Below are 57,292 nucleotides of genomic sequence, written 5' to 3'. Positions count from 1 at the left end.
CTGCCGCTGCTGGAAATCACACCGCTGCCGGACAGCGCGCCGCTGCAGGCCGCCTTGGCCCGGCTGCGGGATTATGCGCTGGTCGCCTTCGTCTCGCCCAACGCCATCGACGCCGCCTTCGCTTATATCAGGCAGTGGCCGGCCGGGGTGATCGCCGCCGTGGTGGGCGAGGGCAGCCGCGCCGCGCTGGCCGCGCGCGGCGTCAGCCACATCGTCAGCCCGGGCGACGCCGCCCAGAGCGACAGTGAAAGCCTGTTGCAAAGCCTGGACCTGTCGGCGCTGAGCGGCAAGCCGGTGTTGATTGTGCGCGGCGACAGCGGTCGCGAACTGATGGCCGACGGCCTACGCGCCGCCGGCGCCCTGGTCGACGTGGTGCCGGCCTACCGTCGCGCCGTGCCGGCGCTGAGCGAGCAACTGGCCGCCACGCTACAGCGTTTGCTGGCGCAGCAAAACGACTGGATCATCACCAGCTCGGAAGCGCTGCGTGGCCTGGTCGGTCTCCTGCATCAGATGGACTTGCGGCATCCTGTGGCGATGCAGCACAATAGCGTTGTAGCTATGCAACAACAGCATCTGATTGTGCCCCATGCCCGAATTGCCGAAACGGCAAAAAATTTAGGATTTTCCAAGGTGACGCTCACAGGATCAGGCGACGAACGCCTGCTGGCCGCGTTACAATCACGCCTATGAACGAATTGCCTACCTTACCAGATCCAGCCGTTTCGGCCGCCGCTGCCGAGACGCCACCCGCGACGCCATCCGCGCCACCGCCGGCCCCGTCTGAGCCCAGTCTGCTCGAAACCCTGCAGCAGCCACAAATGCTGGCGGTGGGGATCGTCGTGCTGGCCATCTTGCTGGCAGGCCAGACCTGGTCGTCGCACGCGCGCGTCAACAAGCTGCGCGAGGAAATGGCGCTGCGCCTGCAAAAAGGCGATGCCTCGAATGCCGACACCGGCAACCTGGTGCGCAGCGTGCAGGAAAGCACCAAGGAATTGCAGGCCAAGGTCGCCCTGCTGGAAAGCAAACAGCAGGAAGCGCAGAGCCAGCAACTGGCGCTGGAGCAGCTGTACCAGGATCTGTCCAAGAACCGCGACGAGTGGGCGCTGACCGAAATCGAACAAGTGCTGTCGACCGCGTCGCAGGAGCTGCAACTGGCCGGCAATGTGCCGGGCGCGCTGATCGCGCTGCAGAATGCCGACCGCAGCCTGTCGCGTTCCGACAAGCCGCAATTCATCACCATCCGCCGCGCCATCGCGCGCGATACCGACAAGCTGAAGGCGCTGCCGAGCGTCGACTCGGTGGGCATGGCGCTGCGCCTGGACAACGTCATCGCGCAGATCGACACCTTGCCGATGCTGTCGGACGAAAAGCCGGCGCTGCCGGCCGCGCCGGAAAAGAAAGTCAAAGCCAAGGTCGTGCACGGCAAGGATGGCAAGCCGGTCAAGGTCGAGGAAAGCACCACCAGTCCTTGGCTGCAGGCACTGCAGGATGGCTGGAACGGCTGGAGCAGCGAAATGTGGATCGACGTCCGTCAACTGATCCGGGTGCGCAACGTCGACACCCCGGATGCGCTGATGATGTCGCCAACCCAGGCTTACTTCCTGCGCGAAAACCTCAAACTGCGCCTGCTGAACGCGCGCATGGCGCTGCTGTCGCGTAACGAAGGCGCCTTCCGCGCCGACCTGATCGCAGCCCAAGAAGCGCTGACCAAGTATTTCGACACCCGCGCCCGTTCGACCCAGACCGTGCAGGCGCTGCTGCGCCAGGTCCAGGGCAGCAACCTGGCGATCGAAATGCCGACCCTGGCGGACAGCCTGAACGCTGTGCGCAACTACAAAGCGAAGCCATAGTATGCGTTTATTCCTCTGGTTAGTCGCCATGATGGCCGCCGCCATCGGTATTGCCGTGACGGCGCGTTTCAATCCGGGCAACGTGGTGCTGTTCTATCCGCCGTACCGCTACGACCTGTCGCTGAACTTCTTCGTGGTGCTGGAAGTGGCGCTGTTCGCCTTCCTGTACGTGGTGATCCGCGCCTTCCGCGCCACCGTCAAAATGCCAGGCAAAGTCGCCGCCTACCGCCAGCAAAAGCGCGAGCGCGAAGGCAACAAAGGTCTGCGCGAAGCCTTGAAAGCGCTGTTCGAAGGCCGCTTCGGCCACGCCGAAAAAGCCGCGCTGCGCGCCTCCGAACTGCAGGAAAATGCCGGCGTCGCCGCGCTGATCGGCGCCCGCGCCGCGCACCGTATGCGTCAAGGCGCGCGCCGCGAGCAGTGGCTGAACAAACTGGTCGACGACAACGGCATGAAAACCGCGCGCCTGATGACCATGACCGAACTGCTGGTCGACGACCATCAGCCGGAAGCCGCGCTGGACGCCGTGCGCGAACTGAACGCCAGCGGCACGCGCCACATTCACGCGCTGCAGATGTCGCTGAAAGCCCAGCAGCAGGCCAAAAACTGGCCGGAAGTGCTGCGCCTGGTGCGCTCGCTGGACAAGCACCGCGCGCTGCATCCGGCTTTATCGTCGCGCCTGCGTGAGCTAGCGTACGACGACCTGCTATCCGACAGCAGCCACGACGCCGAATCGCTGCTGCGGGTGTGGGCCACCGTGCCGAATGCCGACCGTCTCAAGCCATATGTCGCCTGCCGTGCCGCCTCCGCGCTGAACGCACGCGGCCTGCACGACGAAGCGCGGCTGGTGGCGGAAGAATCATTGGCGGCCGACTGGGACGAGCGCGTAGTGCGCGCCTACCGAGAAGCCGCCGCGCCGGCCGGCTCAGCCGCCTTGCTGATGCAGATCGAGCATTGCGAAAACTGGGCACACGCCCGTCCGACCGACGCCGAACTGGCGCTGACACTGGGCTCGCTGTGCCTGAAGCAAAAACTGTGGGGCAAAGCCCAGCGCTATCTGGAACAGGCGTTGTCCGACGCCGCCGATCCACGCATGGTACGCGAATCCCACCTCAAACTGGCGCAACTGCACGAAGCGTTGGGCCAGGAGCAGGAAGCCGCCAACCACTACCGCCAGTGCGCACTGGCCACCATCCTTTAAGCGGGATCGGAGTCTACCGGGTAGCCTTCGATTTTCCAGCGCAGCATGCCGCCGGCCAGGTTGGCGACTTTGCTGAAGCCGGCTTTGGTCAGCAGCACGCTGGCTTGGGCCGAGCGTACGCCGGAACGGCACACGGCGACGATCGGCTGCTCGCGGTCGAACTCGCTCATGCGCTCGGTCAGTGCCGACAGCGGCACCAACTGCGCGCCATGCAGATGGCCCAGCTTGTCGATGAATTCCGGCGCCTCGCGTACGTCGACGATCTGCACTTTGTTCAATTGCTCCAGCAAGGCCATCGGTTCGATTTCCCACACGCCGCTGAAACGCAGCGTCAGCGGCGCCCAGTCCGGCGTGTCGGTCGGCGCGTCGCCTTCCGGTTTGCCGCAGCGCAGGTTGGCCGGTACCGCCACCGCCATCTGTTTCGGATGCGGCAGGTGGAGGTTGTTCATATAGCCGCTGAAGTCGCCCACGTCGACATCGCCACCCAGGCGCGGGTTGTAGCGCCGTTCTTCGGCCACGCTGGTGACGGTGATGCCGCGATAGTCGTGGCCCGGATATAGCAGGCATTCACCCGGCAGCGACAGGATTTGTTCATGCACCGAGGCGAACAGTTGCTGCGGGCTGCCTTGCTGGAAGTCGGTGCGGCCGCAGCCGCGAATCAGCAGGCTGTCGCCGGTGAAGGCCATGCTCTGGTCGTCCAGCACATAGCTCAGGCAGCCGCTGGTGTGGCCGGGCGTGGCGCGCACGTTCAGCGCGCGCTGGCCGAAGCTGACGCGGTCGCCGTGCTTCAAGGGCGCGTCGGCCTCGCTGGCGCCGGACGCGGCCGAGATGGCGATGCGGCTGCCGCTGCGCTGACGCAGCCGCCAGGCGCCGGTGACGTGGTCGGCGTGGACGTGGGTGTCCAGCGTCGCCACCAGTTTCAGCCCCAGTTCCTGCAGCAGTGCCAGGTCGCGCGGCACTTGCTCATAAACAGGATCGATCAGCACCGCTTCGCCGCTGTCGCCCAGCAGGTAGGTGTAGGTGGAGGAGGTGGGGTCGAATAGTTGGCGGAAAATCATGGTGGCACTCCGTTGGTAAGGCGCAATGATAACAAAGGTTCAACGGTGTTGCGCCGCACAAGCCGCCTGTACTTGGATATAATGTCGCGGTTAAACACAGCCCGTAAACAGAGGAAAATTCATGAGCCTGAACAAAGTGTCTTCCGGCAAAGACGTGCCGAACGATTTCAACGTGATCATCGAAATCCCGATGAACGCCGATCCAATCAAATATGAAGTGGACAAGGAGTCGGGCGCGATCTTCGTGGACCGTTTCATGGGCACCGCCATGCACTACCCATGCAACTACGGTTACGTGCCGAACACCCTGTCGCTGGATGGTGATCCGGTCGACGTGCTGGTGATTACCCCGTTCCCGCTGATTCCAGGCGTGGTGGTCCGTTGCCGTCCGATCGGCGTGCTGAAGATGACCGACGAATCCGGTGAAGACGCCAAAGTGCTGGCCGTGCCGGTCGACAAAGTACTGTCGATCTACAGCCACTGGCAGAAGCCGGAAGATCTGAACGAACTGCGCCTGCGCCAGATCCAGCACTTCTTTGAGCACTACAAGGATCTGGAAAAAGGCAAATGGGTCAAGATCGACGGCTGGTACGGTGTGGAAGATGCCAAGCAGGAAATCCTGGCCGGCGTCGCCAACTACCAGAAAGACCTGAAGGCTTAATCGCCGCCGCTCGCTAAGCCCCGCAAGGGGCTTTTTTTATGGCTGGCGCGGTTCGCCGGTCGCCGCTTCGGCTTCGCGGCGCAGGCGCGACATGTATTGCGGCGTGATGCCCAGGTAGGAGGCGATCGCGCGCTGCGAGATGCGCGCTTCCAGGCCAGGATACTCTTCGCGGAATGCCGCCAGGCGCTCCTGGGCCGAGGTTTCGCCGTTGGTGTAAGCGCGTTGCGCCAGGCTTTGCAGGCCAGCGACGGCGATGTTCAGGTGATAACTCTGCATCACTTCGTTTTCCGCGCGCAATGCGCTGGCCGCTTTCCAGTCCAGCGTGAAGCCGTGGATCGGCGTTTCCGCCACCAGGAACTGCACCGCAGGCTGGCCGCTTTCGCCATTGATCAGATCGGTCAGGGTGGTGGCCGATTCGCCTTCGCGATAGAAGCGCAGCGTGATTTCCACGCCTTCACGGTTGAAGAAGCCGGCACGCACCACGCCGCTGGCCAGCCAGTGCACCTGCGTGGCCGGCACGCCGGCATGCTGCAAATACTCTCCCTTGCGTACATGGAAGGGCTTGGCGATGGTCGCCAGCGTGTTGGTGACTTCGTTGTACGATTCTTCGGTGACATCAATCCGTTTGATGGTGGCGGATTTGAAGCGGTTACGTTGTTTTATAAAATCTGCATTCATGCTGTTCTTGCCACGTTCCTGAAAAACTTTCAGCCGGGCTGAGCAGCCCCGCCAAGTGGTGTGAAGAAAACTGGTTTCATATCAAACCAGCAGGCATTCCGACATTCTACCCCGACTAGGGGTTTCCCTCATGTATGTTTATCCAGTTTTGGCATGAAATTTTGCCATATGGCAGGAAAATTGCCATTCCGCAAATAGAATTGGCTGGCTTGGCCGATATGTAGCAGACGTGGCTACCAGTGGGGAGCGGGCTTTGTTTCGGCTTCTGGCCCACTTGACCCTTCCAGTGCCACCGCGAGCATGTCGGTGAATACCTGGATTTTGGTGGCCCCACGTCGGTTGGCTGGATAGACGGCATAGATGCCAACGTCCATTTCGCCGGGATTCACTTGATAGTCGCTCAGGACCGCGACTAGCCTTCCGGAGTCCAGGTCTGCCTGAATGAGCCAGGCCGCCAGCATGACCATGCCAAGGCCGCCGACTGCGGCCTGGCGCAGCATTTCCGCATTGTTGACGCTGATGCTACCTCGTACCTCAACCTCGGTAGCGAGATCAGCGTTGCGCAGGCGCCAGCTTGCGCGCCCAGCCCCATAGGAAAATAGCAGACAGTTGTGGTTTGCCAGCTCATCAGGCGTGCCCGGCGTGCCATGCTTGGCGAGGTAGTCGGGACTGGCGCATATATAGCGTTTATGGCCCGCCAGCTTTCTTGCGATGAGGTTGGGCTGTCGCTCCGGGTTGCCAATGCGTATCGCGACGTCGATCGCTTCGTCCACCATGTTCACCATCGCATCGCTGAGCCGCATATCGAGTTCAAGCTTGGGGTATTTCTGCGCTAACTGAGGGAGAAGTGGGGCAATGTATCGATTGGCCAGCGTCACTGGTGCGGTAATCCGCAGCACCCCGGTCGGCTCGGCATCCCGACCTGACGCTGCATCATCAGCTTCATCGAGGGCTGCCAGGATTTGGGTTGCCTGTTCAAAATAACCTCGGCCACTGTCGGTCAGCGTAATACTGCGGGTAGAGCGGTTCAGCAGCGGGGCGCCTATGCGAGCCTCCAGTGCATCAACCAGACGCGTCACAGAGGAAGTGGCGACGTTCAGTTGGCGCGCGGCCGCTGAAAAACCGCCATTGCTCGCCACCAGGCAAAAGGCTTTAAGTTCGGCAAATCTATCCATCGTTTTGCGCCCTACGCAAAAGTGTATGCGAATCCGCCTATATTATCAGCATCGCGCGCGCGGATTATAGTGACTGCAAATCTTTGCTTGGGAGCGATTATGCAAGTCACACCACTAGAGGTCGGCTTTGGGGCCGTTATTGAAGGTATGGACCTTCGGGAAGCTGATGATGGCATGGCCGAGCTTTTGCGCGCGGCGCTGCTTGAGTACGGGTTGCTGGTGATACGCGGCCAGTCCTTAACTCCTCACGATCAAGTCTTGGCCACCAATTTATTCGGTAAGCCTGAGATCTTTCCAACCATGCGCGGACAGCTGTCGTCCTGGCCTGAGATTTTCCGTGTCGCGAGCCGGCCGGAAGATGGCCACGTCGAAGTGGGCCGTTATTGGCATTCGGACGGTTCGTTCAGGGAAGATCCTACGCCTATCAGTTTCTGGTATTCGGAGGTGCAGTCGGAGCAGGGCGGGGATACGCTCTTCACTGATCTTCAGCAGGCATACGCTGCGCTGCAGCCGGACATTCAGGAAGAGTTTGATACGCTCAGTACGGCGCATCGAAACGGTGTGGTGCATCCATTGGTTTTGCGTCATCCTAAAACTGGCGCGCGTGCGCTGTATCTGAACATAGGCTTGACCGCCGGCGTGCTGGGCCTTAGCCCCGACCATTCTCGTGCGCTGATGGACGCGGTTGACCGACACTATTCCCGGCCAGGAGCTACTTATCGGCACCATTGGCTGCCCGGGGACGTGGTCATTGCGGATAATCTCCATGTGGCGCACAAAGCCACTCCCATCACTCCAGCCATGCGTCGCATTTTGAACCGGAGCACGGTTCGGGCTGACGGCGTGATTTGGTAGCTGGCACCAGATGGGAGCAATGAAGGCGCTACAAGGAGCCGACAAATTGAGGCGAGCTGCTGTCGCCGGTTTGGTGATTCAATACGTCGGCCAGGGCTCTTATCGTCTGTCGCTTGTAGACGACTTTGCATGCTTCGCGAACCAGGTTTGCAGCCGCGGTGCTAATGCAGGCTCGTGTGGCATACATGGTCAAAGGACAGCGGCCAATTAATAAGGGCGGGCTAACCGCCGCTGGCGTCAGTTGCATCGACTTCAAGGTGAAGGTTAGCGCCGAGCGGATGAAGATAACGGCGTCGAGGCGGCCAATGCGCAGCATTTCCAGGCTCTGGCGGTAGGTGTTGGTGTCGTACTTAATAATTTCGGGTGTCGTCGCGAACTCGGAGTCATACTCGGCATGACGCAGACGTCCAACGATTTTCCCTTTGAGATCAGCCATGGAGCGCAGGATGGTGCCAGGTCGGCCTACAACGACGATGTCTTCGCTCGAAAGCGGCGCCAGGCGAGCGGCGACTTGGTCAAGTCGGTCGGCCTGCAGGGCCACCATCAGATCTACCTGCTCGTGTTGCAGCATCATTGCCGCCCTTGGGTAAGGGAGCAATCTGAGCTGCAAATCAATTCCGCTCAGTGCGGACAAGGTTTCCGCGATGTCGATCAGGATGCCGTTCCGCTCGCCAGCAGGCGTGGTCGATGCCCACGGCATTAACTCGATCAATGCCAGCGACAGCGGTTGCGGCTGAGCAGCGGCGCGGGCGAGATATGGCATGCCCATAAGCGCGCTGCCCAGTCCCAGGGTGAGTTGTCGTCGGCGTAGCGCGACTAGCGCTGTATTGATTTTCTTTTCGTCCATCGCTGATGTCCTTCGAAAGTCTTTTGATCGTCTTGTAGACAATATAGGTGATCAATGGATCAATTAAAGGCGACGAAAATTCTACGTTGGAGGGCGGTTCGCGCTCCTTGATGGATTTCTTGTACTATTGAGCAACATCCAATTCGCACCTGAACGGTATGGAGGTCATGTGGGACTTAGCAACTTCGGCGAAATCGCGACTTTCATTGCGGCCGTCAATGCCGGTAGTTTCAGTGAGGCGGCGCAGCAGCTTGGTGTGACCCGTTCAGGCGTAGGGAAAAGCATTGCGAGGCTGGAAGAGCGGCTGAATGTCCGACTGATCAATCGCACGCCGCGCAGCTTGAGCTTGACCGATGATGGCGATGCTTTCTTCAAGCGTTGCGTTCAATTGATGGGGGACTTGGAGGCGGCCGAATTGGCAATGGCCGAGCGCAGCGGTGCGCCACACGGGCGATTAAAAATCAGTCTTCCATTGGCGCTTGGGCATGCTCATGTGCTGCCCGTTATCGACCACTTCCTGGCGCAGTGGCCCAATGTTTCAGTGGAAGTCAGCTTCACCGATCTTTGCGTCGATTTGATTGAGGATGGCGTCGATGTGGCACTGCGCATTGGGGCGCAGTTGCAGGACTCTGACCTCATCAGTCGAACCGTTGCGCAGCAAAGGATGGTGCTTTGCGCTTCGCCGTCTTATCTGAAGAAGAATGCCGCGCCATCAAGCATCCATGACCTGAAAAATCATCAGTGTTTGTTTTATGTCAGCGGCGGAAAATTCCAACCGTGGTCTTTTTACGATGACGAGCTGGAGGTGGAATTCACCTCGGCTAGCCGGCTCGCGATGAACAGTACGGAAGCGCTGCGGATGAGCACCTTGGATGGGGCCGGTATCGGCAACCTGCCGAGCTATCTGATCGAAGATGATTTGCGCTCGGGGCGTCTGCTGGCCCTCCTGCCGGACTACAAACGTACTCGAATCCCCATCCGCGTGCTCTATCCAACGCGACAGCATCTTTCGCCCAAGGTGCGCCTGTTCATTGATTTACTGGTTGCCGAATGGGGCGATGTACCCCCTTGGGAGCGAGATCTGTAGCGGAGATCCTGTGCGGGTAAATACATTATTAATTATTAGGTGATAATTTATTCTTGCTGGCTTTGCCTGGTCTTGGGGCTGCGGCAATCATGTCGCTGAGCCGCGCTATCGCGCACGTTCCGCTACACCATGTAGATATTTTGTCGCCACCAACGGCTTGATAATAATCACTTGATCAATTAATGTGATCTTATGCCGCCGCCCGGTGGTGGATCGACCTGTACGATGTGTATAAAGGGAATGGTATGAAAAAGATAACGTTCAAGCAAAAGCTCTGGTTGCCCCTGATTGCCAGCCTCATGTGCCTTTGCGCTATTTCGGTGTTTTATGTCATGGAGGCGCGCGACCTGCGATATGCGGAGCGCAAGGCTGACCTGGCGGACGTCGCCAAAGCGGGATTAAAGATTGTCGAAGGTCTGGCCGCGGATGCGGCGGCAGGGAAGATAACCCAGGCTGAAGCGCAAGTGCGCGCCAAAGCAGCCATGAAAAGCATCCGCTATGGCGACGATGGTTATCTGGTGATCATTAGTATGGACGCGCGGCCTATCCAGAATCCGGCAAGGCCCGAGAATGACGGCAAGGATTTAAGCGACTTTACCGACCCTTTCGGCTTCCACGTCTTCCGCGAAATATCGCGTGTGGGCTCATCAGCGGCGGGGGAGGGATATCTGAACTACTTCTGGGTGCGCCCCGGAACCACCGAGCCCTCTGAAAAGCTGGCCCGCGTCGTGAGCTACAAACCTTGGGGCTGGTCGTTGGTGACGGGGCTGTATGTGGACGACATTAATAAGGCGTTCTATGCGTCATTGCAAAAGGTCGCAGCCATGCTGGTGGTTGTGTGCCTGATGCTCTCGGCCATCGTTATTGCGGTGAATCGCAGTCTGCACCGCACCATTGGCGGTAGCCCTGAATACGCGGCCGAGATGGCGTTGAAAATCGCCGGCAAGGACCTGAGCATTCCGGTCATCACCGACAGCAAGGACCATCACAGCCTGTTGTTCGCGATGCGAACCATGCAGGAAAATCTGGCGCAGATGATAGGCGAGATACGCGGCAGCGCCGAGACCATCGCGGCGGCTTCCTCGCAAATCGCGACCGGCAATCTGGACCTGTCGAGCCGAACGGAAATGCAGGCTGGCTCTCTCGAGGAAACCGCCGCTTCGATGGAGGAACTGACCCAGGCCGTAACGCAAAACGCCGAGAACTCGCAGCAGGCCAATGTGCTCGCGAAGACCGCTGCCGACGTTGCGCAGCGTGGCGGGCAGGCCGTCACGGAGGTTGTCAGTACCATGTCGGCCATTAACGCCAGTGCCACCCGGATTGAAGCCATCATCGGCACCATTGACGGCATCGCGTTCCAGACCAATATCCTCGCGCTGAATGCCGCGGTGGAGGCCGCGCGGGCGGGTGAGCAAGGTCGCGGTTTCGCCGTGGTGGCTTCCGAGGTGCGCAATCTGGCGCAGCGTAGTGCGGCTGCGGCCAAGGAAATCAAGTCGCTGATCGATGATGCTGTCCGCAATATTGGTGACGGCACCTTGATGGTGGAACGCGCCGGTGCAACCATGAACCAGGTGGTGACCAGTGTCGATCGCGTCACGCATGTGATTTCAGCCATTACCGAGGCCTCGAGCGAGCAGCGGACCGGTATTGGCCACGTAAACACGGCGATCACGGAAATGGACAGCGTGACTCAGCAAAATGCCGCACTCGTTGAAGAGGCGGCGGCAGCGGCGTCGAGTCTGCGCGACCAGGCCGCGTCCCTGTCGGACATGGTGGGTAGCTTTCTTCTTGAATCCCAGCCAGTGAAAATGGGGGCTGAGCCATCAACCTCCAGGACAGCGATGCGCCGCAAATATCAACCACAGGCGGTGCCCCGGCTCGCGCTGAATTGAATCTGCGCGGCGCATGCCACGTAATTTGTCAAATGATCCATGGCTGGCTATACTTGGCGCTCCTTTACTGAGAGCCAGACATGGGGTCGACCGCTACCAAGAAAGCATCATCCCGCACAACAGCGCTAGCCCCCGTGGCCTCGACGCCGCGTCTCGCTCCAGAAGAGCGCGAGCAAATTATCGTCCAGAAGGCGATCAAGTACTTTGCCGAGCATGGTTTCGGCGCCAGTACCCGCGATTTGGCAAAAGAGATCGGTGTATCCCAGCCTCTCCTGTACCGTTACTTCCCCAATAAACAAGCGCTCGCGGACCGCGTTTTCGAGGAAGTGTATTTATCACGCTGGAACCCTGAATGGGAAGAAATCCTGGCGGACCACAAGCGTCCTTTGACGGAGCGACTACACCAGTTCTACCAGGCATACAGCAAGGTCATTCTGCAACGAGACTGGATTCGCATCTTCATTCACGCGGGGCTGTCGCGGGAAGGCATCAACAGCCGCTATTTGGCGAGACTGCGAGAGCGCATCTTCAACGTGGTATTAGCCGAACTCCGTCGCGAGTTCAAGATACCCGCACCTACGCCGCAGCAATACGAGGACGAAATTGAATTCGTCTGGGGGCTGCATGCGGCCATCTTTTATGTCGGGATGAGGAAATCGGTCTATGGACTGCCTGTGCCGGAGAATACTGAACGCCTGATCGCGCAGAAGTTGGACGCTTTCCTGGCGAGCGCTCCGTCCGTCCTCAAGAACATACGTAAGAAATAACCTCCCTATTGGCAGGGAAGGCTTTGCGAGTGGCGCAAAGGTATTTTCTGCCGCGATGGGATTCTCCATGATTTGACGCTCGCCTACACTGGCCGCATACCTAATCATGGAGGACTGGTTATGCCTGACCTTGCCTACGAAAAGCTGTTCCAAAGCGGTTTCATGACCCTCGGTCTGATGACGCCCGCCGCGCGGAAACCGGGGCAGCGTGCTGACGTTGCCATTGAGTTGGCGGTTGCGAAACGGGCCGACCAATATGGCTTTTCGGCACTGTGGGCAAGCCAGGCGCCATCGCCTTATATCCCGGATGCCGAGCGTGCGGTCTTCGACGATCCCTTCGTCTGGTTGACCGCTATCGGTGCCGCTGCGCCGAATGCCGCGCTGGTCGCGCAACTGGATTTGTCCCGCTATGGCAGCGCCCAACTGGTGAGCTCAGCCCGGTCGCTGCAGCGGATGTCCGGCGGTCGCTGCGTGCTTGGTTTGTCGGATGCGGATGGCGGTGATATCGGCCGTCTGCATCTGGAGAAAATGCTGGCAGCCGACGGCGCGGAACAAGTTCCGATACTGCACCTTGATGGCGCGGTGGATCGGCATCCGGTAGTGCGTCAGTTGTACCTGGAGCTGGACGAGCGTGCCAGTGCACCGCGCCAGCCGATAAAGCATGGCTGGCGCGGTGGACGCATTGCGCTGTCGGCGCAGCTCGACCGATTGGCGGAGTCCGGGGTTGCGCACGTGCTGATTCATCTGGTGCGCAATGGCCGGCCGAGTTTGGATCTGATTGATGAGATCGGAACTGAGGTTATTCCACGGCTCGCGGTAGGGGTAGCCCTATGAGTCTGTCGCGTGCAATCGAGCTGTCGATTCGCGGTGCGGAACTCCTGGCCGATAGCAATGGAGTCCTGCGACGCATCGCCGAATTATCACACCGGGCCACGCAGGCCAATCAGCGGTACGCCCAGTTGCTGCTCGACTGGAGCAGCAAGCGCGGAGTGCAGCATGAATTGCAGTCCGCGCACGACAGAAAAGCATCCCTTGAAGCGGCGACGCGTATTGCACAGCGTGCCACCAGGGCGGCGCTGGATATCGCAACCTTGGTGGACGGTCGGCGGCCGGCCTGGCTGCGAGGTATCGAGCGGTCTCCTTCGTATGCGCAGAATTTGACGGAGTTATTCGCGCGGCTCGCGACCGTGACGGCAGAAGTCGAACGGCTGGCCCGGCGCCCGGCGCCGCATCAACATGAACTTGAAGTCTTGGCCCATTCGCTGCAGGGAATGCGCAAAGTTTCTCGGCAAAACATTGAGGTTGGAAAGCGCTCTATTGCCGGCATCGAACGAATTCAGTCTGAAGCGATGCAATTTGTCCGGGTCTTGAGACGCGGCTAGACCGCATCGCTTTATTTGTCACGCTCTGCTTTGCGTTTCACGCAAAGGTGTTGACCACGATGGCTGGATTATCGCCATGGGCACTGCCCGGTATAGTTTATTCATCCAAACCGACTCGGGAGTACACCAATGAATAAGCTGCTGCAGCCGATCCAACTCGGCGACTTGACCCTCAATAATCGCGTGGCGATGGCGCCCATCACGCGTGCGCGCTCGGGGGCGGACGGCGTGCCGGTTGCGTTGAACGCGGCATACTATGCACAGCGCGCCTCCGCCGGCCTGATCATCACCGAAGCCACCAACGTTTCGCCCAACTCCGCCGCATTTGAACTGGCGCCTGGCATCTACAATGATGCCCAGGTGGCGGGCTGGTCCCGCGTGACCGAACAAGTTCATGCGGCAGGAGGCAAGTTGTTCATGCAACTGTGGCACAGTGGACGTGTCAGCTCCTACGCTTTGTTGAAAGGGGCCGCGCCGCTGTCACCGTCAGGACTCAACGACGACCTCGGGCTGCTGCAAGTCTACGGCGCGCTGCAAAATGGCACTTATTCCCGCATCTACGCCTCGCCGTCGCGTGCAATGAGCAACGAAGAAGTGCGCCTCGCTATCGCCGAGTTCCGCGCCGGCGCCGCCAATGCGAAGCGCGCCGGCCTGGACGGGGTGGAAATCCACGCCGCCAACGGCTATCTGGTGCAGCAGTTCCTGTCGCCGCTGGTAAACCAACGTAGCGATGAGTTTGGCGGCAGCGTCGAAAACCGTGCGCGCTTCCTGCGTCTGATCATCGAGGCCGTGCTGGAGGTGTTCCCCCCAAGCCATATCGGCGTCCGCATTTCCCCGTTTGCGGCGTATAACAACGCGACCGATCCGAACGCGGCGGAGACCTATGCGTATGTCGCGCGCATGCTGGACGAATACGGTGTGGGCTATATTCACGGAGCCGACACGAATGCCTGGGGCGGCGTAGCGGACATGCCGAAAATCCTGGATATCATTCGCTCCAACTACAAGGGTACGCTGATTGCCAACGCCGGGCTGACGCCAGAAACGGCTGAGCGGCTTATCGCAAGCGGCAAAGCGGATCTGGTGGCGTTCGGGCGCCAGTATGTGTCGAACCCGGACCTGGTCGCACGCATCGCCGCCGGCGGCCCGTACAACGAGCCGGATCCGTTCTCGTTCTATGGCGGTACCGAGCGAGGCTATATCGACTATCCGACGCTGGGGTAATTCGATGGACCGCTGGCAAGCGATGGAGACGCTGGTTCAGGTGGTGGAGGCGGGCTCCTTTTCCGGGGCGGCTCGCCGGCTCGACGTTGGGCAACCTGCGGTCTCCAAAATAATCGCACAGCTGGAATCCGACCTCGGAGTGCAGCTGTTGTTGCGTTCCAGCCGTGGCCTGACGCCGACACAGCCTGGATTGGCCTACTATCAGGGCGCGCGTCAAGCGCTGATGGCGGCGGCGGAAGCGGATGCGAGTGCGCGCTGTGCAAATACCGAATTAGGTGGGCGCCTGGTGGTCTCGGCACCCGTCACGTTCGCCAGGCTGCACGTCGTGCCGGTGTTGCATCGTTTTCTGAGTCAGCACCCCCAACTGCATTTGGACATCATGCTCGACGACCGCAACATCGATTTACTCGAAGGCGGAGTTGATGTGGCCTTGCGCCTTGGAACGCTGAGCGACTCCGACATGACTGCACGCCGCATAGGTCGGTGCCCACTCGCTGTGCTTGCCACGCCTGAATACTTGTCGCGCAACGGTGAGCCGGAGCATCCCGCAGAACTCACCGCGCACAGCGCGATCATCTATCACCGGACTGGTAATGGCCCACTGTACTTGTTCCAGCGTGGCGACGTGCAGGAATCGGTTGCGTTGCAAGGTCGTATGCGCGTTTCCGCAGCGGAGGGCGTGCGTGCCGCGGTGTTGTCAAATATGGGGCTGACGATCGCCTCCGAGTGGATGTTTGAGCCGGAAATCGCCTCAGGCCAGGTGCGCCGTGTGCTGCAAGACTGGGCGCTCCCGGCGGTTGACCTGTGGGCCGTCTTTTCCTCAGGCCGCAAAGCCAGCGCCAAGGCGAGGGCATTTGCGGCGTTTGTTGAGGAATCGCTAGCTCTTTAAGTGGGGCCCCGCTAATGGCAGATCGAACAGGCGCTGACCGACGGCGTCGGCAAGCGCATTGCCCAATGCGCCGGCCATCGGCCCCTGTGCGGCTTCGGCCACCCCCAGGAATGCCGCGCCGGGGCGATCGATGATCAGCACATCCACCTGTTGCGGCACGTTCGAGTAGCGCATGATGGGGTAGGTGGCCCAGTCCACGCTCGCGATCCCCTCTGGCTTGAACAGCAGTTGCTCGTAGAGCGTCCAGCTGGACGACTGCAGGATACCGCCCTCAATTTGATTGCGGATGCCGTCAGGATTGACGCCCTGGCCGCAGTCCACCACAGCGGTGACGCGCAGGATGCTGACCGCCCCGGTTCTCCGTTCGACGCGAACTTCCACCGCCAGCGCGACGTAAGCCATGATGTTCTTGTACTGGCCGAACGCAAAGCCAAAGCCATGATCGCGCATCTTCTTCCGTTTATTCCAGCCAAACTCTTTCGCGGCCCGTGCCATGACCTCGCGGGCACGGGGATCGTCCATATGGCGCAAACGGAATTCCACCGGATCGGTTTTCGCCGCCGCCGCGAGCTCGTCCATCATCCCTTCGATCGCAAACAGATTGATGTGAGCGCCGAGCGATCGCATGGCTGACGTTCGCAGCGGCGTCACCGGCAAGAAGTGATTCACGACTTTCGAGGTCGGCAGCGTGTACAGCGGAATGGCATTGCGGTCGCCGCCGCCTTCCGGCATCGGCATGGGCTGCGAGGGACTCGGTATGAATGGCTTGGCCAGCAGCTGCGCGGGTAGCAGTTTGCCGGCGTTGCCCGGGCGTTCGTTATGCGAGCCGCTCCACAACTCATATTGCCAGTCGCAGATCTTGCCATTCGCATCGAGCGAGGCGGAGAGTTGGCTGCTCATTGCTGGAGCGTATGGTTCCCACTGGTTTTCCTGGTCGCGCATGAGTTGGACCCGGACCGGACGGCCAGGCATCGCGCGTGCGAGCAACGCGGCATCTGCCGCGACGTCATCGGCGCCATTCTGGCCGTAGCAGCCAGCGCCCTCCGTGTGAATGCAACGTACGGAATCGAATGGCATGGCGAGCAGCTCGGCAATGGCGCTGCGCAACGGGTAAACGCCTTGGGTATGCGTCCAGACCGTCATCTTGCCTTCCTCCAGAAGCGCAACGGAGCACGAAGGGCCAATGGAGCCGTGCAGCACATACTGCTTCGTGTAGCGGTGTTTGAGCGTTACCACGGCCTTGTCCGCCGGCCCATGCTTGTTGGCGATGACGATGTCCTGCGCCGGCAGGGCGCGTAGCGTCGCGTGGATATTGTCAGGGGAGGGCAGAGCGGGGCCGGGCGACCACTTCGCGCTTGCGTACAGCGCGCGCATGGCCTGGATCGCTTGCCATTCGTCACTGGCAATGACTGCCAGATAGTTACCGTCCACATGAATTTTCAGGACGCCGGGCATGTGCTGAACGGCCTGGAAATCAGCTGACAGCAGATGCGCGCCGGGAGCAGGGGGGCGCACGACGCGGGCGTGAACCATCCCTGGCATGCGCATATCCTGTACGTAGGCGGCGCCGCCAGTTAATTTGGCAGGAATGTCCACACGCGGCAGGGATTTTCCAATCACGCTGTAGCTATGCGCATCTTTCAATGGAGATTTGACCTTTGCTGTCTGATGCAGATTCACGCCGCGTACCGCTTCACCATAATGCAGCTTGCGTCCATCGGGCGCGGTCACCACGCCATTGCTGGTGCTGAGAACCGCCGCATCTACTTTGAGCTGGGACGCCGCGCCCTGTACCACGAGGGCGCGAACCTGCGCGGCGGCGTTCAGCAGTGCGGTGCCGCTGTCAGCCATGGTGTGGCTGCCGGCGGTGAAGCCCTCGTTAGGCGTCTGGCCAGTGTCGGCGGTGATGAAATTGATGGCTGCCGGTGCGACATCCAGTTGTTCCGCCGCGACCTGGAGCAGGGCCGTGCGTACTCCCGTCCCCAGTTCCACCTTGCCAGTGAATACCGTGACCTTGCCATCGGGAGAAATTCTGATCCAGGCGTCCAGCATGGGCGTGCGTTGCAGGCTGCCGGCCAGGTCCTTGTTTGTAATTGGTGGCACTCCCATGCCATTGAATTCAGCCATGGCGGCGCGAGGGAAAAGGCTAAATCCCAGTACCAAGGCGCCGCCACGCAATATGGCGCGGCGCCGCAGATCGACGCTCTCAGTCATTTCTCGCCTCCCTGGGCCACTTCCTTGATGGCCGCGATGATGCGCATGTGGGTGCCGCAACGGCACAGATTGGGCTCCATGTGCGCGCGAATTTGCGCTTCGCTTGGGTGTGAGTTTTGTTCCAGCAGAGCTTGTGCCCGCATCACCATGCCGGCGATGCAGTAGCCGCATTGCGCTGCCTGATGCTTGATGAAAGACGCCTGCAGCTTGCCTGGATGCTCAGCATTGCCCAGGCCCTCAATGGTGCGCACATGGCGGCCTTCGCAGGCTGATACGGGAGTGATGCAGCCAAAGACGGGCTGGTCGTCCAGCAGCACCGTGCACGCACCACATTGGCCCATGCCACAGCCAAACTTCGCACCGTTGAGTTCCAGCTGGTTGCGCAGTGCGTAAAGTAGCGGCGTCGACGGGTCAATTTCAACCATATGGCGCACGCCATTGACGATGAGAGTACTCATTATTTATTTTCCTTTCGAATGGCGGCGACCCGTTGGTCAACGTCTTTCCAGGCTGCTCGCTGCCCGATGTCCGCGCGGACATAAGCGGCGATGAGGGCGATTTGTGCGTCGCTAAGGGAGGCGGCGAACGGTGGCATGAAGGTTGAGTGGTGCGAATCTTTCCAAGGCACGCCATTGAGAACGATTTGAATCAGGTTGTCCGGCCGATCGCTGGTCACAGCGCTGCTGAGACCGAGTGATGGGCGCCCGCCCATCGACATCATCGGCGCTTCGGGGCTATGGCAGCCCGCGCAAGCACCAGCAAACAGCGCGGCACCTTGGCGCACGCGCGTCACGTCGGCGTCTGCTGGCCCGGTCGTGGCCGGCTTTGTTGCCGGCTTTTGAAGCGACATGATGTAAGTCGCAATGGCGTTGCTATCCTCGTCAGGAAGCTGCGAAAGGCTATGCGTCACCGGCCCCATTGGACCGGCGGCGGCCCCGTGCTCGGCCGACCAGCCGTGGCGAAGATAGATTGCCAGTTGCTCACGAGTCCACGGTTTGGGGGTGTTGAGTAAATTGCTTAGCGCAGGTGCGTCCCAGCCATCAATATTGCCGCCGCTGAAAGCAGGACTGCGTTCGCCGCCGATAGGATCCAGCTTGCTGTGACAGGATGCGCAATGTCCAGCGCCGTCAACCAGGTAACGGCCTCGATTCCACTCAGCACTTTGAGTCTGAACATCGGTTGCCGGGCCGGGGTGCAAATACAGGAGATTCCAGCCGGCGAGCATGGGTCTGAAGCGCAGTGGCAGCAGCAGTTCGTTATCCGGCGCTTTATAGTTCACAGGCGTGCGCGTCATCAAATAAGCATATGCGTCGCTGATATCCGCAGTCGACATGCGCGTGTAGTGAATATAGGGGAAGGCTGGATACAGCAGGTGGCCATCCCTGGCAACGCCATGGCGCAGTGCTCGTGTAAAGGCTGCCAGCGACCAGGTGCCAATGCCGGTTTGCGGATCGGGCGTGATGTTGGTGGTGAAGATGGTGCCAAATGGGGTCCGCAAGGGAAGGCCGCCAGCATAAGGCGCACCAGTGGCGGAGGTATGGCAAACCATGCAGTCACCCTGGGCGACGATACGCGCGCCACGCGATACGCTGGCAGGCTCGAACTCGCTCGGATTCGGCGTGGGCACGGGTTTGATTTCTGGCTCAAGCGCCCAGCCGGCCGCAACAATGGTTGCAATCGCCAGCGCGCCAATAGCTATCCAAGCTTTCCTCTTCATCGCTGCTCTCCGATGCCCATAGACCTAATTTGCCCACACATCCAGCAACTGTGCCATGCTCATTGGATGTTGGAAACCTGCAAAAAGGAATGGGGGGTAGTCCCCATTGGAATGGCTAGCGGATAAGCTGTTTAAGGTGCCTTGAAGGGGACGTGCTCATTCAATTCATCAATGTACTCGTTCATTGACGTGGTTTCCTGGGCCAGGAAGTCAGCGATGGCTTCAGCGAAGCGCTCATCGGCGATCCAGTGCGCCGACCAGGTTGGCGTCGGAATCAAGCCTCGCGACATCTTGTGGACTCCCTGCGCCCCGCCCTCGAAGCTGGAAATGCCGTGCTTGATGCAGTACTCAATCGACTGCACATAACAGGTCTCAAAATGCAGGCCCGAGACGAATTCCTGAGTACCCCAGTAACGGCCGTACATCACATTGCCGCCGACCAGATTGAGCGCCACCGCCACCGGTTGCTCACCGCGTTTGGCCAGCACGATCATTAAATTTTCGGGCATCTCAGCGAGCAGACGCTGGAAAAACTCCAGGGTCAGGTAGGGCTTGGAATAATGGGCTTGGTAAGTTGAGGTGTAGCACTGGTAGAAAAAACGCAGCACCGGTTCGGTGATGGACTTGCCGGCCAAGTGCTCGAAATGGATGCCTGCGTCTTGTACTCGGCGGCGATCCTGGCGGAGCTTTTTGCGCTTCTCCATTTTCATGGTGGCGAGGAAGGCGTCAAAGTCGGCGTAATCGTGGTTCTCCCAATGGAACTGCACGCCCTCGCGCATCATGTAGCCGGCCTCGACCAATGCTGCACGGTCCTGGGCGCTGGGGAACAGGATATGCAGTGACGATGTGCCCATTTGCCTTGCGACCTGTAGCGCCACACGTGCCAGCAGAACGCGTTCTTCAGCTGAGCGGGCAAGGATGCGATTCCCGGTCACAGGGGTGAACGGTATGGCGGATAACAGCTTGGGATAGTAGGCGATACCGTTGCGCTGGAAGGCGTCTGCCCAGCCTTGGTCAAAAACGTACTCGCCCCTGCTATGGAATTTCAAATAAAGTGGCATCGCACCGCACAGCTTTTTGCCCCGATACATCAGCAGGAATCGAGGAGCCCATCCTGTATCCGGAGCCGCGCATCCGGTCGCATGTAACGCTTCCAGGAACGTATGGCTTAGTGTCGGGTTGGAGCCTGCCAGATCCTGCCAGTCGTTCGGATCAAGCTCCGAGATGGAGTCAACTACACAAAATTCTGGCTGGTCCAACTCGATCCCCTCCGTAGCGATTGCTCGCCTTGAAATTTAGCATTGTGGCAGGTTCCCGCCAAATACGCTGCTCTGCGGCGCCTGTTTGCTGCTGAGTCGCCAGTCTAGCGCATGCGGGCCGGCTTTGCCCGTGCGATAATCGGATTTTGCGTACGCGAAAGACCCAACATGGCTTCGAACTTCTTCAATCTGTACACCCACGATTTCGCCCGCGTTGCGGTGGCGGCGCCGGTGTGCCGCATTGCCGATCCGGCCTATAACGCCGAACAAACCATCCAGCTGGCCACGCAGGCTGCGGCGCAGGGCGCGGCGCTGGTGGCTTTCCCCGAGCTGGGCCTGGCGGCCTACACCTGCGACGATCTGTTCCACCAGCGCGCCTTGCTGGATGGCGTGCTGGACGGCCTGGCCGCCATTGTTGACGCCTCCACCGAATGGAAGATGGCAATCGTGGTCGGCGCGCCGCTGCGGGTCGAGCATCAGTTGTACAACTGCGCGGTGGTGATCGCCAACGGTCAGATCCAGGGCGTGGTGCCGAAGAGCTATCTGCCCAACTACGGCGAGTTCTACGAGGCACGCCAGTTCAGCAGCGGCGATTACGCCGTCAGCACCGAGATCGATCTGCTGGGCGAACGCGTGCAGTTCGGCTCCGGCCTGCTGTTTGAAGTGGCCGATATGCCACTGTTCAAATTCCACGTCGAGATTTGCGAAGACGTGTGGGTACCGATTCCGCCATCGTCGTTTGCGGCGCTGGCTGGCGCCACCGTGCTGGTCAATCTGTCGGCCTCGAACGCGCTGGTCGGCAAAGCCAATTACCGCAACCAGCTGGTGGGTCAGCAATCGGCGCGCTGCATCGCGGCCTATCTGTACACCTCGTCCGGCGGCGGCGAATCCAGCACCGACATGGCCTGGGACGGCCAGGGCGTGATTTTCGAAAACGGCGAGCTGCTGGCTGAATCCAAACGTTTCAGCGATGAGTCGACGCTGACCTTTGCCGATATCGACCTGGAGCGCCTGTCGCGCGAGCGCATGCGCATGAACACTTACGCGCAGTCGGTGCAGCGCCACGCCGCCGAGGTGGGCAAGTTCCGCACCGTGTTCTTCCATCTGGAGATCGAGCGCGAGCAGACGCTGGCGCTGAAGCGCTGCGTCGAACGCTTCCCCTACGTGCCGGCCGATGCGCGCCGCCGCGACGACCGCTGCAACGAGGTTTACAACATCCAGGTGCAGGCATTGGCGCAGCGCCTGACCAACAGCGGCCTGAAGAAAGTGGTGATCGGCATTTCCGGCGGCCTCGATTCGACCCACGCGCTGCTGGTCTGCGCGCGTGTGATGGACAAGCTGAATCTGCCGCGCACCAACATCCTTGCCTACACCATGCCCGGCTTCGCCACCAGCGAGCGCACGCTGAAGCAGGCGCATGCGCTGATGAAGCTGGTTGGCTGCACGGCGCAGGAAATCGACATCCGCCCAAGCTGCGCCCAGATGCTGAAAGACCTCGGCCATCCTTACGCCGAAGGCAAGGAGCAGTACGACATCACGTTTGAAAACGTGCAGGCCGGCGAACGCACCAACCATCTGTTCCGCCTGGCGAACCATAACGCCGCGCTGGTGATCGGCACCGGCGACCTGAGCGAGCTGGCGCTGGGCTGGTGCACCTACGGCGTGGGCGATCACATGTCGCACTACAACGTCAACGCCAGCGTGCCGAAGACGCTGATCTCGCATCTGGTGCGCTGGGTGGCCGAGTCCGGCGTGATCGGCCGCAACGACGCACAGGTGCTGCTGGATATACTCGGCACCGAGATCAGCCCCGAGCTGGTGCCCGGCACCGCCGGCGGCCAGCCGGAGCAGCGCACCGAAAGCACCATCGGCCCCTACGAGCTGCAGGACTTCAATCTGTACTACGTGCTGCGCTTCGGCTTCAACCCGTCCAAGGTGGCGTTCCTGTCGCACACGGCGTGGAAGGACAAGGAGCAGGGCCGCTGGCCGGATGGCGACCATGTCACCCGCAATCAGTACGAGCTGGCGGCGATCAAGAAGAATCTGGGCATCTTCCTCGATCGCTTCTTCCGCACCAGCCAGTTCAAGCGCAGCTGCGTGCCGAACGCACCGAAGGTGGGCAGCGGCGGTTCGCTGTCGCCGCGCGGCGACTGGCGTGCACCAAGTGATAGCCAAAGCGTGGTTTGGATGGACGAACTGCGGTCCATCCCGGTGCATGAATAAAGAATAAGCTTATGTAGATGGACACAGCGCCTGTGTCGATTACAATAGAACCAAAGCATGCAGTTCGCTGCCCAAAGATTTTCGATTTAGATATAAGGAGAAGTCATGAAACAGATTACCGCTGTGATCAAGCCGTTCAAGCTGGATGAAGTGCGTGAAGCGTTGGCTGAAGTCAACGTTACCGGTCTGACCGTCACCGAGGTGAAAGGCTTCGGCCGCCAGAAAGGCCATACCGAGCTGTATCGTGGCGCCGAGTACGTGGTCGACTTCCTGCCGAAAGTCAAAGTCGAAGTGGTGGTGGACGATGGCGTGGCCGAACAGGTGGTGGATTCCATCATCAAGGCTGCCCGTACCGGCAAAATCGGCGACGGCAAAATCTTCGTGCAGAACGTCGAGCAGGTGATCCGTATCCGTACCGGCGAGACCGGCCCGGACGCGGTTTAAAAAAGTTATAGCTTTATTCGAAATGCCGGCATTGCCGGCATTTTTTTTATCCGCGCCGACTAAGGTATTTTTTGAATATCGTTGATTGGTTATATTAGTTAGGGTTTTCTAGGGTAATTAGTAATATAGACGGACTGTCCACCCGCGAGTCCGTGTCATGTCCAAATATACTTATAAAGCCCTTGCACTGTCCCTGCTGTCTATCGCCGCCAATGTGGCCGCCGCGCCCAGCGTCTACCCGACTGGCGTCACCCGTTACGATACTGCCACCGCGTACAACAGCTACGTGATCTTCAGCGGGCAGGACAAGAAAACCCATTTGATCGACATGAACGGCAACGAAGTGCATCGCTGGGACGCCGAAGGCTTCCCGCCGGTGCTGCTGGACCCGGCCCTGACCGGTGGTCAGCGCGGCCATGTGCTGTTGCAGCTGGCCAGCGTGCCAGGCACCTCGAATGAAGGCAACGGCTTGCGCAATCAAGCCATTGGTGAACTGGACTGGAACAGCAATGTGGTCTGGCAATGGGGCAGCGCCGCCAGCAGCGCGCAGGACGCGTACGCGGCGCCGGTGGAAGGCAAGGCGAATGCGCAAGTGCCGGGCGGCAGTGCCAAGCAGCACCATGACTGGCGTCGCCTGACCAATGGCAATACGCTGGTGCTGGCGAATCTGGTGCATCCGGTGGCCGGCTTCAAGGCGCCGCAGTTGCTGGATGACGTGATTTACGAGGTCAACAAGCAGGGCGACATCGTCTGGCAATGGACTGCGTCCGAGCACTTGAACGAGTTCGGCTTCTCGGCCGCGTCGCTCAAGCTGGTCAAGGAAGGCGCTTCCGGCCGCCCGGGCGCGCCGTTTGACTATCTGCACATCAATAACATGTCGGTGCTGGGGCCGAACAAATGGTATGACGCCGGCGATCAGCGCTTTAATCCGGATAACATCCTGATCGATTCGCGCGAGGCCAATTTCATCGTCATCATCGACAAGCAGACCGGCAAGGTGGTGTGGAATCTGGGACCGGATTATCCGGCCCAGGTGCGCGGTCCGCGCGTGCTGCCGCGCGCGGTCGACCAGATCGTCGGCCAGCATGACGCGCATTTGATCGCGCCGGGCCTGCCGGGCGCTGGCAATATCCTGGTGTTCGACAACCAGGGCGAGGCTGGCTATCCGCGCGTCAGCGTTGGCGTGCAGCCGCGTTCGCGGGTGCTGGAGATCGATCCGGTCAAGAAGCAGATTGTGTGGGAATACACCGGCGGCGATTCGAACGGGCCAGAGTGGGGCTTCTACAGCTCCTTCATCAGCAGCGCGCGTCGTCTGCCGAATGGCAATACGCTGATCGATGAAGGCATGAACGGCCGCATCTTCCAGGTCACCGCCAAGGGCGACATCGCCTGGGAATACATCAGCCCTTACTTTGCCGCGACGCCAGTCGCCGGCGCCGGCAAGCCAGTGCTTAGCAATTGGTTGTACCGCGCCCAACCGGTGCCGTATAACTGGGTGCCGGAAGGCACGCCACGCTCGGAAAAAGCGGTCACCCCGCCTGAGCTCGGCCAGTACCGCGTGGTGACCAACTAATGACCCACTAGGCGCCACCGCTAGCTCTCTTATAACGACAACGCGCCGGTTGGGGAACCGGCGCGCGGGATAACTCACGCCTACATCCAAACCAGAAAGCCTGACCATGAAACAGAATAAACTCGCAGTCGCCATCGCAGCGGCTTATGGTATTGCCTTGATCGCCGCGCCGCAAGCGCAGGCACAGAACGCCGCCGCGCTGGCCGTGGCCGCGATTTCCGATACCGCCGTCGGCGCCGCAAGCGTTGCTGCCGCCGCCGCGCCGGGCGCCGAACTGGCCGCTGCGGCAGCCTCGGCGGCCGATGGCGCCAGCGCCAATGCCGCCGGCGCCGATGGCTCGCTGGGCGTGATCGCCAGCGTCACCGTGTCGACTCGCCGCCGCAACGAAACCTCGCAAAGCGTGCCCACCACCATGAGCGTGCTGGACGACAAAACGCTGGACAACAACCGCATCTATCGCGTGCAGGATCTGCAGCAACTGCTGCCCAGCACCACCGTCAACTTCGTCCATGCGCGCCAGCTGAGCTTTGCCGTGCGCGGCCTCGGCAACAACACCGCCAGCGACGGCCTGGAGGGCAGTGTTGGCCTGTATCTGGACAACGTCTACCTGGCCCGTCCCGGCATGGCCGCCTTCGATGCGCTGGACATCCAGCAGCTGGAACTGCTGCGCGGCCCGCAAGGCACGCTGTTCGGCAAGAACACCACCGCCGGCGTGCTGAACATCACCACCAAGCAGCCGACCTTCCGCAGCGAAAACAGCGCCTCGATCTCGGTCGGCCAGGATAAATACGCTCAGGGCAAGGCCAGCATTTCCGGCGCGTTCTCGGACACGCTGGCCGGCCGCCTGTCGGTGTATAAAACCCACGAGGGCGGTTACATCACCAACGTCTACAACGGCAGCAAAGTGCAGGGCGGCGACCGCGAAGGCGCGCGCGCGCAATTGCTGTTTGAACCGGACGCCAAAGTCAGCGTCCGCGTGATTGCCGACTACAATGCGGAAGACTCCAACAACGGCACCATGGTGTTCTACAGCGCCGGCCCGACCGGCAAATGGCTGACCCAGGCCGCCGCCGTGGGTGCGCACGTGATCAACAATCCGGTACTGTATTCGGTCAATCTGGACAGCGGCTCGCACGTGACCGTGCACCAGGGCGGCCTGTCGACGGAGGCCAACTGGAAGCTGGACAACGACTACAAGTTCACCTCGATCAGCGCGTTCCGCTTCTGGAACTTCACGCCGCGCAATGACGATGGCCTCGATGTGCCGATCGTGCTGAACGTCGGCGCGCTGGCCCGCCACCGCCAGTTCACGCAAGAGCTGCGCCTGGCCACGCCGCAGGGCCGCGAAGTGGAGTCGGTGGTCGGCGCTTACTACTACTACCAGAACCTCGACAACACCAACTTCACCTACAACGGCTCGCTGACCGACCAGTTCAACGGCAGCCCGGTTGGCGCGCTGAACAACCTCACCAGCCTGGCCGATGGCCACTTGCGCGTCAACAGCTACGCGCTGTTCGGCCAGTCGATCTGGCACATCGATCCGAAATGGGATCTGACCGCCGGCCTGCGCGCCACCTATGAGGACAAGTTCGCTTACGAAATCCGCTACGCGCCGACCGGCGGCGTGGCCGTTACCGGTGCCGCGCTGGCGGCGCGTAACGCCCGCTACGGCGCTTACAACTCCGGCGACGTCCGCCTGAGCAATCTCAGCCCGTCCGGCCTGCTGACGCTGGCCTACAAGATCGACACCGACGTGCTGGGCTTCGCCAGCCTGTCGCACGGTGAGAAATCCGGCGGCATCAACCTGACCGTGCCGGGCGCGGCCGGCGTCAATTCGCTGAAGGTGAACAACGAAAAGGCCAACAACGTCGAGCTCGGCATCAAGAGCAATCTGTGGGAACGCCGCGCCCAGATCAACGCCAGCCTGTTCGCCAACGTGGTCCGTGGCTACCAGAACAACGCCTACGACCCAACCACGCTGAGCTCCTATCTGACCAACGCCGGCGACGTGCGCAGCCGTGGCGCCGAACTGGAGACCACCTTCCTGGTCGCCAAAGGCTTTACGTTGGGCGCCAACGCCGCCTTCAACGACGTCAAATACCTGAAGTACACCAACGCGCCATGCCCACCGGAGATCAGCGCCACCTCGTGCGATCTGTCGGGCCGTCATGCGCTGGTCAACGCGCCGCGCTGGACCAGCAGCCTGAACGCGCAGTACGCGCAGGCGATTGCCGATGGCGTCGAAGGCTACCTGAGCGCCAACACCTCGTATCGCACCGAAGTGTATGGCACGCTGGACGCCTCGAAGTATTCGAAGCTCCCGGCCTACGCGCTGACCAACCTGTCGGCCGGCACCCGCTTCAAGGCCGGTGGTGCCAAGTGGGACGTGTCGCTGTGGGCCAAGAACGCGTTTGACAAGCTGTACTACACCAGCATGTGGAACACCAGCTTTGGCGCCTACAACGCCATTATTGGCACGCCACGCACCGTGGGCCTGACCGCCCGCGCAGATTTCTGAAACAGGAGACATTCAGCATGACCAGTAACACCCGTCGCAACATCCTGAAAACCCTGCCAGCGCTGGCGCTGGCCAACTACCTGCCGGGCGCGCTGGCGGCCGGCGAGAAACAGCCCAACATCATCTTCATCCTGGCCGACGATATGGGCCACGCCGACTTGGGCGTGTACGGCCAGACCGATTACAAAACGCCGCACCTGGACCGCTTGGCCAAGCAGGGCATCCGCTTCAACCAGGCCTACGCCAATTCGGCGGTGTGCTCGGCCACGCGTTTCGCGCTGATCACCGGCCGCTACCAGTACCGCCTGCGTGGCGGGCTGGAAGAGCCGATCGCCGGCGCCTCCGACACCATCGGCCTGCCGCCGTCGCATCCGACCTTGCCGTCGCTGCTGAAGCAGCAGGGCTACGGCACCGCGCTGATCGGCAAATGGCACTTGGGCTACCTGCCGACCTTTGGCCCGCTGAAGAGCGGCTACGACAGCTTCTTCGGCAACTACGGCGGCGCCATCGACTACTTCACCCACAAGCCGGGCGTTGGCCCGCAAGTGCCGGAAGATCTGTACGAGGGCGAAGTGCCGGTGCACCAGGTCGGCTACTACACCGACTTGCTGGGCGCGCGCGCGATCGATTTCGTCAAGAAGCAGCAGGCCGGCAAGCCGTTCCTGCTGTCGCTGCACTACACCGCGCCGCACTGGCCGTGGGAAGGTCCGGGCGACGAGGCGGTGTCGCGCGACATCGACAACATCTTCCATTACGACGGCGGCGACCTGGCCACCTACGGCCGCATGGTCGAAGCGTTGGACGCCTCGATCGGCCGCGTGCTGGCGGCGCTGGAGCAGAAGGGCTTGGCCGACAACACCATCATCATCTTCACCAGCGACAATGGCGGCGAGCGCTTCTCGAAAACCTGGCCACTGACCGGCCAGAAAACCGAGCTGCTGGAAGGCGGCATCCGGGTGCCGGCGATCGTGCGCTGGCCGGGCAAGATCAAGCCGGGTCAGGTCAGCGACCAGGTGGCGATCTCGATGGACTGGTTGCCGACCTTGCTCGCGGCCGCCGGCGGCGCGCCCGATCCAGCCTATCCGACCGATGGCCAGAATCTGTTGCCTGTCCTGCTGGGCAAGGCCGGCAACAACGACCGCACGCTGCTGTGGCGCTACAAGGCCAACGCCCAGCGCGCGGTCCGCTCCGGTAACTGGAAATACCTGAAAATCAGCGGTAACGAATTCCTGTTCGACGTGGTGAAAGACCAGCGCGAACGCGCCAATCTGGCCAAGCGTCATCCCGAGGTGTTTGCGCAACTCAAGCAGCAATGGGAAGCGTGGGACAAGGAAATGCTGCCGATCACCGCCGACGTCCGCACCCACGGCGTCAGCGGCAATGTCCAGGCCGACCGTTATGGCGTCCAGCCAGCGGGCCGTATCCCTGACTGAGTCTGCTTCCTAGGCGCCACTCTTGACGGAGTGGCGTTGCAGCCATCGCCTGCCTTTGGCAGTCAGGCGGTAGCGTTGCAAGCGGCTGTTTGGTAGCGCGGGTAATGTCATTTCCAGATAGCCCGCCGCAAGTGCGGGCAGCAGATATGCTTGCCGAAAATGCGGCGTATGCCGCAAACCTAGCGCCGCTTGCAGCGCACTGCGCGCTTGTTCCCCCAACGCGGCCAAGCGCAACAACCGGACCATATCAGCGTCTACTTGGTCGGTGACTTGGGCGGTGACTTGGTCGGTGACTTGGTCGGTCAGAGAGCCAGACATTGCTTCGGGTACCTGCGCCAGCGGGTGTACAGGTAGCCTGATCACATACGCAATACGGTCATCGTCGGTTTCAAATTGTGGCGACGGCGAGCCATTGGCAAGCATGGATTTGAGGATCTTGGGAACACCGGTAAACCGGCCTTCAGTTAGTTCCAGCTCTTTGAGAAATTCGCCGATGCGTCGGTTACGGTAGCGGCGGCTCAATGCGCGCCCAGCCGCGAAGTCGGGCAGGCGGATTGAACGGTCTGGCCCAGGAAAGCTGAGAATGACCAGTTCATCGCGGCTGATCCTGACTTCAATCGGCTCGCGTTTTCATGCGTGCCAGTGGGCCCTTGAAAATCTTCTCGTCAAAGCGATCGCCGCCGGCGCCATCAGGAAACCATACAACATCAATTTGCGTATAAGGGAAAAACTTATCCGGGGTTTCGTTGAAGAACAGCAGGCCGACGTTTTTTGGCCAAGGTGATTCTTTGGGGCCATCAATGACATTCATCTGTCGGTCAAGCGCTTCAACTGACAACGTTGATGCCTCGGCCACCAGCGCGCTTCCCACTTCACGCAGATATTCCATCATCAAAGGATGTGATAAATCGCTCGGCTTGGCCTGCTGAGCCAGCCGATCATCCCACGACGTTCGCGGTCAGGCCCAGTAGTTCCTGTTCCATTTCTCCCTTGGCCTCTACGGTACTGCTATATCGGCGGATGTAGTAGTGCCAGATCTTGTGCCTGGATGAAACCGAGGCGGGCGCTTTGTAAGGGCGATTCATGCCACCGGGAGCCCTCAATACCATCACTTTGCGGTCTGCGACTATTTCCACAGTGAGTGCCGGGAAGTAGGGCGGCTGGAGCAGCTGGCATGCTGCTAGCAACTCTTGTTTGATTTTATCCAACTGACTATCCGCAATTCCGACCGGCGGAAAGATCGGCTGACCGTTCGCATCGCAATCCTGGCCGATCACGACATAGCCTCCACCAAGATTTTCAAAATCGTTAGCGAAAGCGCACAGCGTCCGCAGGGTGGCATCGGGATTCCAGCCCGCCTTGTATTCGATACGTTCGCTCTCGACCTTTTGGTGGTGGAGCAAATCATTGAGATTGATGGGGAGCATTGCATCAGCTTGCAGGGTGATATTTTCTGTTTAGACCGCTACGCCGGAGTGAAGTTCTGCTGGCGTTTTGTGTGGTTTCCCTTGTTTAGTAATTGAGGTTAAACAGCGACATATGCCGAACAATTATTTGTTCGCCGCTCGCATTAATGTTAATTTGCAATCACCGGCACCCGCTGCTGGATGTATAAAAACAAGGGAGACATACAATGCGAACGCTACAAAAGATGGCCATTGCGATGGCCCTGGCTAAACACGCCTCTGATTCGCCGCGCAGTGAAAACGTTGTCAATGTTTGCCCATTCTGACCACCGCCAGGAGACCAGATGAGCAGCAATGACACGCACGGCGGCGCGATCCGCCGCATCGTCATCGTCGGCGGCGGCACCGCCGGCTGGATGACCGCCGCGCCGCTGGCCCAGCGCCTGGCGCGCCACCCGACCCAGCCCTGCGAAGTGACGCTGGTGGAATCGCCCGAGATCGGCACCATCGGGGTCGGCGAGGCCACCTTGCCTACGATCCGCGTCTACAACGCGGCGCTGGGCCTGGATGCCGACGACTTTGTCGCCAAGACCCAGGCCAGCTACAAGCTCGGCATCGAATTCAAGGATTGGGGCCACCTCGGCAACCGCTTCTTCCACGCCTTCGGCGATTTCGGCCCGGCGCTGGCCGGCTTCGGCGCGCACCAGCACTGGCTGCGCCTGGCGCAGGCCTTCAACCAGATGCCGGATCTGGAGAACTGGTCGATGCCCTCGGTGATGGCGCGCCACGGCAAGTTCGTGCCGCCGAATGAGGAAAATCCTGGCATGACCGACGCCTATTCCTACGGTTTCCATTTCGATGCCAGCCTGTACGCCGGCTATCTGCGCGAATATGCGGTGGCGCGCGGCGTCCATCGCGTCGAAGGCATGATTGTCGAGGTCGAACAGCATCCTGAAAGCGGCTTCGTCACCGCCGTCAAGCTGCGCGATGGCCGCCGCGTCGAAGGCGACCTGTTCATCGATTGCTCCGGCTTCCGCGGCTTGCTGATCGAGGGCGCGCTGAAGGCCGGCTACGAGGACTGGAGCAACTACCTGCCATGCAACAGCGCGCTGGCCGTGCCCTGCGCCTCGGCGCCGCAACTGACGCCCTACACCCGCTCAACAGCGCAAGAGGCGGGCTGGGTTTGGCGCATCCCGCTGCAGCACCGGATCGGCAATGGCCACGTGTACAGCAACGGCTTCACCAGCGACGAACAGGCACGCCGCGCGCTGCTCGACGGCCTTGACGGCGCCGCGCTGGACGAGCCGCGCCAAATCCGCTTCGTCACCGGGCGGCGGCGCAAGTCGTGGATCAAGAACGTGGTCGCGATCGGCCTGTCGGCCGGCTTCGTCGAGCCACTGGAGTCGACCAGCATCAACCTGATCGAAACGGCGGTGGGCAAGTTGCTGGAATTGTTCCCCGAGCGCGATTGCAACCCGACGCTGGCCGATGAATTCAACCGCGTCATGGGCATCCGCTACGAATCGGTGCGTGACTTCATCGTGCTGCACTACAAGCTGACCACGCGCGACGATTCCGAATTCTGGCGCTACTGCGCCCACATGGAAATCCCGGACTCGCTGCGCCATCAGATCGACCTGTTCCGCGAGACCGGGCGGGTGGCGATCGTCGATCGCGGCGGCTTCGCCGAGCCATCGTTCGTGGCGATGATGATGGGACTGGGCGCGGTGCCGAAGCGCTACGACCCGCTGGTCGACCGCGTCGAACTGCGCGCGGTGCACGGCCATTTTGCCGCGCTGCGCGACATGATCACGCAGGCGGTGGCGCGGATGCCGGATCACGGCGCCTATGTCGCGGCCCAGGCGGCAAGAGGCGCGCCTCGGGCCGCCGCATGAGACAGCAATCACCAACCTAGGGGAGGCAGCAAACTTTTCAAGAGCATGTAGCGCGTAGGATTTGTGACACATAAAAACCACCTGTAAGGGGAGAGAGACAATTGATTAAATTACAGAAAACTGCAATCGCCGCCGCGGTCGCGCAACTGGTCGTGCTGCACGCCAGCCCGGCATGGGCCCAGACCGCGGATGCCACCAGCCCAGGCACCACCGTGGTGGTGAGCGGCCAGCGCGCCGCGCTGCAATCGGCGCAAAAACTCAAGCAGGACGCCGACGAGGTCGTCGATTCGATCGTGGCCGAGGACATCGGCAAGCTGCCGGACCGCTCGGTCACCGAGGTGCTGCAGCGTATCGCCGGCGTCACCATCGACCGCAACATGGCGGGCGACCCGAACCGCCAGTCGGTCGAGGGCTCCGGCGTGTCGGTGCGCGGCCTGACCTATGTGCGCTCGGAAGTCAACGGCCGCGACGCCTTCTCGGCCGGCGGTGGCCGCTCGCTCGGCTTCGCCGATGTGGCACCGGAACTGATGGCGGGCGTCGACGTCTACAAGAATCCGTCGGCCGAGCAGGTCGAAGGCGCGGTGGCCGGCCTGGTCAATCTGCGCACCGCCATGCCGTTCGACTACAAAGGCTTCAAAGGCACCATGGGCGCGTCGGAAACCTATTCCACGCTGCGCCAGGGCCGGCCATCGCCGACCGCCACCTTCCTGATATCAAACCGCTGGAAGACCGATGCCGGTGAATTCGGCGCGCTGATCGATTTTGCCCACGCCAAGAGCCCGAGCCGCTCGGACGGCGTCAGCGTCGACCCCTACTATCCACACGTGAATTCCACCGACCCGGCGCTGTACGACCGCTCCAAGACGCAATGGATACCGCTCGGCGCCGGCTACCGCTCGCAGGACTTCGACCGCACCCGTCGCGGCGACTATGCCGCCTTCCAGTGGCGCCCGAGCCAGGACTTCACGGCGGCGCTGACCTACTTCAAGACCCACTACAAGGAAGATCTGGACGAGCACGTGGTGACGTCGTCCGAAGACAAGTGGTATCAGCAGGTGGCCAGCTCCAACGCGGTGTTCGACAGCAATGGCGCGTTCCAGAGCGGCACCATCTCCAACCCGACCTATGGCGGCTCGCCGTTCAACAGCTCGCAGCGCATCAACACGCGCGAATCCGGCACCCGCGACATCTCGCTGAACCTGCAGTGGCGGGTCTCGCCGTCCTGGAGCTGGAACAATGACTTCCAGCATGTGCGCTCGACCACCGAGGGCTTCGACGCCGACGTCTCGACCGGCTTCATCCTGCCGAACCAGACCATGGACATGACCGGCAAGGTACCGCAGATCAGCCTGGGTTCGGCGGCCTATATGGCGGACGCCAGCAACTACTACTGGGCCTACACCCAGGAGGCGCTGGACCGCGCCAAGGCGACGCAGAAGGCCTGGAAGTCCGACCTCAAGTATTCGTTCGATGATCCGGTGCTGCGCGATGTCCGCTTCGGCTTCCGCATGGCCGACCGCGACGGCGTCAACAACAAGGCGCAGAAGTTCTACAATTGGCAGGCGATTACCTTCCCGTGGATGGAGGGCTGGCAGATCAACGGCGTGGCGCGCCTGAGCGATCCGCGTTTCGCCGGCGGCGCCTCGCTGCAAACCATCGACAACTTCTTCGGCGGCAAATACACGCTGCCGGCGATGCTGTTCCCGGACGCCTCCACCGTGCGCGGCTTCCCTAACGAATGGGCCAAGATTCACGCCTACCACGATGTGCTGTGCGCGGAAAAAGGCTCGACCTGCGACGCCTGGAAGCCGGCCTCCTTCGACGACCCGGCCGCCACCAACACCCAAACCGAAAAGACCCGCGCCGCCTACACCCAGCTGCGCTTCGGCTGGGACGATCTGAAGTACCCGATCGACGGCAACGTCGGGGTGCGCTACGTGCGGACCAAGAACGCCGGCAGCGGTTACGTTTCGTACACCCAGCCGACCACGCCAAGCGTCGGCACTGGCGTCACCGCGACCGGCCTGAGCAACCTGATCAACATTGCTTCGTTCGCGGATCAGCAGTCGTTCAGCAACTCCTACAACAACTGGCTGCCTAGCCTGAACCTGCGCCTGAAGGCCAGCGAGCAACTGCAGTTCCGCTTCGCGGTGGCCAAAGCGATCGCGCGTCCGGACTTCAACCAGCTGCAGGTACAGACCACACTGAGTGCCCAGCACTTGCAGACGGTGACCCGCGACGCCTCGGGCAACACCACGGCAGTGCAGTTCAACGGCACCAGCCTGACCGGTACCAGCGATGGCAATCCGTTGCTGAAGCCGACCCGCTCCACCAACGTCGACCTGACCGCCGAGTGGTACTTCGCCAAAGCTGGTTCGCTGACGTTCTCGGCCTTTAACAAGGATCTGAAGGACATCATCGTCACCAAGAACTACGGCTACACCGCGACCGACACCAGTGGCAAGCAGCAGACCTTCGTGGTCACCGGTCCGGTCAACGGCGCCAAGGGCTATGCGCGTGGCTTCGAAATCGCGCACCAGCAGTACTACGATTTCGTGCCCGACTGGCTGCGCGGCATCGGCACCCAGGCCAGCTGGACTTATGTACAGAGCGAGCGCACGCTGAACGACCCGGTGTATGAAGCATGGTGCAAGGGCAACGACGCCTCGTCCAACTACAACCTGAGCCTCAACGGTTGCGATACCGACGGGCGCGCGTTCGGCAAGACCCCGCTGCAAGGGCTGTCGCGCAACACCATCAACTTCGCTGTCATGTACGAGAAGAATGGTCTGTCGATGCGTTTGGCTTACAACTGGCGCTCGCGCTATCTGCTGGGTGTGAATCAGTGGGGTAGCCGTGGCAACAATGGCCTGAGCACGGATCCAAGCTCCAGCTCCTACCTGATCCCGACCACCAACAACGACCAGGCGTTCGGCCTGCCGTTGTACCAGGCGGCGTACGGTCAGCTGGACGCGTCGATCTTCTATGACTTCACGGACCGTTTCCGTGTCGGCGTGGAGGGCACCAACCTGACCAACTCGTACACGCGTCAGATCATGGTGCAGCACTCGGGCGAGTTCACCCGCCAGGTGTTCATGAGCGGACCGCGTTACACGGTGCTGGCGCAGTACTCGTTCTGATGAGGATTACTGGTGACTCTTGAGGTGCAGGTCGAACTTCCAGGTCACCAGTCGCAGTATCGTGATGAAGGCGGCGCTGGTCCACAGCGCAAAGTCTTCGGAGACGTCGGTGTATTGCAGGCCGATGTAGAGCCAGGCGCCGAAGAAGGCGCAGATGGCATAGGGTTTGCCATCACGGAACACCATCGGCACTTCGTTGCAGACGATGTCGCGCAGCACGCCGCCGAAAATGCCGGTGATCACGCCCATCATGGCGGCGATGAACATCGGCATCTCGGCGGCTTGCGCCTGCGCCACGCTAGCCGCGGTAAACAGGCCGAGGCCGGTGGCGTCGGCCACCACGATCACCCGTTCGGAAATGATTTGGCGTACCGTGCGCATCAGCGGCGTCGCCACCAATGCCAGGACAAAGATCAGAATCGCGTATTCCTGGTGCTGGACCCAGAATAGCGGCCGCTTGTCGAGCAGGATGTCGCGCAAGGTGCCGCCGCCGAATGCGGCGATGAAGGCCACCGTGAACACGCCCACAATGTCCATGCGCTTGCGGCGCGCTTCGACAAATCCCGATAAGGCCCCGACCAGGATCGCCACGATTTCAATGACGGTAATCAGGGAGACGTGTACCGGGACGTGCTTCATGTAGGCTTATGGACAAGGTTGCAATGCACGTAGGTTAACATGCCGGCCTTGTGTCCGGTAGGGGTGTTGCACTATATCAACGCCGCGCGGCTGGCGCCGGAGGGGATTAGTAGCGCTGCGGCTGCAGGGCGGCGCGCAGCAGCACGATCAGCGCGCCTTCACCGCCTTCGTGATTGCGGGCCTGGCAGAAGGCGACCACGCCTTTTTGCACCAGCCAGCTGTGCACCATCGACTTCAGCACCGGCTCCTGGCCGCGCGAGCCAAAGCCGCGACCGTGAATCACGCACACGCAGCGGTGATTGCGCTGCTGGGCGCGGGTCAGGAAGGCGCCCAGCGCGTCGCGCGCCTGGTCGCGGTTCATGCCGTGCAGGTCCAATTCGTCCTGGATGGGCCAGTGGCCCTTGCGCATTTTCTTCATCACATCCGGGCCGACGCCCGGCGCCGAGTAGTTCAGCGCCGGATCGTCTTCCAGATAATGGTCGACTTCAAACAGATCGGACAGCGATTCCCGCAGCACCTGCGCATCGTCCTCGGCCTGGGTCAGCTTGCGCTTGGGCGCGTCGGCCGGCAACGCCGACTTGGGCGCCGCCTGCGGCACGTAACGGTCCGAGGCCGGCATTTTCTGCACGCCCTTGAGCGCGGTCTGGAACACATTGGCTTCCACCACCCGCTGCTTTTCCTGTTTGACGCGCTCCTTCTGTTCGACGGCGCGCGTCTCAGCCTGCTCCCGGAGCTGCTTGCCCAGGGATTTCAGGTCTGCGAAGTCTTTCATGCCGATTACTCCTGGCCTTCCAGATAACGCTGGGCGTCCAGCGCGGCCATGCAACCGGTGCCGGCGCTGGTGATCGCCTGACGGTAGATGTGGTCTTGCACGTCGCCGGCGGCAAACACGCCCGGCACGCTGGTGGCGGTGGCCATGCCTTCGGAGCCGGTTTTGGTCTTGATGTAGCCGTTGTGCATGTCCAGCTGGCCTTCGAAGATGCCGGTGTTCGGCTTGTGGCCGATCGCCACGAACAGGCCGTGCACCTCGATATCGGTGGTCGCGCCGGTGTCGGTCGACTGGATCTTGACGCCGGTGACGCCGCCTTCATTGCCCAGCACTTCCTGCAGCGTGTGGTTGTACTTGATTTCGACCTTGCCTTCGGCCACTTTGGCGTTCAGGCGGTCGATCAGGATGGCTTCGGCGCGGAATTTGTCGCGGCGGTGCACCAGTGTGACTTTCTTGGCGATATTGGACAGGTACAGCGCTTCCTCGACCGCAGTGTTGCCGCCGCCGATCACCGCCACGTCCTGGTTGCGGTAGAAGAAACCGTCGCAGGTAGCGCAGGCTGACACGCCTTTGCCCATGAATTCCTGCTCCGACGGCAGGCCCAGGTACTGGGCCGAGGCGCCGGTGGCGATGATCAGCGCGTCGCAGGTGTACTCATGGCTGTCGCCGATCAGGCGGATTGGTTTTTCTTGCAACTTGACGGTATGGATGTGGTCAAACACGATTTCGGTGTTGAAACGCTCGGCGTGCTGCAGGAAACGCTGCATCAGGTCCGGACCGGTCACGCCCATCGGGTCGGCTGGCCAGTTTTCCACGTCGGTGGTGGTCATCAGCTGGCCGCCTTGTTCGACGCCGGTCACCAGCATCGGCTTCAGATTGGCGCGGGCAGCGTAGATGGCGGCGCTGTAGCCGGCAGGGCCGGAGCCGAGAATCAGTACGCGTGCGTGTTTAGGAGTGGTCATGGCAGGCTTCTTTGTAGTGTTGGATTAATCCGAATGTGGGGGCGCGCGCAAGGGCGGCAAGGGCATGCCGCTATTGCAATTGCGCAAGCAATACAAGATTATAGTGCAAGCAGGGACTCAGGATGAATCGTGGGGGCGGATGTCGCCCTTATGCCTTAGAATACCGCCAAAGGAATATTTCCTGACCGCCAACATCGCAACACCTTTATACCTATGAGCAGTAAAAAAGTTCAGGAACGCACGCCGAAAGCGAGCGCGTCCGCCTCGTCCGGCTACACCCGCACCCCGACCGAACGCCAGCCCTTGCCGAACCGGCTGGTGCGGCTGCTGTCGGAGGCGCGGTGGCTGGCGCTGGCCGTGCTGGGCGCGTATTTCGTGCTGATCCTGGCCAGTTATCACAAAATGGACCCGGGTTGGTCGCACGGCACACTGGTGCCCGAGGTGCACAACCTGGGCGGCCGCGCCGGCGCCTGGCTGTCGGATCTGCTGCTGTACATTTTCGGCATCTCCGCCTGGTGGTGGGCGTTTTGTTTATTGCGCGTGGTGTGGAAGGGTTACCGTGGCCTGACGCATAAATATGTGCTGGCGCAGGAGCCGGAGCCCGAACACGCGCAGGAGCCGCTGATACGCGGCATCGGTTTCGTGCTGCTGTTTATCGGCAGCGTTGGGCTGGAATTCTTGCGCCTGCGCACGCTGACCAGCCATGCCGAGTTGCCGCGCGTGTCGGGCGGCGTGCTGGGCGAGCTGATCGGCCATTCGGCGCATGTGGCGTTCGGCTTCACCGGCGCTACTTTGCTGCTGTTGCTGCTGTTCGGGCTGGGTTTCAGCCTGTTCTTCCAGGTATCCTGGATGGCCGTGGCCGAGCGTCTCGGCGGCGCGGTCGAGGGCATGATCGAATGGTTCATCCAGCGCTATCAGTACCGTGAAGACCGCCGCCAGGGCGAGGTCGCAGCGGTCAAGCGCGAGGAAGTGGTGGTGCACGAGCGCGCCAAGCATGTCGAGAAGCATCCGGTGGCGGCGCCGACCATCAAGGTCGAGCCGCAGGTGATCACGGTGGTCAAGTCGGAGCGGGTCGAGAAGGAGCGCCAGGCCAGCCTGTTCACCGATCTGCCGCGCGCCGGCGGCGATGCCGCCTTGCCGGCACTGTCGCTGCTGGACGATGCGCCCGAAACACAGGAAACGTTGTCGATCGAGACGCTGGAATTCACCAGCCGCCTGATCGAGAAGAAACTGTCGGACTTTGGCGTCGAAGCCAAGGTGGTGGCGGCGTATCCCGGCCCCGTGGTGACGCGCTATGAAATCGAGCCGGCCACCGGCGTCAAGGGTAGCCAGATCGTCAATCTGGCGCGCGACCTGGCGCGTTCGCTGTCGCTGACCTCGATTCGCGTGGTCGAGACCATTCCGGGCAAGAATTTCATGGCGCTGGAGTTGCCGAATCCGAAGCGCCAGATCGTGCGCCTGAGCGAAATCGTCGGTTCCAAGGTCTACAACGACAACGCCTCGCCACTGACGGTGGCGCTGGGCAAGGACATCGCTGGCAAGCCGGTGGTGGCCGACCTGGCCAAGATGCCGCACTTGCTGGTGGCGGGTACCACCGGCTCCGGTAAATCGGTGGGTATCAACGCCACCATCCTGTCGCTGCTGTACAAGTCCGATCCGAAAGACGTGCGGATGATCCTGATCGATCCGAAGATGCTGGAGATGTCGGTGTACGAAGGCATTCCGCATCTGCTGGCGCCGGTGGTGACCGATATGCGCCAGGCCGGTCACGCGCTGAACTGGGCGGTCAACGAGATGGAGCGCCGCTACAAGCTGATGTCCAAGCTGGGCGTGCGTAATCTGGCCGGCTACAACGCCAAGATCGCCGAGGCCAAGAAGAAGGAAGAACACATCCCGAATCCGTTCAGCCTGACGCCGGATTCGCCGGAGCCGCTGGAAAAACTGCCAACCATCGTCATCATCATCGACGAGCTGGCCGACCTGATGATGGTGGTCGGCAAGAAGGTGGAAGAGCTGATCGCTCGTATCGCGCAAAAGGCCCGTGCGGCCGGCCTGCACTTGATTCTGGCGACCCAGCGCCCATCTGTAGACGTGATTACCGGCCTGATTAAAGCCAATATTCCAACCCGGATCGCGTTCCAGGTATCGTCCAAGATCGACTCGCGTACCATTCTGGACCAGATGGGCGCGGAAACCCTGCTGGGCATGGGTGACATGCTGTATATGCCGCCCGGTACCGGATTACCGGTGCGGGTCCACGGCGCGTTCGTGTCGGATGACGAGGTGCACCGGGTGGTGAAACATCTGAAGACCACCGGCGAGCCGGACTACATCGAGGGCATCCTCGAAGGCGGCACGCTGGAAGGCGAGGCGGGCGGCGCCGAAGGCGGTGTCCCGGGCGAGGGCGGCGGCGAGGCCGATCCGATGTACGATCAGGCAGTGCAGGTGGTGCTGAAGAACCGCCGTGCCTCGATCTCGCTGGTGCAGCGTCATCTGCGCATCGGCTACAACCGCGCGGCGCGCCTGCTGGAGCAAATGGAAAATAGCGGCGTGGTCTCGGCCATGCAATCGAACGGCAACCGCGACATTCTCGTGCCGGCTGCCAGTGCAGAATAAAAGGAAACATATGACGCGTTTTAAATCGTTGGCGGCGCTGACCGCCGGCCTGCTGCTGGCGGGCTTTGCCCATGCTAGCGCGCTGGAGCAGTTCAAGTCCTTCGTGGCGTCGACCAAGGCGGCCAAGGGCGAATTCGTGCAGACCCAGGTGAAGAACGCCAATGGCGAGGCGCCCAAGGCCGGCAAGAATTCCAGCGGTACCTTCGTGTTTGCCCGTCCGGGCAAGTTCATCTGGACTTACACCAAGCCCTACGACCAGGTGCTGCAGGCCGATGGCGAGCAGCTGTTCATCTACGACAAGGATCTGAACCAGGTCACGGTGAAAAAGCTGGGTGATGCGCTGGGCTCGTCGCCGGCCGCGATTCTGTTCGGCAGCAATGACCTGGAAAAGAGCTTCACGCTGTCCGAGGGCGGCAGCCGCGATGGCCTGGAGTGGCTGAAGGCGGTGCCGAAAGCCAAGGATTCCAGCTTCGAGCAAATCGCCATTGGCCTGCGCAATGGCGTGCCGGAGGCGATGGAGTTGAAGGATTCCTTCGGCCAGACCTCGGTGCTGAAGTTCAGCAAGCTGGAAAAAAATCCGGCGCTGAACGCCACCAGTTTTAAATTCGTCATGCCGAAGGGCGCGGACGTATTCAATAATTAATCAGGTAGTGACCGATTCCAACGCCGCAGCTGCGACGCTGCGGCGTTTTTCCATTTCAGATCATGGCAGATTTATTTTCCACCGAACCGCGCCAACCGCTGGCCGAAGCGCTGCGGCCCAAGACGCTTGACGATGTCGTCGGCCAGCGCCACCTGCTGGCGCCGGGCAAGCCGCTGCGCCTGGCATTCGAGTCGGGCCAGCCGCATTCGATGATTTTGTGGGGGCCGCCGGGCGTGGGCAAGACCACGCTGGCGCGCCTGACCGCCAAGGCGTATGACTGCGAGTTTATCGCGCTGTCGGCGGTGTTTTCCGGCGTGAAGGATATCCGCGCCGCGATGGAGCAGGCGCAGCACAATCTGGACATGGGCAAGCACACCATCCTGTTTGTCGACGAGATCCACCGTTTTAACAAGTCGCAGCAGGACGCCTTGCTGCCGTATGCCGAATCGGGCCTGGTGACGCTGATCGGCGCCACCACCGAAAATCCTTCGTTCGAAGTGAACTCGGCGCTGCTATCGCGCGCCCAGGTCTACGTGCTGAAGTCGTTCGACGAAAGCGAGCTGCGGCAGATGGTCGACCGCGCGCGCGACAAAGTGCTGAGCCAGCTGGAGTTCGAAGACGCCGCCATCGACACGCTGATCGGCTACGCCGATGGCGACGGCCGCCGTCTGCTGAATCTGCTGGAAGTGACCAACACCGCCGCCAACGCCGCCAAGACCAACCAGATCACCGCCGAGTTCATCCAGAACGCGCTGACCCTGAACGCGCGCCGTTTCGACAAGGGCGGCGACAATTTCTACGACCAGATCTCGGCGCTGCACAAATCGGTGCGCGGCTCGAATCCGGACGCCGCGCTGTACTGGCTGTGCCGCATGCTGGACGGCGGCGCCGACGCGCGCTACCTGTCGCGCCGCATCGTCCGCATGGCGTGGGAAGACATCGGCCTGGCCGATCCGCGCGCGATGCAGATTGCCAACGACGCCGCCAACACCTACGAACGGCTCGGCTCGCCGGAGGGCGAACTGGCGCTGGGGCAGGCCGTGATCTACCTGGCCATCGCCGCCAAGAGCAACGCCGGCTACAACGCCTTCAACGAAGCCATGGCCTTCGTCCGCAAGGACAAGTCGCGCGAAGTGCCGGTCCACCTGCGCAACGCCCCGACCAAGCTGATGAAGGAACTCGGCTACGGTCACGAATACCGCTACGCCCACGACGAACCGCACGCCTACGCCGCCGGCGAAACCTACTTCCCCGACGATATGCGCGAACCCGGCTGGTATCAACCGGTCCCGCGCGGCCTCGAAACCAAAATCGCCGACAAAATGGCCTTCCTGCGCAAGCTGGACGAAGACGCCGGCAAGCCCTGACGCGGGCCACACGCCGGCGCTGTATCAGCCGCATAAGCCGAGCTCGTGTCCACTTCGGGGTCTGACCCCGAAGTGGACACGAGCTCGGCTTATGTAGCCGGAGGAGGGGTGTCGTCTACAACTAGCTGCTTTTCGTGCGGGATGGTTGTTGTTAAGATAGATCACTCAACAGTCCGCAGCGTTTAAGGGAGCAGCATGCAGCCAGCCATGGTGGTTGACAATGTCGACGTATTTATCGAAGGCGAGGGCACCGAAACCATCGTCATGATCCACGGCTGGCCGGACACCTACCGCGTGTGGGATGCTCAGGTGGCTGAGTTGAAGCAGCGCTATCGCTGCGTGCGCTTCACGCTGCCTGGCTTTGACCGCAGCAAGCCGCGCCGCTCTTATTCGCTGAATGCGATGTTGCGCGTGCTGCTGCACATTGTGAATAGCGTCAGCCGCAAGGAAAAAGTCATTCTGATGCTGCATGACTGGGGCTGCGTGTTCGGTTACGAGTTTTATATGCGGAACAAGGCGCTGGTGTCGGCCATCATTGGCGTCGACATCGGCGACGCGCAGTCCAAGGCCACCAACCGCTCACGCTCGATCGGCCAGAAGCTGATGGTCAGCGGTTACCAGAGCACGCTGGCGCTGGCCTGGGCCATGGGCGGCCCGCTGGGCGACGTCATGACCCGCACCATGGCCAAGGTGCTGGGCGCGCCATCCGAAGGCGCTTACATCAGCTCGGGCATGAATTATCCGTATTACATTCTGACCGCCGGCGCGGCCGGTTCCTACAACTCGCTGGTGCCGTTCGTGCCCAGGGTGCCGATGCTGTACATCTATGGCATCCGCAAGCCCTTCATGTTTCATTCGCCGCAATGGACTGAAACCATGGCGGCGCGCGATGGCTGCAAGGTGGTGGCGATGGAAACCGACCACTGGCCGATGCTGCGCCAGCCGGAACGCTTCAACGATATCGTCATCCAGTGGCTGGACAAGCCCGCCGTCAACGATGAAAACACCGATGAAGAGGATGCCGCTTAACGCAGGCGGATCGGTTTCAGGTAGGGAGCGAACGGTGGCGGCGGTAGTTGCGCGTCGGCGTAGGCCTGGCGGAAGCATTCGGCCTTCTTGCCTTCGACGTCGGTGGTGCTGCGCGTGACCTTGCCGGCCGCGTCCAGCGTCAGCACGATCACCACTGGATACTTCGATAAGTCGTGGCAATTGCCGCGCTCGTCGAGCTTCCTGGCGTTGTTATAGTTCAGCGAGACTTCCTCGTACTTGGTGGCCTTGTCGTTCGGGAACTGAGCGTTGAATTTGTTCATCTCGCCCGCGAAGTTGGGATTGGCCGGCGGCGCCGGTTCATCCTTGCCGCCTGGACCACCCATGGTCGAGCAGCCCGTGGCAATCATCATCACGGCGCTGGCCGCTGCGATTTTCATCAGGTTATTGGTTTTCATTACTTCTCCTTGAGGACTGTACTGTTGAGTACATAGTACAAATTTCAAGGATTGTGTGGCGCACGATTAGTTGCGTAGGAGAAATCCTACAATAACCGCCGCCATGCCCCCAGGCAGACGTCTTTCCACCGGTTTTTTGCACTTCAGACGCGCTTTTCAGCGCTTCGTCGCATCCCCATCGCGAGCCGGAACGCCTTTAGGTACAGTACAACCATACCGCAGCACATATAAACCAACCCCTGAAGGAGTCCATCATGAACATCGCTAAAAACATGGAAGTTATCTTTGTCGCCGCTGCCATCATCGGCGCCGCCACCAGCTTCGCCACCGCTTCGGAACGCGTCGACTTCGTCATGCCGGCCAGCAAAGTGGTCGCAGTCGCCCAGGCTGACACCAGCATGCCAACCGTGACCATTACCGCCAAACGCCTGACCGCCGCCGAAAAAGCTGCGCTGTAATGGCGGCAGCCGGCGGGCTGCGCAAAACTCGCTAGTAGTGAGCTTGGTCTTGGTACAATGGACGTTTTCGAAACAAACGGCTCTTGTTCCCATGATTGATATCCAACTGCTCCGTAAAGATATAGCCACCGTCGCCGCGCGCCTGGCGACCCGCAAGTTCCAGCTCGATGTGGACGCGTTCAACGCGCTCGAATCGGAACGCAAAGCGATCCAGACGCGCACCGAAGAACTGCAGGGCAAGCGTAATTCGCAGTCCAAGCTGATCGGCATGATGAAGGGCAAGGGCGAAGACACCAGCGCCCTGATGGCGGAAGTGGCCGGCCTGGGCGACGAGCTCAAGGCCAATGAAGTCAAACTGGGCGAACTGCAGGCCAAGCTGGGCGATTTCCTGCAAACCATCCCGAACCTGCCGCACGAGTCGGTCCCGGTCGGCAACGACGAAACTGGCAACGTGGAAGTGCGCAAGAGCGGCACCCCGCGCAGCTTCGATTTCGAGATCAAGGATCACGTTGACGTCGGCGCCCCGCTGGGCCTGGACTTCGACACCGCGACCAAGCTGACCGGCTCGCGCTTCTCGGTGATGAAAGGCGGCATCGCTCGTCTGCACCGCGCGCTGGCGCAGTTCATGCTGAACACCCACACCGATGAGCACGGCTACACCGAGTGCTACACCCCCTATATGGTCAACGCCGATTCGCTGCGCGGCACCGGCCAGCTGCCCAAGTTCGAAGCCGATCTGTTCTCGGTGAAGAAGGGCGGCGCGGAAGGCGAGGGCGAGACCTTCTACCTGATCCCGACCTCGGAAGTGTCGCTGACCAATATCGTGCGCGACGAGATCATCGCCGCCGACGCGTTGCCGCTGAAGATGACCGCCCACACCCCATGCTTCCGCTCGGAGGCGGGCAGCTACGGCCGCGACACCCGCGGCATGATCCGCCAGCACCAGTTCGACAAAGTCGAGATGGTGCAGGTGGTGCATCCGGAGCAGTCGTACGGCGCGCTGGAACAGATGGTCGGCCACGCCGAAACCATTTTGCAGCGTCTGGGCCTGCCATACCGCGTGATGTCGCTGTGCACCGGTGATATGGGCTTTGGCGCCACCAAGACCTACGATCTGGAAGTGTGGCTGCCGGCGCAGAACACCTACCGTGAAATCTCGTCGCTGTCGAACTGCGAATCCTTCCAGGCGCGCCGCATGCAGGCGCGCTTCCGCAACGCCCAGGGCAAGCCGGAACTGCTGCACACGCTGAACGGTTCGGGCCTGGCGGTGGGGCGCACGCTGGTCGCAGTGCTGGAGAATTATCAGCAGGCGGACGGCTCGGTGGAGATCCCGGAAGTGCTGCGTCCGTACATGGGCGGACAAACGCATTTAAAAGCGTAACTTTGCCCTTCCATTTTCTCAAGCACCTGCTATAATCTTGCCTTCTCGCAGCAGCAGGTGGGAAAACGGAGAGGTGGCAGAGTGGTCGATTGTACTTGACTCGAAATCAAGCGATGGGTCAAACCATCCGTGGGTTCGAATCCCACCCTCTCCGCCATTTGTTTGGATGTGAGAAAAAGTAGTAAAAATGCGTTACCAGGAGAGGTGGCAGAGTGGTCGATTGTACTTGACTCGAAATCAAGCGATGGGTCAAACCATCCGTGGGTTCGAATCCCACCCTCTCCGCCAATATTCAGAAAAAAGCCCCGAGTAATCGGGGCTTTTTTTATCCATTTATTCCCCGTCCTATTTAAACCGGCTGATCCGTTTATTAGCCTGGTTTCATGTCGCAGTGAATTTTATATCCCCCGTTTTATTTGCTTTCGCTAGCCGTTGGTGCAATTGCAACAGCGAATCGCACCGCCATGATGCACAGCCGCGCAAGTAGCGTTTTGGTCTCATCAACAGCACTTTGTTGGTGAAAAGTCGCGCTGTTTTCTCCCTGGCTCGGCCATGCTGCAAGCGCACAAACCGCGCCAACACCCGCGCCGCGACCTGTCAATCCCTCTTAATTTATGTAAATTGGTGTTAAGTCACGTTTATTTTTGTATAGAGATTATTTCGGCTTTGCTGCATTGCGAAAAGAATATCGCCGCACGAATTTGGGGCGTACACGCACCAATTAGGTTCATTTGCGCACCCAAACCGAATAAGCTATGGCAAAAAACGAGAATGGAGAAATTAATGTGTTGTTTTATCACCATAGAATATGGACATAAAATTGACATTGATCCTTTGGCTATGGTCTGATTGGAACCGTTTTCGTCACAAGACGGTTACATTTAGACATATCAGTATGGACGGTCTTTACCCAGGCCATTCCACCAATTCAGGCATGAGAGCCAGAAGGAGTTTTTTACATGAAGTTGCGTATGAAATCGATGCCCGACGCGATCTTACAAGTGATCGCCAGCGGCGCATTCACGGTTGCAGCCATCACCCCAGCCATGGCCCAGCAAGCAGCCGGTAGCGAACCCGTCCAGAAAGTTGTCGTGACCGGCTCCCTGATCAGCCGCACCGATACCGAAACCGCAACCCCAGTGCAAGTGCTGACCGCGCAGGACATCCAGCGCAGCGGCAAGACCTCGGTTGCCGAACTGCTGAGTGACCTGGCCGCCAACGGCGCTGGTACCCTCGGTACTGGCTTCTCCGGCGCCTTCGCCAACGGCGCGTCCGGTGTCTCGCTGCGCGGTCTGACCGTCGGCGCGACCCTGGTGCTGGTCGACGGTCACCGCCTGGCCCCGTATCCGCTGTCGGACGATTCGCAGCGCTCCTTCGTCGATGTGTCGTCGATTCCATTTGACGCCATCGACAGCATTGAAATCCTGAAAAGCGGCGCGTCGTCGATCTACGGCTCCGACGCGATCGCCGGCGTGGTCAACATCAAGCTGAAAAAGAACCTGAACGGCACCCGCGTCAGCGCTGAAGGTGGCGACACCCAGCACGGCGGCGGCAAAACCAAGCGCGCCTCGATCAGCACCGGCTTCGGGGACCTGGACGCCGACGGCTACAACGCCTTCATCACCGCCGAATGGCGCCGCCAGGACGCGATCAAAGTGTCCGACCGCGACAGCAACGACTGGGCCAACCGTGACTGGCGTTCGCGCGGCGGTAACAATCTGACCCTGGGCGCGCCGGTCGCCGGCCTCGACGCCAGCGGCAAGCCACGCAGCATCAACAGCTTCCTGACCGCGGCCAGCACCCCGTTCCTGTACACCCCGGGCACCGGCACCACCAGCAATGCGGCCAACTTCCAGTTCCTGGACTCCAGCTGCAACTACACCAAGTACATGGCCAACGGCTGCACCGTGCGCGACACCGTGTCGAACATCCAGCCGCAATCGGAAAACATCAACGTGCTGGCCGGCTTCACCAAGAAGCTGGGCGGCGACTGGGAACTGAATGCCAAGGCATCGCTGTTCCAGCGCAACAGCATCAACAACCGCGGCATGGGCGCGATCTACTCGCCGATCTCGTTCGCGGGTAACACCACCCTGGTCAACGGCGTGCTGACCGCCGGTGTCAACCGCATCGCCAGCACCACCTTCGCTCAAGGCGCGGTGGTCGGCAGCGGCGTCACCAACGGTCTGGCCGGCGCGGCCCGTCTGTACGGCTACATCCCTGGCGTGGATCCAACCAACACCCTGGACAACACCTCGAAAACCACCCGTTTCGCGGCTGACGTGCATGGCACCGCTTACGGCTGGGATGTCAACGCCGGCGCCGGTATCACCGAAGTCAAGACCGATATCGACTACAGCGGTTACATCGACCGTCCAGCCCTGTACGCAGCGCTGGCCAACGGCACCTTCAACGTCCTGGGCGGCAACGATCCATCGGTGCTGGCGAAAATCTCGCCACGCTTCAGCAACTCGCTGGATTCCAAGCTGAACTACCTGGACGCGGTCGCTTCGCGTGAATTGCTGCAGTGGGGCGCAGGTCCGGTGGCACTGGCAGTTGGCGCGCACTGGCACAAACGCGAGCAGAACTCGCCACCAGCCGGCCCAACCCTGACTGGCCAAGTGGCCTCGACCTCGGCCTTCGTGATCGGCGACGAGACCAACACCGCCATCTTCTCCGAGCTGCAAGCGACCCCGATCAAGGATCTGGAGCTGCACCTGTCCGGCCGTTATGACCACTACGACACCTACGGCCACTCGTTCACCCCGGCCGCCAGCTTCAAGTGGGCACCAACCAAGCAGATCGGTTTCCGCGGCACCTTCGCCAAGGGCTTCCGCGCGCCTAACCCGGCCGAAGTGGGCAATGCAGGTTCGTTCTTCACCTTCAACGCCATTCCTGACCCGATCCTGTGCCCGGACGGCAACCAGAACACCAAAGGCAACGTACCGTCGCAGTGCGCGATCAACCCACCGTACGTGCAGACCACCAACAAGGATCTGAAGCCTGAGAAATCGAAGTCCTACACCTTCGGCGTGATCGTGGAGCCAGTCAAAGGTCTGAACGCGACCCTGGACTACTACTACATCGAAGTGAACGATCAGATCGTGACCGCAGCCGGCAACCTGCCAGGCTTCGTACCGACCTTCGTGCGCGTGCCAGCGACCCAGATGGACATCTCCAACGGCGACGGCACCACCTCGGTGGGTACGCCTAGCGTTGGTACCGCCGCGTATGCGATTTCGCCATACATCAACGGTGGCACCACCAAGACCGACGGTCTGGAAGCTGACATCGGCTACCGCTGGCGCCTGGGTGACCTGGGCACCATTCGCGCCAACCTGAGCGCTACCCACATCCTGAGCTACAAAACCATCGCGGTTGACGGCACCACCTACGAGCTGGCGGGCACCCAAGGCCCATCCAGCGTGTCGGGCGCAACCGGCAACCCGAAAGACCGTGCTCAGCTGACCCTGGGTTACGCTCGTGGCCCATGGGATCTGAACGCAACCATCAACTACACCAGCTCGTTCTCGACGCTGGATGAGTCGGTTGGCGCCACCAGCTGCGATTCGACCGGTCTGGATGCCGGTGGTCGTACCTACTTCCAAGGCAAGGTACAACCGGCGCAGTACTGCCGCGTGTCGTCGTTCACCACCACCAACCTGAATCTGCAGTACAAGGTCAATCAAAACCTGACCCTGCGCGCTGCGATTCTGAACCTGTTCGACAAGCAGCCGCCGATCGACGTCGGTACCTACGGCAACGCCGGTGCCCAGACCTCGTACAACGCCTCGCTGCACCAGGCAGGCGCGATTGGCCGCTTCTTCTCGGTGGGCGCCGCCTACCAGTTCTAATCTGATCAGATAGAGCGCACGAAACGGGTACCTTCGGGTACCCGTTTTTTTTGCTCAGGCTAGAATGCGGAAGAATTTTAAGGAGAAAGAATGAAGTCGATCGCAACAGCAATCATCGCCACCCTGTTGGCCGGCGCCGCGCACGCCGCCACGCCCAATCCGGACGCCACTCAGGTCAAGGCCGCGCACGACCTGCTGGCCGCCATGCAGGCTGAAAAAATGATGCGCATGACTGCGGGCGCCAGCAAATACGCGTCGCCCGAGCAGCGCAAGCAGGTGATGGACAAGGTTATTAAACTGCAGCCGGAGTTCGTCTACACCAGGCTGGCGACGCCGGTGGCCAAGTTGCTGAGCACGGAAACCGCGCTGGAAATGACCCGGTTTTACCAATCCAGCTACGGCAAGAAAGTGCTGCACGATACCTACAACAGCGGCGCCCAGTTGTACCCGAGCGTGCCGAAGCCGACCCCGGCCGAGCAGGCCGAACTGAAGAAGCCCGCCTATCTCAAGGCGGACAAGGAATTCAAGGCCAACGAACAGGCCATCAACCATGAAACCTTCGTGCTGCTGAAGGAAGTCATCAACGGCAAATAAGGCTCAGGCGCCGCAGCACTTCTTGAATTTCTGGCCGCTGCCGCAAGGGCAGGGATCGTTGCGGCCAGCCTTGGCCACCTTCGGTTTGGGCGCGTGGAAGAAAGCATGGATCTGGATCACCGCCGGCGTCACCTTGGCGGCGTTGACCGGTTGCTGGAACGGCAACAGCAAGGCCGGCTGCTGCGCGCGCAGCGGCGCCCACTGGTCGGCCGTCAGCTGCACCCCGGCCGCGAAGCCGGCGCACCAGGCGTCGACGGTCCAGTTGCCGCCGCATTCGTAGATCGGCTCGAAGCTGGCGGGATCTTTCTGCATCCACTCGCGCATATAGGCGTGATGACGCAGCACCAGCGTCTGCGCTTCCTGGTTGCCCTCGGCGCCGCCCCAGACCAGCGGCAACCACAGCTCCGGCGCCGGCTCGGCGGGGCCGATCACCAGCGCCGTCAGCAAGCCTTCCAGTTTGGCGACATCCATCGACTGTGGGCCGATGGCGAGCAGCAGTTCATCGAGTTGATCGTATTCGTCGTCGTTCAAAGGCGTGTTGCTCATGGCGGCTCGTGGTGAGTAAAAGCCGCCATTTTACTCTTTGGCCTTGGGCTGTTCCGGTTTGTTTGTCGGCTTGTCGACGATCAGCACATGCTTGTCGACCGCGCCGGACTTTTCCTGCTTGACGACTTGCACCGCCACCGGCCGGTGATCGTAAACCGAACGCGGACGTTTTGGCACCAGCATGATATTTCCCTCGTCGTGGTTGTTGTTGAAAGCGCAAATTGGGATGGTTTTTATTTTTACAAGTAGACATGATTGTCTACTTTGGTGAATAATGCGATTTCCTCCACTCAGGACGCACACCATGTTCAAGAAGCTTGCCCTTGCTGTTGCCATGTTGCCATTGGTGGTCCAGGCGTCCAATTTGCCGGACTATCCATTCATTCACGCCAGCGGCGAAGGCTTTGTGATGATCGCTCCCGACCTGGGCGAGATCGACTTCGACATCAGTGCCTACGATCCCGATCCGGCGCTGGCGGTAGCACTGGTGGCTGAGCGGGCAGGGCAGGTGCGCGCCTTGCTGGCCGACACCGATGCCGACGCCGAGATCCGCGACATGCGCAAGGAAATGCGCAAGCCCGCGCCAGCCGACGCCAGCGGCGCCGACGCCTACGACATCCGCAGCTCGGTGCACATCGCCGTGCGCGACCTGAGCAAATGGCGGCCGCTGCTGCAGGCCTTGCTGGCCATGCCCAATCTCGACCACATGGCCACCACGTTCGGCCGCAGCGACCGCCTGCAGGCCGAACAGGAGCTGACCGCCGCCGCCGTCAAGGACGCCCAGCGCCGCGCCGATGCCATGGCCGCCGGCTTCGGCAAGAAAGCCGGCGCCGTCACCGCCATCTCATCCGGCACCTTACGCAACCTGACCCACGCGGTCGGCCTGATGCCGGGCGATCTCTACCCGCGCAACCGCACCGTCCCCGCCCAGCCCGCCGACAAAGACTTCCTGGCGATCGAAACGCTGCGCTGGTCGCAAACGGTCGATGTGATCTTCCGTATCAAATAGCGGGCGGTGATATTGAGGAGTTACGGAGAGCGACGTTCCTTGGGAGGGTGACTTTGAAAACGTGGAAAATGTTAGCCGTGGCAACCTCGTTGCTGTCAATCGCTGCGCATTCAGCTGAATGCGATAGCGTGACGCTCACAAAGAAATATGCCGGAATGCTGAACGAAGACCAAGTTCTGCGCGGCCGTTACATCCAAATTCTGGAATCGGAGTATCAAAAGAAAACTACCGACCCGCAAGAAAAGGAGAGGATTGAAAATTCGATCATTGAGAGCGATGAAAAAAATAGAATCGAACTCGATCATCTGATTGCGCGTTGTGGTTGGCCTGGAAGGTTGGACGAAAAACGTGCGGCACGTGCAGCGTTTTTCATCATCCAGCACGCCGAGCTACCATATCAACTGAAATACTTCCCGACCATCAAAGCTGCCAACCGGCGCGGTGAAATATCAAATGAGCATCTGGCTTGGCTTGTGGATAGGATCTTGGTGCGGCAAGGTAAGCGACAAAAATATGGTACGGAGTTTGAGTATGGAAGCAACAAGATAGCTCCAATTGAAGACATCAAGAATCTCAATCAACGAAGGATGAAAATAGGTCTCCCCCCGATGGCTGGCTTTTGATTGTGCGCTTTGCGACGGAGGTATTGAAAGCGTCATGAATAATGGTATTCTGCGCGCCATGTTCAATCCCGACTGCCGCATTCATCTCGTCCCCATCGCCGGCCAGCTGCCCTGCATTGTGATCGACGATTTCCTGCTCGATCCCGACGCGCTGGTGGCGTACGCGCTGCAGCACCGCGCCGGCTTCGCGCAAGCCTCGTATCATGGTTTCCCTGGCCCTGAGTTGCGGATGCCGGATGACTTTTCCGCTGCTCTGGACGCGTTCTTCATGCAGCACATCCGCGCCCGGCTGGGCGCGCGGCGGACTACCCGGATGTACAGCCGGCTGTCGCTGGTGAGCGTACCGCCGGAGCAGCTGCGGCCGCTGCAGCGGGTGTGCCATCACGATAATTACGCTAGTTCCCCCACCCAGTGTTTTCCCGCTGGGCTGCTGTATCTGTTCAAGAATCCGCAGCAGGGCGGCACCAGTTTTTACCGGCCGCGCCAGTCCGAGGCTGAGACGCACGCGCTGTTCGATCGCTGGGCCCCGCTGTCCAGCGCTGAATTCAGCCGCGTGATCCAGCGCGAGTCGGGCTATCAAACCGATTCCAACGCTTACTTCGAGCTGCTGGCGACCGTGCCGGCGGCCTACAACCGGGCGCTCTTCTACGATGGCGGCATTTTCCACAACAGCCACATCGCCCAACCGGAGCTGCTGAGCGCCGACCCGGCCGCCGGCCGGCTGACGCTGAACGCTTTCTGGGAGTGCCGCAAGGCCGCCCACGCCACCTGAGTTACGTGTGCTGTCGCACCCAGGGCGGCAATCCCGGCTTGTATCTGGCGCCGCTACCCCAAACACTGAAGCTACGTTCTTTCAGGGAGAGCAGCATGCCGACTTACCACGCCCACACCACGCCCGATCCGGACACGCCACCGCCGCAACCGGAAAAAGATCCGCCACCCGATAACACGCCGGCACCGGAAAACGCGCCGATTGAGGAACCGACACCCGCCAAGCCGCCTATCAAAGCGTATTAGCCGATTGCTTTTATATGTTGCCCAGCGCACCGTCCGTTGCGTGGAACGGACGGTATTCTGGTTCCACGCTCGTTGCGGCGTGATAGCTGTTGCTTTGGGGATACGAAACTTACAAATTGTGCTCGTCGTCACACAGCAGTCACGAAGGAGTTTCTATAATTTAGTCATGTCGTCGGATTTCTGTTCACGGAGAGCAATCATGGGTAATTCCTTACACAATAAAATCTATCTCGGCCGTCGCAGCGTTGCCCTCAGCGCCAAGCGGGTACAAGCCATGATTTGCATCGCCGCCTTTGCCAGCATCGGCCTGGTGTGGCTGGCGATCCGAGCGTTCCAGTAATTCCCCACGTTCGACCTTGTCAGGCGGCGACTTGCCTTGCCGCCGCGCCGCCGTGCGCGTACCATGAGGGCCGCAGCAGTCTCTTATGGAAAAAATGGCAATGAAGAACGAAAAATTCACGCAGGACGAATACGACGCCCTTAACGAAATCAAGCGCGGCATCAAGGGCGATCGCGTCAGCGCGTGCGTGGGCCGCAACAGCAAACGCCTGTCCGGCCTCAAACTGATCAGCATCGCCCGCAATGGTCGCATCGCGCTGACCGAGAAGGGCGAGGAAACCCTGTTCCTGCGCCGCTGCGTGCTGGCCTTGCGCAGCTTGTCGGAACAGTCCGGCGCCGCCATCGATGCCGATGTGGCCCTGTTCCTCGGCAAGAAATCCCACATCCTGGCGCTGCCCGATGGCGGTTTTGAAATCAGCGACAAGGGCCGCGAATCGCTGCAAGACATCCTGAATCAGGGCTTCCGATAAAAAAACGCTCCGCTGGAGCGTTTTTGCGTTTCTTTTTTGCTGTAATGTATAGCTAACTCAGCAACTAAACCTCATCCTCGGCCATGAGAGTCACCGCACTGCAAAAATTCCGCAAACTGTTTGGCGTAATGGTGACGACCGTGGTGGTGGTGCTGCTGATCGTGGCACTGTTCGTGGTGCACGTGCTGAACCAAAGCCGCAAACGCTACTATGCGGCGGCCGAGGAAACTTCGCACAATCTGTCGATCACGCTGGAAAACTTCCTGCACGCTCATTTCCAGGAGGTGGATCTGGCGATGCGCCGCGCCGATCACGAATTCCGCATCATGCACGAGCAGCGCCGCTTCAGCGACGACGGCTACAGCGCCTACCTGCGCGATCTGAAGGAGCGCATCCCGCACGCCGAGGCGGTGCGCGGTTCGAACGCGGCCGGCCAGGTGATTTATGGCGAACAGGTCGACCTGGAGCGGCCGCAAGACCTGACCGTGCGCGAATTCTTCGCCCGCGTCCAGACCGCGCATGAGCTGGTGTTCGGCATTCCGGTGCAATCGCGCATCAGCGGAGAATGGGTGCTGCCGCTGATCTATCCGCTGACGCTGCCGGACGGGAAGTTCGGCGGCACCTCGTATGTGCTGATGAATAATTCGCGCATCAACGAGGCGTTTGCCGGCCTCAATATTGGCGAGCATGGCTCGATTGTGCTGCTGGACGAGAAGCGGCGCGTGCTGCACCGCTATCCCGAAGTCGAGGACATGAAGTTCGGCAGCACCATCCGGGTCAATCCCGCCACCCAGGCGCTGCTGGATGGCCGCCAGAAGAGTGCGCGCTACATCGTGACCAGTCCGCGCGATGGCCGCGAGCGTGTGCTGAGCGCCGAAAAAATCGGTGCCTATCCGGTGTACGTGATTGTCGGCCTGGCCAGCGACGATTTTCTGACGCCCTGGTACAAGGAAATCCGCAACGCCTCGATTTTCCTGTCGTTGCTGTTCGGGCTGGCCGTGGCCTTGCTGATGAGTGTGCGCTTCGGCCTGAGCCGGCAATACGAGGCGCTGAACGAATTGAGCGAGGTCGACCGCGCGCTGCAGAATTCGCTGGCGCAGCTGACCGCGTCGGAATCGCGCTGGCGCTCGCTGACCGAGGGCTTGCCGCAGATGGTGTGGACCGCCACCCCCGAGCTGCGCATCGATTTCCTCAGCCACCACTGGGAAAGCTTCAGCGGCCTGCCGGCGGCGCAACTGCTGGCCGGCGGCGACTGGTCGCGCGTGATTCACCCGGATGACCTGGCGCCGCTGACCGCCGCCTGGCAGCGCGCGCGCGCCGAGGGCGACCAGTTCCGCTGCGACTGCCGCCTGCGCCGCCACGACGGCGTCTGGCGCATCTTCGACAACCACGCCTTGCCGCAGAAGGACGCCAGCGGTGTGGTCCTGAGCTGGGTGGGCAGCAGCACCGACAGCACCGAGCTGCGCGCCGCCCATGCCGATCTGATGAAAGCCAAGGAGGCGGCGGTGCAGGCCGGCCGCGCCAAGTCGGAGTTCGTGGCCAATATGAGTCATGAGATCCGCTCGCCGATGAACGCGGTGCTGGGCATGCTGCAACTGCTGCGGCAGACCCCGATGAGCGGGCGTCAGCAGGATTACGTCGGCAAGGCGCACGCGGCGGCCAGCGCCTTGCTTGGCCTGCTGAACGATGTGCTGGACTTTTCCAAAGTCGAGGCCGGCAAGCTGGCGCTGGACCCGCATCCGTTCCGGCTCGACAAGCTGTGGCGCGATCTGGCGGTGATTTTGTCGGCCAATGTGGGCAGCAAGGATATCGAGGTGCTGTTCCGCATCGATCCGGCGCTGCCGGCGATGGTGGTGGGCGATGCCTTGCGCCTGCAGCAAATCCTGCTCAACCTGGCCGGCAACGCCATCAAGTTCACCGAGCGCGGCGAGGTGGTGGTGTCGGCGCAACTGGTGGCGCAGAGCGAGCAGGCGCTGGCGATCGCGTTTGCGATACGCGATACCGGCATCGGCATTGCGCCCGAGCAGTGCGAGCATATCTTCGATGGCTTCTCGCAGGCCGAAGCCTCGACCGCGCGGCGCTTCGGCGGCACCGGGCTGGGCTTGGCGATCAGCCAGCGGCTGGTGCGGCTGATGGGCGGCACGCTGCGCGTCGTCAGCGAACTGGGGCAGGGCAGTGTGTTTGATTTCGCGGTGGAGTTCGGCATGTCGGAACAGCAGCCGGACACGGCGCCGGAATTGCTGCCGCTGCAGGATGCGTTGATGCGCGGCCTGTCCTGCCTGGTGGTGGACGATAACCCGGTGGCGCGCACGGTGTTGCGCGAGATGGCGTCATCGTTCGGCTGGCGGGTGGATGTGGCGGCCGATGGTTACGAGGCGCTGGATGCCATCACCGCCCAGCTGGTGCGCAACAAGGCGTATGACGTGGTGTTCATCGACTGGCGCATGCCGTCCATGGATGGCTGGGAAACCAGCCGCCGCATCCGCGAAGCGGCGCCGCAGGGCAAGATGCCGCTGATCGTCATGGTCACCGCGCATGACCGCGAAGTGCTGGCGCAGCGGCAGCAGGAAATCTCGCCGGTGCTGGATGGCTTTGTGGTCAAGCCGGTGACGGCGTCGATGCTGTTCGACGCGGTGGCCGATGCGCGGCTGGAGAAACGTGTGCCGGCCGCCGCGACGCTGCCAGTGGCGCGTCGTCTGACCGGCTTGCGCTTGCTGCTGGTGGATGACAATCCGGCCAATCAGCAGGTGGCCAGCGAGTTGCTGAGCAGTGCCGGCGCCCAGGTCGAGGTGGCCAGTTCGGGCGCGATGGCGCTGGGCGCGGTGTCGCGTTCCGGCGCGCTGCCGGATCTGGTGCTGATGGATATACAAATGCCGGAAATGGATGGCTATCAGACCACGCAGGCGATGCAGTCGCGCCTGGGCCGGCAGACGCCGCCGATTGTGGCGATGACCGCCAACGCCATGGCCTCCGACCGCATCGCCGCGCTGGAGGCGGGCATGGTGGACCATGTCGGCAAGCCGTTCGATCTGGAGCATCTGATTGAGGTGATCCTCAAGCATGTGCGCGGCGATGGCCAGAGCGCGCGCCCGCCCGCCGAGCCCGCCCCGCTGGCGCCAGTGGCCGCTGCGCCGGATGCCGTCGCCGCGCCGTTGCCCGAGGCTGGCCTGAACAC

General features: G+C 61.1%; 51 protein-coding genes and 2 tRNA genes (2 of these 53 cut by a window edge). 36 read left to right on the top strand and 17 right to left on the bottom strand.

The genetic code is table 11. The features are described from left to right. The 3 genes in view from GJ699_RS23280 to GJ699_RS23270 are tightly spaced (at most 1 nt apart) and all read left to right on the top strand, a layout consistent with a single transcriptional unit that may run on beyond the window. Nucleotides 1-690: the 3' portion of a uroporphyrinogen-III synthase gene (locus GJ699_RS23280; protein ID WP_154380899.1), read on the top strand. Its footprint begins 90 nt before the window's first position; only the last 690 of its 780 coding nucleotides appear in the window; its start codon lies beyond the left edge, outside the window; it ends in the stop codon at nt 688-690. Then, nucleotides 687-1,850 carry a uroporphyrinogen-III C-methyltransferase gene (locus GJ699_RS23275; protein ID WP_154380808.1) on the top strand — a complete coding sequence of 388 codons (1,164 nt, stop codon included), beginning with the start codon at nt 687-689 and terminating at the stop codon, nt 1,848-1,850. Before GJ699_RS23280 ends, GJ699_RS23275 begins: the two co-directional genes overlap by 4 nt. Nucleotide 1,851: 1 nt before the next feature. Then, complete coding sequence (locus GJ699_RS23270) at nt 1,852-3,048, top strand: heme biosynthesis protein HemY (protein ID WP_154380806.1); 1,197 nt, start codon at nt 1,852-1,854, stop codon at nt 3,046-3,048. On the opposite strand, the gene GJ699_RS23265 is transcribed toward GJ699_RS23270, so the two are convergent. Continuing rightward, nucleotides 3,045-4,106, bottom strand: coding sequence for an MBL fold metallo-hydrolase (locus GJ699_RS23265; RefSeq protein ID WP_154380804.1), 1,062 nt, complete (start codon nt 4,104-4,106; stop codon nt 3,045-3,047). The genes GJ699_RS23270 and GJ699_RS23265 overlap by 4 nt on opposite strands. A gap of 121 nt (nt 4,107-4,227) precedes the next feature. Here GJ699_RS23265 and ppa point away from each other — a divergent pair, with 121 nt between their 5' ends. Then, entirely contained in the window at nt 4,228-4,767 is a 540-nt protein-coding gene (gene ppa, locus GJ699_RS23260) for an inorganic diphosphatase (protein ID WP_154380802.1), read from the top strand. A 36-nt stretch (nt 4,768-4,803) separates the two neighbouring features. Here the strand turns inward: ppa and GJ699_RS23255 are convergent, their stop codons facing one another. Further along, nucleotides 4,804-5,445 carry a Crp/Fnr family transcriptional regulator gene (locus tag GJ699_RS23255; RefSeq protein WP_154380800.1) on the bottom strand — a complete coding sequence of 214 codons (642 nt, stop codon included), beginning with the start codon at nt 5,443-5,445 and terminating at the stop codon, nt 4,804-4,806. Between the two features lie 233 nt (nt 5,446-5,678). Then, nucleotides 5,679-6,620 (bottom strand): LysR family transcriptional regulator, encoded by a 942-nt coding sequence (locus tag GJ699_RS23250; protein ID WP_154380798.1) that lies wholly within the window; start codon nt 6,618-6,620, stop codon nt 5,679-5,681. Nucleotides 6,621-6,719: 99 nt separating this feature from the next. On the opposite strand from GJ699_RS23250, the gene GJ699_RS23245 reads away from it, so the two are divergent. Continuing rightward, nucleotides 6,720-7,475: a TauD/TfdA dioxygenase family protein gene (locus tag GJ699_RS23245; RefSeq protein WP_154380796.1), complete on the top strand. Its 756-nt coding sequence runs from the start codon at nt 6,720-6,722 to the stop codon at nt 7,473-7,475. A 28-nt stretch (nt 7,476-7,503) separates the two neighbouring features. Here the strand turns inward: GJ699_RS23245 and GJ699_RS23240 are convergent, their stop codons facing one another. Further along, the gene (locus tag GJ699_RS23240; RefSeq protein ID WP_154380794.1) at nt 7,504-8,322 is read right to left on the bottom strand and encodes a substrate-binding periplasmic protein; all 819 of its coding nucleotides are present in this window, start codon (nt 8,320-8,322) and stop codon (nt 7,504-7,506) included. A 169-nt stretch (nt 8,323-8,491) separates the two neighbouring features. Between GJ699_RS23240 and GJ699_RS23235 the strand changes: the two genes are divergently transcribed. The 7 genes from GJ699_RS23235 (at nt 8,492) to GJ699_RS23205 (ending at nt 15,563) form a co-directional block, all read left to right on the top strand. Next, nucleotides 8,492-9,409 carry a LysR family transcriptional regulator gene (locus GJ699_RS23235; protein ID WP_371867641.1) on the top strand — a complete coding sequence of 306 codons (918 nt, stop codon included), beginning with the start codon at nt 8,492-8,494 and terminating at the stop codon, nt 9,407-9,409. 245 nt (nt 9,410-9,654) lie between these two features. After that, on the top strand, nt 9,655-11,301 hold the full coding sequence (locus GJ699_RS23230; RefSeq protein WP_154380790.1) for a methyl-accepting chemotaxis protein: 1,647 nt from the start codon (nt 9,655-9,657) through the stop codon (nt 11,299-11,301). Nucleotides 11,302-11,381: 80 nt separating this feature from the next. Beyond that, nucleotides 11,382-12,068, top strand: coding sequence for a TetR/AcrR family transcriptional regulator (locus GJ699_RS23225; protein WP_154380788.1), 687 nt, complete (start codon nt 11,382-11,384; stop codon nt 12,066-12,068). Nucleotides 12,069-12,188: 120 nt separating this feature from the next. After that, nucleotides 12,189-12,902 carry an LLM class flavin-dependent oxidoreductase gene (locus GJ699_RS23220; protein WP_154380786.1) on the top strand — a complete coding sequence of 238 codons (714 nt, stop codon included), beginning with the start codon at nt 12,189-12,191 and terminating at the stop codon, nt 12,900-12,902. Continuing rightward, nucleotides 12,899-13,450 carry a hypothetical protein gene (locus GJ699_RS23215; RefSeq protein WP_154380784.1) on the top strand — a complete coding sequence of 184 codons (552 nt, stop codon included), beginning with the start codon at nt 12,899-12,901 and terminating at the stop codon, nt 13,448-13,450. Before GJ699_RS23220 ends, GJ699_RS23215 begins: the two co-directional genes overlap by 4 nt. Nucleotides 13,451-13,579: 129 nt before the next feature. Beyond that, nucleotides 13,580-14,674 carry an alkene reductase gene (locus GJ699_RS23210; RefSeq protein ID WP_154380782.1) on the top strand — a complete coding sequence of 365 codons (1,095 nt, stop codon included), beginning with the start codon at nt 13,580-13,582 and terminating at the stop codon, nt 14,672-14,674. A gap of 4 nt (nt 14,675-14,678) precedes the next feature. After that, the gene (locus tag GJ699_RS23205; RefSeq protein ID WP_154380780.1) at nt 14,679-15,563 is read left to right on the top strand and encodes a LysR family transcriptional regulator; all 885 of its coding nucleotides are present in this window, start codon (nt 14,679-14,681) and stop codon (nt 15,561-15,563) included. On the opposite strand, the gene GJ699_RS23200 is transcribed toward GJ699_RS23205, so the two are convergent. The 4 genes from GJ699_RS23200 to GJ699_RS23185 all read right to left on the bottom strand — a co-directional run bounded on the left by GJ699_RS23200 (nt 15,552) and on the right by GJ699_RS23185 (nt 20,753). After that, entirely contained in the window at nt 15,552-17,777 is a 2,226-nt protein-coding gene (locus GJ699_RS23200; protein WP_154380778.1) for a xanthine dehydrogenase family protein molybdopterin-binding subunit, read from the bottom strand. The two genes, GJ699_RS23205 and GJ699_RS23200, sit on opposite strands and share 12 nt — an antisense overlap. Next, entirely contained in the window at nt 17,774-18,235 is a 462-nt protein-coding gene (locus tag GJ699_RS23195; RefSeq protein WP_154380776.1) for a (2Fe-2S)-binding protein, read from the bottom strand. The genes GJ699_RS23200 and GJ699_RS23195 overlap by 4 nt, the downstream gene beginning before the upstream one ends. Next, nucleotides 18,235-19,494, bottom strand: a complete 1,260-nt coding sequence (locus GJ699_RS23190; protein WP_154380774.1) for a c-type cytochrome — start codon at nt 19,492-19,494, stop codon at nt 18,235-18,237. The genes GJ699_RS23195 and GJ699_RS23190 overlap by 1 nt, the downstream gene beginning before the upstream one ends. Before the next feature lie 131 nt (nt 19,495-19,625). After that, the gene (locus GJ699_RS23185; RefSeq protein ID WP_154380772.1) at nt 19,626-20,753 is read right to left on the bottom strand and encodes a GNAT family N-acetyltransferase; all 1,128 of its coding nucleotides are present in this window, start codon (nt 20,751-20,753) and stop codon (nt 19,626-19,628) included. 168 nt (nt 20,754-20,921) lie between these two features. Between GJ699_RS23185 and GJ699_RS23180 the strand changes: the two genes are divergently transcribed. The 5 genes from GJ699_RS23180 (at nt 20,922) to GJ699_RS23160 (ending at nt 28,944) form a co-directional block, all read left to right on the top strand. After that, entirely contained in the window at nt 20,922-22,976 is a 2,055-nt protein-coding gene (locus GJ699_RS23180; RefSeq protein ID WP_154380770.1) for an NAD(+) synthase, read from the top strand. Nucleotides 22,977-23,081: 105 nt separating this feature from the next. Continuing rightward, on the top strand, nt 23,082-23,420 hold the full coding sequence (locus GJ699_RS23175) for a P-II family nitrogen regulator (RefSeq protein WP_154380768.1): 339 nt from the start codon (nt 23,082-23,084) through the stop codon (nt 23,418-23,420). A gap of 157 nt (nt 23,421-23,577) precedes the next feature. Then, on the top strand, nt 23,578-24,993 hold the full coding sequence (locus tag GJ699_RS23170; protein ID WP_154380765.1) for an aryl-sulfate sulfotransferase: 1,416 nt from the start codon (nt 23,578-23,580) through the stop codon (nt 24,991-24,993). A 106-nt stretch (nt 24,994-25,099) separates the two neighbouring features. After that, nucleotides 25,100-27,511, top strand: coding sequence for a TonB-dependent receptor (locus tag GJ699_RS23165; RefSeq protein WP_154380763.1), 2,412 nt, complete (start codon nt 25,100-25,102; stop codon nt 27,509-27,511). A 17-nt stretch (nt 27,512-27,528) separates the two neighbouring features. Continuing rightward, the gene (locus GJ699_RS23160) at nt 27,529-28,944 is read left to right on the top strand and encodes a sulfatase family protein (RefSeq protein WP_154380761.1); all 1,416 of its coding nucleotides are present in this window, start codon (nt 27,529-27,531) and stop codon (nt 28,942-28,944) included. Between the two features lie 9 nt (nt 28,945-28,953). On the opposite strand, the gene GJ699_RS34705 is transcribed toward GJ699_RS23160, so the two are convergent. From GJ699_RS34705 to GJ699_RS34695, 3 genes are read right to left on the bottom strand one after another with little or no spacing between them, the layout of a single operon-like run. Next, nucleotides 28,954-29,529 carry a Fic family protein gene (locus GJ699_RS34705; protein ID WP_371867646.1) on the bottom strand — a complete coding sequence of 192 codons (576 nt, stop codon included), beginning with the start codon at nt 29,527-29,529 and terminating at the stop codon, nt 28,954-28,956. Nucleotides 29,530-29,557: 28 nt separating this feature from the next. Then, nucleotides 29,558-29,836, bottom strand: a complete 279-nt coding sequence (locus tag GJ699_RS34700; RefSeq protein ID WP_229262254.1) for a hypothetical protein — start codon at nt 29,834-29,836, stop codon at nt 29,558-29,560. 46 nt (nt 29,837-29,882) lie between these two features. Next, nucleotides 29,883-30,371, bottom strand: coding sequence for an AlbA family DNA-binding domain-containing protein (locus tag GJ699_RS34695; RefSeq protein WP_229262253.1), 489 nt, complete (start codon nt 30,369-30,371; stop codon nt 29,883-29,885). A 323-nt stretch (nt 30,372-30,694) separates the two neighbouring features. On the opposite strand from GJ699_RS34695, the gene GJ699_RS23150 reads away from it, so the two are divergent. Together GJ699_RS23150 and GJ699_RS23145 are read left to right on the top strand one after the other, a co-directional pair. Continuing rightward, nucleotides 30,695-32,245, top strand: a complete 1,551-nt coding sequence (locus tag GJ699_RS23150; RefSeq protein ID WP_154380759.1) for a tryptophan halogenase family protein — start codon at nt 30,695-30,697, stop codon at nt 32,243-32,245. A 101-nt stretch (nt 32,246-32,346) separates the two neighbouring features. Next, nucleotides 32,347-35,385 carry a TonB-dependent receptor gene (locus GJ699_RS23145; protein WP_154380757.1) on the top strand — a complete coding sequence of 1,013 codons (3,039 nt, stop codon included), beginning with the start codon at nt 32,347-32,349 and terminating at the stop codon, nt 35,383-35,385. A 6-nt stretch (nt 35,386-35,391) separates the two neighbouring features. On the opposite strand, the gene GJ699_RS23140 is transcribed toward GJ699_RS23145, so the two are convergent. The 3 genes from GJ699_RS23140 to trxB form a co-directional block, all read right to left on the bottom strand. Continuing rightward, entirely contained in the window at nt 35,392-36,024 is a 633-nt protein-coding gene (locus GJ699_RS23140) for a trimeric intracellular cation channel family protein (RefSeq protein ID WP_154380755.1), read from the bottom strand. A 106-nt stretch (nt 36,025-36,130) separates the two neighbouring features. Continuing rightward, nucleotides 36,131-36,796 carry a Smr/MutS family protein gene (locus GJ699_RS23135; RefSeq protein WP_154380753.1) on the bottom strand — a complete coding sequence of 222 codons (666 nt, stop codon included), beginning with the start codon at nt 36,794-36,796 and terminating at the stop codon, nt 36,131-36,133. A 5-nt stretch (nt 36,797-36,801) separates the two neighbouring features. Next, nucleotides 36,802-37,755, bottom strand: coding sequence for a thioredoxin-disulfide reductase (trxB, locus tag GJ699_RS23130; RefSeq protein ID WP_154380751.1), 954 nt, complete (start codon nt 37,753-37,755; stop codon nt 36,802-36,804). A gap of 213 nt (nt 37,756-37,968) precedes the next feature. Here trxB and GJ699_RS23125 point away from each other — a divergent pair, with 213 nt between their 5' ends. From GJ699_RS23125 to GJ699_RS23110, 4 genes are all read left to right on the top strand, one after another. Continuing rightward, nucleotides 37,969-40,371 carry a DNA translocase FtsK gene (locus tag GJ699_RS23125; protein WP_154380749.1) on the top strand — a complete coding sequence of 801 codons (2,403 nt, stop codon included), beginning with the start codon at nt 37,969-37,971 and terminating at the stop codon, nt 40,369-40,371. A gap of 10 nt (nt 40,372-40,381) precedes the next feature. Beyond that, a complete protein-coding gene (gene lolA / locus GJ699_RS23120; protein ID WP_154380747.1) occupies nt 40,382-41,014 on the top strand; it encodes an outer membrane lipoprotein chaperone LolA in 633 nt (210 codons plus the stop codon). Nucleotides 41,015-41,076: 62 nt separating this feature from the next. Continuing rightward, nucleotides 41,077-42,381, top strand: a complete 1,305-nt coding sequence (locus tag GJ699_RS23115) for a replication-associated recombination protein A (RefSeq protein ID WP_154380745.1) — start codon at nt 41,077-41,079, stop codon at nt 42,379-42,381. Between the two features lie 195 nt (nt 42,382-42,576). Then, the gene (locus GJ699_RS23110) at nt 42,577-43,410 is read left to right on the top strand and encodes an alpha/beta fold hydrolase (protein ID WP_154380743.1); all 834 of its coding nucleotides are present in this window, start codon (nt 42,577-42,579) and stop codon (nt 43,408-43,410) included. Here the strand turns inward: GJ699_RS23110 and GJ699_RS23105 are convergent. Further along, the gene (locus tag GJ699_RS23105) at nt 43,407-43,826 is read right to left on the bottom strand and encodes a hypothetical protein (RefSeq protein WP_154380740.1); all 420 of its coding nucleotides are present in this window, start codon (nt 43,824-43,826) and stop codon (nt 43,407-43,409) included. The genes GJ699_RS23110 and GJ699_RS23105 overlap by 4 nt on opposite strands. 254 nt (nt 43,827-44,080) lie before the next feature. Here GJ699_RS23105 and GJ699_RS23100 point away from each other — a divergent pair, with 254 nt between their 5' ends. The 6 genes from GJ699_RS23100 to GJ699_RS23075 all read left to right on the top strand — a co-directional run bounded on the left by GJ699_RS23100 (nt 44,081) and on the right by GJ699_RS23075 (nt 50,113). Continuing rightward, a complete protein-coding gene (locus tag GJ699_RS23100; RefSeq protein WP_154380738.1) occupies nt 44,081-44,284 on the top strand; it encodes a hypothetical protein in 204 nt (67 codons plus the stop codon). Nucleotides 44,285-44,375: 91 nt separating this feature from the next. After that, entirely contained in the window at nt 44,376-45,665 is a 1,290-nt protein-coding gene (gene serS, locus GJ699_RS23095; RefSeq protein WP_154380736.1) for a serine--tRNA ligase, read from the top strand. A 67-nt stretch (nt 45,666-45,732) separates the two neighbouring features. Beyond that, nucleotides 45,733-45,822 (top strand) — tRNA-Ser (locus GJ699_RS23090). 41 nt (nt 45,823-45,863) lie between these two features. After that, nucleotides 45,864-45,953, top strand: a tRNA-Ser gene (locus GJ699_RS23085). A 671-nt stretch (nt 45,954-46,624) separates the two neighbouring features. After that, a complete protein-coding gene (locus GJ699_RS23080; RefSeq protein ID WP_154380734.1) occupies nt 46,625-49,519 on the top strand; it encodes a TonB-dependent receptor in 2,895 nt (964 codons plus the stop codon). A 90-nt stretch (nt 49,520-49,609) separates the two neighbouring features. Further along, nucleotides 49,610-50,113, top strand: coding sequence for a DUF2059 domain-containing protein (locus tag GJ699_RS23075; protein ID WP_154380732.1), 504 nt, complete (start codon nt 49,610-49,612; stop codon nt 50,111-50,113). Nucleotides 50,114-50,116: 3 nt separating this feature from the next. Here the strand turns inward: GJ699_RS23075 and GJ699_RS23070 are convergent, their stop codons facing one another. Together GJ699_RS23070 and GJ699_RS34240 are read right to left on the bottom strand one after the other, a co-directional pair. After that, on the bottom strand, nt 50,117-50,659 hold the full coding sequence (locus GJ699_RS23070; RefSeq protein ID WP_154380730.1) for a UPF0149 family protein: 543 nt from the start codon (nt 50,657-50,659) through the stop codon (nt 50,117-50,119). Between the two features lie 30 nt (nt 50,660-50,689). After that, on the bottom strand, nt 50,690-50,842 hold the full coding sequence (locus GJ699_RS34240) for a hypothetical protein (RefSeq protein ID WP_195763633.1): 153 nt from the start codon (nt 50,840-50,842) through the stop codon (nt 50,690-50,692). A gap of 121 nt (nt 50,843-50,963) precedes the next feature. Between GJ699_RS34240 and GJ699_RS23065 the strand changes: the two genes are divergently transcribed. The 7 genes from GJ699_RS23065 to GJ699_RS23045 all read left to right on the top strand — a co-directional run. Further along, a complete protein-coding gene (locus GJ699_RS23065) occupies nt 50,964-51,668 on the top strand; it encodes an SIMPL domain-containing protein (RefSeq protein WP_154380728.1) in 705 nt (234 codons plus the stop codon). Nucleotides 51,669-51,721: 53 nt separating this feature from the next. Then, nucleotides 51,722-52,291: a DUF6624 domain-containing protein gene (locus GJ699_RS23060; RefSeq protein WP_154380726.1), complete on the top strand. Its 570-nt coding sequence runs from the start codon at nt 51,722-51,724 to the stop codon at nt 52,289-52,291. Nucleotides 52,292-52,325: 34 nt separating this feature from the next. Continuing rightward, complete coding sequence (locus GJ699_RS23055) at nt 52,326-53,063, top strand: DUF6445 family protein (RefSeq protein ID WP_154380724.1); 738 nt, start codon at nt 52,326-52,328, stop codon at nt 53,061-53,063. 95 nt (nt 53,064-53,158) lie between these two features. Further along, nucleotides 53,159-53,308, top strand: coding sequence for a hypothetical protein (locus GJ699_RS34235; RefSeq protein ID WP_195763632.1), 150 nt, complete (start codon nt 53,159-53,161; stop codon nt 53,306-53,308). Between the two features lie 199 nt (nt 53,309-53,507). Continuing rightward, nucleotides 53,508-53,648 carry a hypothetical protein gene (locus GJ699_RS34230; RefSeq protein ID WP_195763631.1) on the top strand — a complete coding sequence of 47 codons (141 nt, stop codon included), beginning with the start codon at nt 53,508-53,510 and terminating at the stop codon, nt 53,646-53,648. Between the two features lie 100 nt (nt 53,649-53,748). Beyond that, entirely contained in the window at nt 53,749-54,117 is a 369-nt protein-coding gene (locus GJ699_RS23050) for a hypothetical protein (protein ID WP_154380721.1), read from the top strand. A gap of 83 nt (nt 54,118-54,200) precedes the next feature. After that, on the top strand, nt 54,201-57,292 hold the 5' portion of the coding sequence (locus GJ699_RS23045) for a response regulator (RefSeq protein WP_154380719.1). Its footprint extends 328 nt past the window's final position; 3,092 of the gene's 3,420 nt are visible here — the first part of the coding sequence; it begins with the start codon at nt 54,201-54,203; its stop codon lies beyond the right edge, outside the window.

The organism is Duganella guangzhouensis (assembly GCF_009674535.1).
GTDB classification, from domain to species: Bacteria; Pseudomonadota; Gammaproteobacteria; order Burkholderiales; family Burkholderiaceae_D; genus Rugamonas; species Rugamonas guangzhouensis.
This window is presented reverse-complemented; position numbering and strand designations above follow the sequence as displayed.

Excerpts from the sequence above, each read along its gene's own strand:
- GJ699_RS23275 (WP_154380808.1), top strand. The coding sequence starts at position 687 with ATGAACGAATTGCCTACCTTACCAGATCCAGCCGTTTCGGCCGCCGCT.
- GJ699_RS23270 (WP_154380806.1), top strand. The coding sequence starts at position 1,852 with ATGCGTTTATTCCTCTGGTTAGTCGCCATGATGGCCGCCGCCATCGGT.
- GJ699_RS23265 (WP_154380804.1), bottom strand. The coding sequence starts at position 4,106 with ATGATTTTCCGCCAACTATTCGACCCCACCTCCTCCACCTACACCTAC.
- ppa (WP_154380802.1), top strand. The coding sequence starts at position 4,228 with ATGAGCCTGAACAAAGTGTCTTCCGGCAAAGACGTGCCGAACGATTTC.
- GJ699_RS23255 (WP_154380800.1), bottom strand. The coding sequence starts at position 5,445 with ATGAATGCAGATTTTATAAAACAACGTAACCGCTTCAAATCCGCCACC.
- GJ699_RS23250 (WP_154380798.1), bottom strand. The coding sequence starts at position 6,620 with ATGGATAGATTTGCCGAACTTAAAGCCTTTTGCCTGGTGGCGAGCAAT.
- GJ699_RS23245 (WP_154380796.1), top strand. The coding sequence starts at position 6,720 with ATGCAAGTCACACCACTAGAGGTCGGCTTTGGGGCCGTTATTGAAGGT.
- GJ699_RS23240 (WP_154380794.1), bottom strand. The coding sequence starts at position 8,322 with ATGGACGAAAAGAAAATCAATACAGCGCTAGTCGCGCTACGCCGACGA.
- GJ699_RS23230 (WP_154380790.1), top strand. The coding sequence starts at position 9,655 with ATGAAAAAGATAACGTTCAAGCAAAAGCTCTGGTTGCCCCTGATTGCC.
- GJ699_RS23225 (WP_154380788.1), top strand. The coding sequence starts at position 11,382 with ATGGGGTCGACCGCTACCAAGAAAGCATCATCCCGCACAACAGCGCTA.
- GJ699_RS23220 (WP_154380786.1), top strand. The coding sequence starts at position 12,189 with ATGCCTGACCTTGCCTACGAAAAGCTGTTCCAAAGCGGTTTCATGACC.
- GJ699_RS23215 (WP_154380784.1), top strand. The coding sequence starts at position 12,899 with ATGAGTCTGTCGCGTGCAATCGAGCTGTCGATTCGCGGTGCGGAACTC.
- GJ699_RS23210 (WP_154380782.1), top strand. The coding sequence starts at position 13,580 with ATGAATAAGCTGCTGCAGCCGATCCAACTCGGCGACTTGACCCTCAAT.
- GJ699_RS23205 (WP_154380780.1), top strand. The coding sequence starts at position 14,679 with ATGGACCGCTGGCAAGCGATGGAGACGCTGGTTCAGGTGGTGGAGGCG.
- GJ699_RS23200 (WP_154380778.1), bottom strand. The coding sequence starts at position 17,777 with ATGACTGAGAGCGTCGATCTGCGGCGCCGCGCCATATTGCGTGGCGGC.
- GJ699_RS23195 (WP_154380776.1), bottom strand. The coding sequence starts at position 18,235 with ATGAGTACTCTCATCGTCAATGGCGTGCGCCATATGGTTGAAATTGAC.
- GJ699_RS23190 (WP_154380774.1), bottom strand. The coding sequence starts at position 19,494 with ATGAAGAGGAAAGCTTGGATAGCTATTGGCGCGCTGGCGATTGCAACC.
- GJ699_RS23180 (WP_154380770.1), top strand. The coding sequence starts at position 20,922 with ATGGCTTCGAACTTCTTCAATCTGTACACCCACGATTTCGCCCGCGTT.
- GJ699_RS23175 (WP_154380768.1), top strand. The coding sequence starts at position 23,082 with ATGAAACAGATTACCGCTGTGATCAAGCCGTTCAAGCTGGATGAAGTG.
- GJ699_RS23170 (WP_154380765.1), top strand. The coding sequence starts at position 23,578 with ATGTCCAAATATACTTATAAAGCCCTTGCACTGTCCCTGCTGTCTATC.
- GJ699_RS23165 (WP_154380763.1), top strand. The coding sequence starts at position 25,100 with ATGAAACAGAATAAACTCGCAGTCGCCATCGCAGCGGCTTATGGTATT.
- GJ699_RS23160 (WP_154380761.1), top strand. The coding sequence starts at position 27,529 with ATGACCAGTAACACCCGTCGCAACATCCTGAAAACCCTGCCAGCGCTG.
- GJ699_RS34700 (WP_229262254.1), bottom strand. The coding sequence starts at position 29,836 with ATGATGGAATATCTGCGTGAAGTGGGAAGCGCGCTGGTGGCCGAGGCA.
- GJ699_RS34695 (WP_229262253.1), bottom strand. The coding sequence starts at position 30,371 with ATGCTCCCCATCAATCTCAATGATTTGCTCCACCACCAAAAGGTCGAG.
- GJ699_RS23150 (WP_154380759.1), top strand. The coding sequence starts at position 30,695 with ATGAGCAGCAATGACACGCACGGCGGCGCGATCCGCCGCATCGTCATC.
- GJ699_RS23140 (WP_154380755.1), bottom strand. The coding sequence starts at position 36,024 with ATGAAGCACGTCCCGGTACACGTCTCCCTGATTACCGTCATTGAAATC.
- GJ699_RS23135 (WP_154380753.1), bottom strand. The coding sequence starts at position 36,796 with ATGAAAGACTTCGCAGACCTGAAATCCCTGGGCAAGCAGCTCCGGGAG.
- trxB (WP_154380751.1), bottom strand. The coding sequence starts at position 37,755 with ATGACCACTCCTAAACACGCACGCGTACTGATTCTCGGCTCCGGCCCT.
- GJ699_RS23125 (WP_154380749.1), top strand. The coding sequence starts at position 37,969 with ATGAGCAGTAAAAAAGTTCAGGAACGCACGCCGAAAGCGAGCGCGTCC.
- lolA (WP_154380747.1), top strand. The coding sequence starts at position 40,382 with ATGACGCGTTTTAAATCGTTGGCGGCGCTGACCGCCGGCCTGCTGCTG.
- GJ699_RS23115 (WP_154380745.1), top strand. The coding sequence starts at position 41,077 with ATGGCAGATTTATTTTCCACCGAACCGCGCCAACCGCTGGCCGAAGCG.
- GJ699_RS23110 (WP_154380743.1), top strand. The coding sequence starts at position 42,577 with ATGCAGCCAGCCATGGTGGTTGACAATGTCGACGTATTTATCGAAGGC.
- GJ699_RS23105 (WP_154380740.1), bottom strand. The coding sequence starts at position 43,826 with ATGAAAACCAATAACCTGATGAAAATCGCAGCGGCCAGCGCCGTGATG.
- GJ699_RS23100 (WP_154380738.1), top strand. The coding sequence starts at position 44,081 with ATGAACATCGCTAAAAACATGGAAGTTATCTTTGTCGCCGCTGCCATC.
- serS (WP_154380736.1), top strand. The coding sequence starts at position 44,376 with ATGATTGATATCCAACTGCTCCGTAAAGATATAGCCACCGTCGCCGCG.
- GJ699_RS23080 (WP_154380734.1), top strand. The coding sequence starts at position 46,625 with ATGAAGTTGCGTATGAAATCGATGCCCGACGCGATCTTACAAGTGATC.
- GJ699_RS23075 (WP_154380732.1), top strand. The coding sequence starts at position 49,610 with ATGAAGTCGATCGCAACAGCAATCATCGCCACCCTGTTGGCCGGCGCC.
- GJ699_RS23070 (WP_154380730.1), bottom strand. The coding sequence starts at position 50,659 with ATGAGCAACACGCCTTTGAACGACGACGAATACGATCAACTCGATGAA.
- GJ699_RS34240 (WP_195763633.1), bottom strand. The coding sequence starts at position 50,842 with ATGCTGGTGCCAAAACGTCCGCGTTCGGTTTACGATCACCGGCCGGTG.
- GJ699_RS23065 (WP_154380728.1), top strand. The coding sequence starts at position 50,964 with ATGTTCAAGAAGCTTGCCCTTGCTGTTGCCATGTTGCCATTGGTGGTC.
- GJ699_RS23055 (WP_154380724.1), top strand. The coding sequence starts at position 52,326 with ATGAATAATGGTATTCTGCGCGCCATGTTCAATCCCGACTGCCGCATT.
- GJ699_RS34235 (WP_195763632.1), top strand. The coding sequence starts at position 53,159 with ATGCCGACTTACCACGCCCACACCACGCCCGATCCGGACACGCCACCG.
- GJ699_RS34230 (WP_195763631.1), top strand. The coding sequence starts at position 53,508 with ATGGGTAATTCCTTACACAATAAAATCTATCTCGGCCGTCGCAGCGTT.
- GJ699_RS23050 (WP_154380721.1), top strand. The coding sequence starts at position 53,749 with ATGAAGAACGAAAAATTCACGCAGGACGAATACGACGCCCTTAACGAA.